This window comes from Pseudomonas sp. P4_B3, assembly GCF_056402295.1.
Genome location: NZ_JBFUHR010000021.1, coordinates 57,672 through 106,310 on the forward strand (window position 1 = coordinate 57,672; position 48,639 = coordinate 106,310).

The 48,639-nt window shown below is 61.6% G+C and carries 43 protein-coding genes and 1 tRNA gene; 15 read left to right on the plus strand and 29 right to left on the minus strand.

Annotated features, from left to right (window positions below; genetic code table 11):
- Positions 1-427 precede the first annotated feature (427 nt).
- From AC1DWG_RS23555 to AC1DWG_RS23575, 5 genes are read right to left on the minus strand one after another with little or no spacing between them, the layout of a single operon-like run.
- Complete coding sequence (locus AC1DWG_RS23555; RefSeq protein ID WP_477788419.1) at positions 428-1,900, minus strand: aldehyde dehydrogenase family protein; 1,473 nt, start codon at positions 1,898-1,900, stop codon at positions 428-430.
- A complete protein-coding gene (locus AC1DWG_RS23560) occupies positions 1,893-2,720 on the minus strand; it encodes an ABC transporter permease (RefSeq protein WP_477788420.1) in 828 nt (275 codons plus the stop codon). The genes AC1DWG_RS23555 and AC1DWG_RS23560 overlap by 8 nt, the downstream gene beginning before the upstream one ends.
- A gap of 1 nt (position 2,721) precedes the next feature.
- On the minus strand, positions 2,722-3,639 hold the full coding sequence (locus AC1DWG_RS23565; RefSeq protein WP_477788421.1) for an ABC transporter permease: 918 nt from the start codon (positions 3,637-3,639) through the stop codon (positions 2,722-2,724).
- A 31-nt stretch (positions 3,640-3,670) separates the two neighbouring features.
- The gene (locus AC1DWG_RS23570; protein ID WP_477753986.1) at positions 3,671-4,813 is read right to left on the minus strand and encodes an ABC transporter substrate-binding protein; all 1,143 of its coding nucleotides are present in this window, start codon (positions 4,811-4,813) and stop codon (positions 3,671-3,673) included.
- A gap of 39 nt (positions 4,814-4,852) precedes the next feature.
- Positions 4,853-5,968: an ABC transporter ATP-binding protein gene (locus AC1DWG_RS23575; protein ID WP_477788422.1), complete on the minus strand. Its 1,116-nt coding sequence runs from the start codon at positions 5,966-5,968 to the stop codon at positions 4,853-4,855.
- A 569-nt stretch (positions 5,969-6,537) separates the two neighbouring features.
- Here AC1DWG_RS23575 and AC1DWG_RS23580 point away from each other — a divergent pair.
- On the plus strand, positions 6,538-6,858 hold the full coding sequence (locus AC1DWG_RS23580; protein WP_477764061.1) for a DUF6124 family protein: 321 nt from the start codon (positions 6,538-6,540) through the stop codon (positions 6,856-6,858).
- 140 nt (positions 6,859-6,998) lie between these two features.
- Here AC1DWG_RS23580 and AC1DWG_RS23585 read toward each other — a convergent pair whose 3' ends face one another.
- Both AC1DWG_RS23585 and AC1DWG_RS23590 read right to left on the minus strand, forming a co-directional pair.
- Positions 6,999-7,823 carry a response regulator transcription factor gene (locus tag AC1DWG_RS23585; protein ID WP_477788423.1) on the minus strand — a complete coding sequence of 275 codons (825 nt, stop codon included), beginning with the start codon at positions 7,821-7,823 and terminating at the stop codon, positions 6,999-7,001.
- Positions 7,824-7,994: 171 nt separating this feature from the next.
- Entirely contained in the window at positions 7,995-9,215 is a 1,221-nt protein-coding gene (locus AC1DWG_RS23590) for an MFS transporter (RefSeq protein WP_477788424.1), read from the minus strand.
- Between the two features lie 133 nt (positions 9,216-9,348).
- Here AC1DWG_RS23590 and AC1DWG_RS23595 point away from each other — a divergent pair, with 133 nt between their 5' ends.
- Complete coding sequence (locus tag AC1DWG_RS23595) at positions 9,349-10,122, plus strand: AraC family transcriptional regulator (protein WP_477788425.1); 774 nt, start codon at positions 9,349-9,351, stop codon at positions 10,120-10,122.
- A 3-nt stretch (positions 10,123-10,125) separates the two neighbouring features.
- On the opposite strand, the gene AC1DWG_RS23600 is transcribed toward AC1DWG_RS23595, so the two are convergent.
- From AC1DWG_RS23600 to AC1DWG_RS23620, 5 genes are all read right to left on the minus strand, one after another.
- Positions 10,126-11,412: an NAD(P)/FAD-dependent oxidoreductase gene (locus AC1DWG_RS23600; RefSeq protein ID WP_477788426.1), complete on the minus strand. Its 1,287-nt coding sequence runs from the start codon at positions 11,410-11,412 to the stop codon at positions 10,126-10,128.
- Between the two features lie 3 nt (positions 11,413-11,415).
- Positions 11,416-12,987 (minus strand): aldehyde dehydrogenase (NADP(+)), encoded by a 1,572-nt coding sequence (locus AC1DWG_RS23605; RefSeq protein ID WP_477788427.1) that lies wholly within the window; start codon positions 12,985-12,987, stop codon positions 11,416-11,418.
- 106 nt (positions 12,988-13,093) lie between these two features.
- Positions 13,094-14,041, minus strand: coding sequence for a dihydrodipicolinate synthase family protein (locus tag AC1DWG_RS23610; RefSeq protein WP_477764067.1), 948 nt, complete (start codon positions 14,039-14,041; stop codon positions 13,094-13,096).
- A gap of 58 nt (positions 14,042-14,099) precedes the next feature.
- Positions 14,100-15,026 carry a 4-hydroxyproline epimerase gene (locus AC1DWG_RS23615; RefSeq protein ID WP_477764068.1) on the minus strand — a complete coding sequence of 309 codons (927 nt, stop codon included), beginning with the start codon at positions 15,024-15,026 and terminating at the stop codon, positions 14,100-14,102.
- 45 nt (positions 15,027-15,071) lie between these two features.
- Positions 15,072-16,706 carry an APC family permease gene (locus AC1DWG_RS23620; RefSeq protein WP_477760689.1) on the minus strand — a complete coding sequence of 545 codons (1,635 nt, stop codon included), beginning with the start codon at positions 16,704-16,706 and terminating at the stop codon, positions 15,072-15,074.
- A gap of 187 nt (positions 16,707-16,893) precedes the next feature.
- On the opposite strand from AC1DWG_RS23620, the gene AC1DWG_RS23625 reads away from it, so the two are divergent.
- The 3 genes from AC1DWG_RS23625 (at position 16,894) to AC1DWG_RS23635 (ending at position 20,386) form a co-directional block, all read left to right on the plus strand.
- Positions 16,894-17,688: a PAS domain-containing protein gene (locus AC1DWG_RS23625; protein ID WP_477753975.1), complete on the plus strand. Its 795-nt coding sequence runs from the start codon at positions 16,894-16,896 to the stop codon at positions 17,686-17,688.
- Between the two features lie 77 nt (positions 17,689-17,765).
- Positions 17,766-18,146, plus strand: coding sequence for a RidA family protein (locus tag AC1DWG_RS23630; protein WP_477753974.1), 381 nt, complete (start codon positions 17,766-17,768; stop codon positions 18,144-18,146).
- A gap of 251 nt (positions 18,147-18,397) precedes the next feature.
- Positions 18,398-20,386 carry a peptidase U32 family protein gene (locus tag AC1DWG_RS23635; RefSeq protein ID WP_477753973.1) on the plus strand — a complete coding sequence of 663 codons (1,989 nt, stop codon included), beginning with the start codon at positions 18,398-18,400 and terminating at the stop codon, positions 20,384-20,386.
- A gap of 41 nt (positions 20,387-20,427) precedes the next feature.
- On the opposite strand, the gene AC1DWG_RS23640 is transcribed toward AC1DWG_RS23635, so the two are convergent.
- The gene (locus AC1DWG_RS23640; protein WP_477764069.1) at positions 20,428-21,009 is read right to left on the minus strand and encodes a hypothetical protein; all 582 of its coding nucleotides are present in this window, start codon (positions 21,007-21,009) and stop codon (positions 20,428-20,430) included.
- A 114-nt stretch (positions 21,010-21,123) separates the two neighbouring features.
- Entirely contained in the window at positions 21,124-21,552 is a 429-nt protein-coding gene (locus tag AC1DWG_RS23645; protein ID WP_477753971.1) for a hypothetical protein, read from the minus strand.
- Between the two features lie 321 nt (positions 21,553-21,873).
- Between AC1DWG_RS23645 and AC1DWG_RS23650 the strand changes: the two genes are divergently transcribed.
- Positions 21,874-21,948 (plus strand) — tRNA-Gln (locus AC1DWG_RS23650).
- A gap of 84 nt (positions 21,949-22,032) precedes the next feature.
- On the opposite strand, the gene AC1DWG_RS23655 is transcribed toward AC1DWG_RS23650, so the two are convergent.
- Positions 22,033-22,695 carry a glutathione S-transferase family protein gene (locus AC1DWG_RS23655; protein ID WP_477788428.1) on the minus strand — a complete coding sequence of 221 codons (663 nt, stop codon included), beginning with the start codon at positions 22,693-22,695 and terminating at the stop codon, positions 22,033-22,035.
- A gap of 156 nt (positions 22,696-22,851) precedes the next feature.
- On the opposite strand from AC1DWG_RS23655, the gene AC1DWG_RS23660 reads away from it, so the two are divergent.
- The gene (locus AC1DWG_RS23660) at positions 22,852-23,784 is read left to right on the plus strand and encodes a GlxA family transcriptional regulator (RefSeq protein WP_477764071.1); all 933 of its coding nucleotides are present in this window, start codon (positions 22,852-22,854) and stop codon (positions 23,782-23,784) included.
- A gap of 101 nt (positions 23,785-23,885) precedes the next feature.
- Positions 23,886-24,860 carry a nitrilase-related carbon-nitrogen hydrolase gene (locus AC1DWG_RS23665; RefSeq protein WP_477753968.1) on the plus strand — a complete coding sequence of 325 codons (975 nt, stop codon included), beginning with the start codon at positions 23,886-23,888 and terminating at the stop codon, positions 24,858-24,860.
- A gap of 67 nt (positions 24,861-24,927) precedes the next feature.
- On the opposite strand, the gene AC1DWG_RS23670 is transcribed toward AC1DWG_RS23665, so the two are convergent.
- The gene (locus tag AC1DWG_RS23670; protein ID WP_477764072.1) at positions 24,928-25,434 is read right to left on the minus strand and encodes an HvfX family Cu-binding RiPP maturation protein; all 507 of its coding nucleotides are present in this window, start codon (positions 25,432-25,434) and stop codon (positions 24,928-24,930) included.
- A gap of 358 nt (positions 25,435-25,792) precedes the next feature.
- Between AC1DWG_RS23670 and AC1DWG_RS23675 the strand changes: the two genes are divergently transcribed.
- Positions 25,793-27,295: an aldehyde dehydrogenase family protein gene (locus tag AC1DWG_RS23675; protein ID WP_477788429.1), complete on the plus strand. Its 1,503-nt coding sequence runs from the start codon at positions 25,793-25,795 to the stop codon at positions 27,293-27,295.
- 61 nt (positions 27,296-27,356) lie between these two features.
- Here AC1DWG_RS23675 and AC1DWG_RS23680 read toward each other — a convergent pair whose 3' ends face one another.
- Entirely contained in the window at positions 27,357-28,016 is a 660-nt protein-coding gene (locus AC1DWG_RS23680) for a carbonic anhydrase (protein WP_477754555.1), read from the minus strand.
- A 61-nt stretch (positions 28,017-28,077) separates the two neighbouring features.
- Entirely contained in the window at positions 28,078-28,545 is a 468-nt protein-coding gene (gene cynS / locus AC1DWG_RS23685; protein WP_477788430.1) for a cyanase, read from the minus strand.
- A gap of 123 nt (positions 28,546-28,668) precedes the next feature.
- On the opposite strand from cynS, the gene cynR reads away from it, so the two are divergent.
- A complete protein-coding gene (cynR, locus tag AC1DWG_RS23690; RefSeq protein ID WP_477788431.1) occupies positions 28,669-29,550 on the plus strand; it encodes a transcriptional regulator CynR in 882 nt (293 codons plus the stop codon).
- A gap of 104 nt (positions 29,551-29,654) precedes the next feature.
- Here the strand turns inward: cynR and AC1DWG_RS23695 are convergent, their stop codons facing one another.
- The 3 genes from AC1DWG_RS23695 to AC1DWG_RS23705 all read right to left on the minus strand — a co-directional run bounded on the left by AC1DWG_RS23695 (position 29,655) and on the right by AC1DWG_RS23705 (position 33,143).
- On the minus strand, positions 29,655-29,984 hold the full coding sequence (locus tag AC1DWG_RS23695) for a hypothetical protein (protein ID WP_032829393.1): 330 nt from the start codon (positions 29,982-29,984) through the stop codon (positions 29,655-29,657).
- Between the two features lie 523 nt (positions 29,985-30,507).
- Positions 30,508-31,011 (minus strand): GNAT family N-acetyltransferase, encoded by a 504-nt coding sequence (locus AC1DWG_RS23700; protein ID WP_477754557.1) that lies wholly within the window; start codon positions 31,009-31,011, stop codon positions 30,508-30,510.
- A gap of 179 nt (positions 31,012-31,190) precedes the next feature.
- Positions 31,191-33,143, minus strand: coding sequence for a DNA topoisomerase III (locus tag AC1DWG_RS23705; RefSeq protein WP_477788432.1), 1,953 nt, complete (start codon positions 33,141-33,143; stop codon positions 31,191-31,193).
- Positions 33,144-33,398: 255 nt separating this feature from the next.
- On the opposite strand from AC1DWG_RS23705, the gene AC1DWG_RS23710 reads away from it, so the two are divergent.
- On the plus strand, positions 33,399-33,767 hold the full coding sequence (locus tag AC1DWG_RS23710) for a DUF427 domain-containing protein (RefSeq protein WP_477764077.1): 369 nt from the start codon (positions 33,399-33,401) through the stop codon (positions 33,765-33,767).
- Positions 33,768-33,820: 53 nt separating this feature from the next.
- Here the strand turns inward: AC1DWG_RS23710 and AC1DWG_RS23715 are convergent, their stop codons facing one another.
- Together AC1DWG_RS23715 and AC1DWG_RS23720 are read right to left on the minus strand one after the other, a co-directional pair.
- On the minus strand, positions 33,821-35,443 hold the full coding sequence (locus AC1DWG_RS23715) for an MFS transporter (RefSeq protein ID WP_477754560.1): 1,623 nt from the start codon (positions 35,441-35,443) through the stop codon (positions 33,821-33,823).
- A 141-nt stretch (positions 35,444-35,584) separates the two neighbouring features.
- Positions 35,585-37,246, minus strand: coding sequence for a GMC family oxidoreductase (locus tag AC1DWG_RS23720; protein WP_477764078.1), 1,662 nt, complete (start codon positions 37,244-37,246; stop codon positions 35,585-35,587).
- A gap of 132 nt (positions 37,247-37,378) precedes the next feature.
- Here AC1DWG_RS23720 and AC1DWG_RS23725 point away from each other — a divergent pair, with 132 nt between their 5' ends.
- Positions 37,379-38,269: a LysR family transcriptional regulator gene (locus AC1DWG_RS23725; protein WP_477764079.1), complete on the plus strand. Its 891-nt coding sequence runs from the start codon at positions 37,379-37,381 to the stop codon at positions 38,267-38,269.
- A 106-nt stretch (positions 38,270-38,375) separates the two neighbouring features.
- Here AC1DWG_RS23725 and AC1DWG_RS23730 read toward each other — a convergent pair whose 3' ends face one another.
- Together AC1DWG_RS23730 and AC1DWG_RS23735 are read right to left on the minus strand one after the other, a co-directional pair.
- A complete protein-coding gene (locus AC1DWG_RS23730) occupies positions 38,376-39,473 on the minus strand; it encodes a DNA alkylation repair protein (protein WP_477788433.1) in 1,098 nt (365 codons plus the stop codon).
- A 120-nt stretch (positions 39,474-39,593) separates the two neighbouring features.
- The gene (locus AC1DWG_RS23735) at positions 39,594-41,402 is read right to left on the minus strand and encodes a monovalent cation:proton antiporter-2 (CPA2) family protein (protein WP_477764081.1); all 1,809 of its coding nucleotides are present in this window, start codon (positions 41,400-41,402) and stop codon (positions 39,594-39,596) included.
- A gap of 159 nt (positions 41,403-41,561) precedes the next feature.
- Here AC1DWG_RS23735 and AC1DWG_RS23740 point away from each other — a divergent pair, with 159 nt between their 5' ends.
- Positions 41,562-42,476 carry a LysR family transcriptional regulator gene (locus AC1DWG_RS23740; protein ID WP_414918781.1) on the plus strand — a complete coding sequence of 305 codons (915 nt, stop codon included), beginning with the start codon at positions 41,562-41,564 and terminating at the stop codon, positions 42,474-42,476.
- Here the strand turns inward: AC1DWG_RS23740 and AC1DWG_RS23745 are convergent.
- The 3 genes from AC1DWG_RS23745 to AC1DWG_RS23755 form a co-directional block, all read right to left on the minus strand.
- Positions 42,466-43,242 (minus strand): substrate-binding domain-containing protein, encoded by a 777-nt coding sequence (locus AC1DWG_RS23745; protein WP_477764082.1) that lies wholly within the window; start codon positions 43,240-43,242, stop codon positions 42,466-42,468. The two genes, AC1DWG_RS23740 and AC1DWG_RS23745, sit on opposite strands and share 11 nt — an antisense overlap.
- 26 nt (positions 43,243-43,268) lie before the next feature.
- Positions 43,269-44,561, minus strand: a complete 1,293-nt coding sequence (gene tcuC / locus AC1DWG_RS23750; RefSeq protein WP_477764083.1) for a tricarballylate/proton symporter TcuC — start codon at positions 44,559-44,561, stop codon at positions 43,269-43,271.
- 191 nt (positions 44,562-44,752) lie between these two features.
- The gene (locus AC1DWG_RS23755) at positions 44,753-45,826 is read right to left on the minus strand and encodes a diguanylate cyclase domain-containing protein (protein WP_477764084.1); all 1,074 of its coding nucleotides are present in this window, start codon (positions 45,824-45,826) and stop codon (positions 44,753-44,755) included.
- Between the two features lie 173 nt (positions 45,827-45,999).
- Here AC1DWG_RS23755 and AC1DWG_RS23760 point away from each other — a divergent pair, with 173 nt between their 5' ends.
- Positions 46,000-46,338: an FKBP-type peptidyl-prolyl cis-trans isomerase gene (locus AC1DWG_RS23760; protein ID WP_477764085.1), complete on the plus strand. Its 339-nt coding sequence runs from the start codon at positions 46,000-46,002 to the stop codon at positions 46,336-46,338.
- A 51-nt stretch (positions 46,339-46,389) separates the two neighbouring features.
- On the opposite strand, the gene AC1DWG_RS23765 is transcribed toward AC1DWG_RS23760, so the two are convergent.
- The gene (locus AC1DWG_RS23765; RefSeq protein WP_477764086.1) at positions 46,390-47,541 is read right to left on the minus strand and encodes a cytochrome P450; all 1,152 of its coding nucleotides are present in this window, start codon (positions 47,539-47,541) and stop codon (positions 46,390-46,392) included.
- Positions 47,542-47,620: 79 nt separating this feature from the next.
- Between AC1DWG_RS23765 and AC1DWG_RS23770 the strand changes: the two genes are divergently transcribed.
- Complete coding sequence (locus tag AC1DWG_RS23770; protein WP_477764087.1) at positions 47,621-48,391, plus strand: ArsR/SmtB family transcription factor; 771 nt, start codon at positions 47,621-47,623, stop codon at positions 48,389-48,391.
- Positions 48,392-48,639: the final 248 nt, after the last annotated feature.

The following is a 48,639-nucleotide window of genomic DNA, read 5'->3' on the forward strand; positions in this document are numbered from 1 at the left end:
GTCGTCCAAATTACCCGTTGTCGATCCGTTGCCACAAGCCGGCTTTATGCCACGCCGAAAATCCACTGTAGGAGCGAGCCTGCTCGCGATGGCTATGTGTTGGGTGATGTGGTTTTGCGGGTGTACATATCCGTTTTTGCGGTAACGGCGACTATTGGTTCCGCCCTTACGGCGGGTCACTTGGAAAAGCCCCAAGTAACCAAGGGCTCTTGCCCCTTTCGTTCGGTGCCTCGCCCAGGCTCGGCATTCCCTCGCTCCGGTCCTGCTCCGTGGGCCCGCCGCCATCGGCCATCCATGGCCGGCGGCGGCTAACCCGGCATCCATGCCGGGTTGCCCACTGCGCAGGACCTGCGCTCGGCCTCTCGAGGGGGCAAGAAGATCAAAAGCCAAAGCCAAAGCCAAAGCCAAAGCAAAGAGGTTGACTGGTTTATTTCAAGTACCAACCCCACGGCTCGTCGCTGACGTACTCGGTCACCTGCTTGACCTCCAGATAATTGTGCAACCCCCATTGCCCCAGTTCCCGACCGATGCCGCTGTGTTTCATCCCGCCCCAGGGCGCTTCGACGAAGGTCGGTTGCGAGCAGTTGACCCAGACGATCCCGGCGCGCAGCTGGTTGGCGACCCGGGCGGTGCGCTGCAAATCGGCGCTCATCACGGCGGCGGCCAGGCCGAAGCGGCTGGCGTTGGCCATTTGCAGCGCTTGTTCTTCGGTCTTGAAGCGCTTGATGCACAGCACCGGGCCGAACACTTCTTCGCGCCACAAGATGCTGCTGTGCCCCGGCTCATCGAAGATCGCCGGCTCAATGAAATACCCTTCGGCCAGATGCGCCGGTCGCCGTCCGCCGGTGAGCAAACGGGCGCCGCTGGCCAAGCCCTGGTCGATGAAGCCGAGCACCTTGTCGTACTGGCCCTGGCTGACCAGCGGCCCGAGCAGAACGCCGGGCTGCATACCGGGGCCAATGCTGATCTTGCGGGTTTCCTCCACCAGCCGTTCGATCAGGCGCGGGGCGATGGTTTCCTGCACCAGCAGGCGTGAAGTCGCGCTGCACACCTGACCCTGGTTCCAGAAAATCCCGAACAGAATCCACTCCACAGCGGCTTCGACATCGGCGTCATCAAACACGATGAACGCAGACTTGCCCCCCAGTTCCAGGCTGATGTTCTTGATGTCCCGCGCCGCTGCCGACATGATTTTCGCCCCGGTGGGCACGCTGCCGGTGAAGGCCAGTTTGTCCACCCCCGGATGCTCGGTGAGCGGGCTGCCGGCGTCGGCGCCGAGGCCGGTGACCAGGTTCAGCACCCCGGCGGGCAAGCCGATACAATCGGCAGCGGCCGCCAGTTCCAGCGCGGTCAATGGCGTCAGTTCGGACGGTTTCAACACCACGGTGGCCCCGGCGGCCAAGGCTGGCGCCACCTTCCACGCGGCCATCAGCAGCGGGTAGTTCCAGGGAATGATTTGCCCGGCCACGCCAATCGGCTCGTGGCGGAGGCGGCAGCGAAAACGCTCATCCGGCAAGGCCAACGGCTGATCCTGCTGCTGGTCAAGATCGCGGGCCAAACCGGCGTAGTAACGGAAACAACCGATCGCATCGCCAATGTCCCATTGCGCTTCGGGCAGCGGCTTGCCATTGTCACGCACTTCCAGTTCCGCCAGCGTCTGCTGGCCGCTTTCCAGCTCATCGGCCAGCGCCTCGAGCCACTGCGCACGCTCGGCGCCGCTGGTTTGTCCCCAGCCATTGTCGAAGGAGCGACGGGCCGCACGCACGGCATGGTCGACATCCTCTTCAGTGCCCGCCGCCACGCGGTGGAAGACCTGTTCGGTAGCCGGATCAATCACGTCCAGATAGCCGCCCAGGTCCGGGCTGACCCATTCGCCGTTGATGTAGAGCTGATCACGCATGGTGTGACTCCTGGACGCCGGTGCGGCGGTTTTGCAGATGGCGGGAAGTGAATAGCAGGGCCAGCGACACGCAGATGATCACCGTGGAAATCGCGTTGATCTCTGGCGTCACGCCGCGGCGGATGGAGGAAAAGATGTAGATCGGCAACGTCGTTTCGGAACCGGCAACGAAGAACGCAATGATGAAATCGTCGAAGCTGAAGGTGAAGGCCAGCAGGAACCCGGCCATGATCGCCGGACTGATCTGCGGCAGGGTCACCCGCCAGAAGGTGTCCATCGGTGGCGCATACAGGTCCGCCGAGGCTTCGAGCAAAGCCTTGTCCAGTGAATCGACGCGGCTGCGCACGATCACCATCACCAGGGCCATGGTGAACAGCGAGTGCGCGGCGATCACGGTGAAGAAGCCCATGTTCAATTTCGGCACCGTCGGCAGCCAGCTCGCCAGTAGCGGGTTGATCAGGTCGAACAGGCTGATGAACGCAATCAGCGTCGAGATACCGATGACGATGCCCGGCACGATGATCGCGCAATAGGTCAGCGCATCGAACAACATGCGCACCTTGCTGCCGCAACGCTGCAAGCCAAACACCGCCAGGGTGCCGAACAGCGTGGCGATCACCGAGGAACTTGCGGCAATCAGCGCGCTGTTGCCCAGGGCTTCCATGATGAACGGGTTGCCGAACGCAGTGCCGAACCATTGCACCGAGCAGCACTGGAACGCCAGGCCACTGCGCCCTGCGTTGAAGCTGAACAGCACGATCAAGGCAATCGGCGCATAGAGGAACAGGTACAGCGAGGTTGAATAGCTACGCAGCCACATGTCACAGGCCTCCGTCGGCAGGGCGGCCGCCATAGCGCGCCACCAGTTTCAGATACACGCCGATGATCAGCAGCATCATCGCCACCAACGTCATGGCCAGCGCACTGCCGAACGGCCAGTTGCGCGATTGCAGGAACAGGTCGACCAGCGCGTTGCCGACAAAGAACACCTTGCCGCCGCCGAGAATGGCCGGGATCAGGAACTCGCCCATCAACAGGATGAACACCAGCATCACCCCGGTGATGATCCCCGGCGCAGACAGCGGCAGGGTGACGCGGCGGAAGCTCTCGAAGGCGCAGGCACCGAGGTCGGCCGAGGCTTCGAGCAGGCGCTTGTCGAGTTTTTCCAGGCTGACGTAGATCGGGAACACCATCAGCGGCAGGTAGCCGTAGACGATGCCGATCAGCACCGCCCACGGCGTGTTGATCAGCCGCACATCCTCAAGACCCAGGCTGGCTAGCAGTGCCGGAATGCCTTTGCCACTGAGGATGAAAATCCACGCATAGGTGCGGATCAGGAAACTGGTCCAGAACGGCACGATCACCAGGGTCAGCAACAGCGAGCGGTTCCTCGTGACCTTGACCGCGAGGAAGTACGCCAACGGATAGGCCGCCAACAGGCACACCAGGGTACCCAGCGGCGCGAGCATCAGCGTGTTGCGGAACGCCGCGCCGCGAGAACCGAGGTTCAGGTAGTTGGCCAGGGTGAAGCCACCGGCGTAACCGCCCACGGCGCTGCGCTCGCCGAAACTGAAGACCAGGATGATCACCAGCGGCATCAACAACAGCAGCAGAAACCACAGGGTCGAAGGCAAGAGCATCACCAGGGTGATGCGCCGGCCGAGGGTGCGCCGTTGGCGAACCTCGGCCGACAGGGCATGGCCCGGCTGTACCGTTTGCGGGTGGGCGACGGCATTCATGGGTGACTCCTCATTGGCCATGGTCAAGCGATCAGGCGGACTTGAAACGCGCCATCAGTTCGGCGCGCGCCGGGCTGGTCAGCGTCGCGGCGGCACCGAACTCCAGCGGGCTCAGGGCCTCGGCGGCCGGGTACATGATCGGATCGTCGAGCATCGCCACCGGCAGCAGCGCGTCGACACGCTTGTCGCCGCTCGGGTAGCCGTGGCTCAGCACTTCCAGCTTGTTGTGCTGCGGATCGAGCAGGTAATTGATGAACGCGTAGGCGGCATCCTTGTGCTCCGAGCTTTTCGGGATGGCGAAGAAGTCGCTCCACAACTCGCCACCTTCCTTGCCCAGTTCGAACTGCATCTGCGCGTTGTCGCGGTGCAATTGCGAGGCATCGCCAGTCCAGGACATCGCCAGCCAGGCATCGCCGCTGCGCATCGATGGCTGGATGTCGGAATTGATCGCGAACAGGTGCGGCTTGACCTCGATCAGCAGTTTTTCCGCGTCGGCCAGTTCTTTCGGGTCCAGGGAGTTGAAGCTGTAGCCGAAGCTTTTCAGCGCATTGCCGATGGCGGTCAGTTGATAGTCGTGGACCATCGTGCGGCCGCTGGCCGGGCCTTGGGCGGCGGCCCAGAATTCCTTCCAGCTGGCGGGGCCGTTTTTCAGCTTGCCGGCGTCGTAGAGCATGCCGGTGGTGCCCCAGTTTTTCGGCACCGCGTAGACCTTGCCGTCCACCGTGCCCTGGGCCATGAACTTCTGCTGGAACGCCGAGGCGTCGAAGTTGGGAATGCGCGACAGGTCCAGCGGCTCGATCAGGCCCAGGCCGACGTAGGTGCTGATGGTGTAGTTGGTCGGCACCAGCACGTCCCAGCCACTGCCGCCGGCCTGCAATTTGGCGAGCATTTCTTCGTTGGAACCGAACACACTCATCGACACCCGGGCGCCGGTTGTCTTGGCGAAGGTGTCGAGGTTTTCCTGGCTGTGGTAGTTCGGCCAGGTCGCCAGCGACAGGCGATCACCGAGCTTGGTTTGCTCGGCGGCCTCGGCGGTGGAGGTCAGCAGGCCGGGCATGTTGGTCGCGACCACGGCAGCAGCGATACCGAGGCCGGTGCGGCCAAGGAATTCTCGGCGACTGATCGAGCCGTTCTGCCAGCTGCGCAGGGTTTTGATAAAAGTCTTCTGGTCCATAGCACGCTCCACATCCGGTTGATGAAACGAATCGATGATTTACAACGCCATGGCCAGGCCGTTGGCGTGATCCCAGCCGACGCGCACTGGCGCGCCGTGTTCGAATGCATTGGCGCCGTGATCCTGCTGGCGCGGCACCCGCACGCAGACCACGCCGAAGGCCTGGGTGCGCACGCGGTATTCGGTGGAATTGCCCAGGTAGATGCGATCTTCCACGCAACCCGGCAGCTTCACTTCCCGGGTCATATCGGCGTTGGCGCCGGCGATGCTGATCAGCTCCGGGCGCACCGCAATGCAACCGGCGGCGTTGGCGCTCAGGCCCTTGCCGGTAGGTGTCAACGGGCTGGTCAGTTCCAGCCCTTGCTCGGTAAGCAGGACGACGGAGTTGCCATTGAGTTGGCGCACGGTACCGTCGAACAGGTTGGACTCACCGATAAAGTCCGCCACGTAGCGGCTGGCCGGGGCTTCATAGAGTTGCTCCGGGGTGGCGGTCTGGATGATCGAACCGTTGTGCATCACGCTGATGCTGTCGCTCATCGACAGGGCTTCTTCCTGATCGTGGGTGACCAGCACAAACGTGATGCCGACCTCGCGCTGCAAACGCAGCAGTTCCGACTGCATCTCCTTGCGCAGCTTGCGATCCAGAGCGGCCAGTGGCTCGTCGAGCAGCAACACCGTCGGCTTGTTGACCAAGGCGCGGGCGAGGGCGACACGCTGTTGCTGGCCGCCGGACAATTCACTCGGCTTGCGCTGGCCAAAGCCGCTCAGACGCACCATCTCCAGCGCTTCATCGGCCATGCGCAGTTGCTGTTTTTTGTCCGGGCGCGGGGTGCGATAACGCAGGCCGTAGGCAATGTTCTGCGCCACGGTCAAATGCGGGAACAGTGCGTAATGCTGGAACACCATGTTCACCGGCCGCTCGAACGCCGGCACCCCGGCCACGCTTTTACCAGCCAGACGCACCTCACCACTGGTGGGCTGCTCGAAGCCGGCGATCATGCGCAGGGTGGTGGTCTTGCCACAGCCCGAACCACCGAGAAAGGAATGAAACGAGCCACGCCGCACCGCGAAATCCAGACCGCTGACGGCCTGCACCTCGCCATAGCGTTTGACCACATTGCAGAATTCGATATCGCTTGGCGGGGTGTTGTTCACGAGGCGGGCTCCCTTGCAGTGATGAATCAGTGCGTCGGGGGCCAAACTAGCAATCGGGGTTTTGCGGTGTATATATCCCTTGGGGGATAGGAACAGCTTGTTGTAGGAGCGAGCCTGCTCCGGGCGGCGTTCCGACGATGGGCTCAAGAGCGCTGCGTTCAGCCAGTCATCACGCGTATTCGTTAACGACCATCGCGAGCAGGCTCGCTCCTACAAAATGCAGATGCGTGTTTAAAGACACCCGGAGTTACTTCGCGAAGGCTACACCACCTTGCGTCGTTGCCTACAGGTACGCCAGAATCCGCCGGCTTGTGCGCCTTGGGGTCGGGTCTTATCGTTTGCCGGTCACTGAAAAACAGTGATCGGGTTTGGTAGCCCGGTGTTACAAGGTGCAATGCGTCACTATCAGCAGCGTTTTTCTGCTCTGCTGCTACATGGTGGCCATGCACAGGGCGCCTTCGGGCGCGCCGGTTTCCTTGTACCCGGTCTACCAACCTGCGTATGGCCACCACCCAACGTTTGGTAGCGTGAGAGTGATGGCTCCTTTTTACGGTACAAGGAGTTTCACTATGTTCAAAGTCACACCCAACCCGCCTGACACCGATCCGGCATCTCCGTACGAAAGCCTCGATCACGACCTCAACCCCGTCCCCCACATCATGGCGACGCCGCGCAAGCCCAGCACGATGTTCATCGTCAATCCCGAACTCAATACCGAAACCCTGCTGGTGCGCGCCTGTGAATCCCTGGCGTCGGCCAATGTCATGGCCAACGATCTGGTGGATCATCTGGAGGGGACGAGCCGCAATGCGCTGTTGGGGATTGCGCAGGTGATCATGCTGGGGGAACTGGCGGTGAACCGGGCGTTGGATCAGCTTGATCCGCCCTGACCACAATCTCCAGATCACCCACAGACCTGTAGGAGTGGCTTGCCAGCGAAAGCGGTGTGTCAGGCAACTGACTTGTCGGCTGAATAACCGCATTCGCTGGCAAGCCAGCTCCTACAGGTGGGGCGGACAACCGATGGGTATCAGGCCTGTAGCTTGAGGCCGGAGGCTTGCAACGGATCCTCCGTCAATTCCCGAATAAACAACCCCAGCAATTCCGACTGGCTGCCAATACCCAACTTGGCATAGATGTTCTTGCGGTGAATCTTCACCGTGCCGGGGCTGATGTTCAGTTGTTCGGCCACCGAAGCACTGGAGTGGCCGCGCAACAACAGTTGAACGATTTCCTGCTCGCGGCCGGTGAGGATGTGCGCGCCGAACTGGTCGAAGGCTTCGCGGATCTTGAAGTCCAGGTCCTGTGCCGGTCGCGGTTGCTGGGCCTGACGCAAGCGCCAGGCCTCATTGATGACTTGTTCGACCACCGCTTGCGCGCACTCGACCAGTTGCATTTCGTCCCGGCTGAACGCACAGCTGGCGCTGGAGCGCATCAGTGACAACACCGCCGTGGCACCACCGCCGAGGTCGACGAAAAACGCCACTTCCTCGGCCAGACCCGTCTGCTGGTAATAGGTCAGGAAGTACTCGCCGAGGTAGAAGTGGTCGGGGGCGAACTGGCGCAGACGCCACAGCCCCGGTGCCTGCTCGCGTGTGCAGGCCAGGTAGAACGGATCGAGCAGGTAAGGCCCGCACTGATAGTCATCGACATACACCGCCCGCTTGTCCGCCGAGAACGTATCGAACAACGCCAGTGGCCGGTGATTGCCTTCGTAGACAAACAACACGAAATGATCGACCGGGCAGATTTGCCGAAGCCAATGGCTCAACCCCGACAGCCGCGCATGCCCGGCAGGCAGGTCGAGCAGGTGGGCGACTCCGGTGGTCCAGAGTTTCAGTTCCTTGGGGCGCATGGCGGCTACAGGCAGAAGAGGATGGCCTTTGGATGCACAAAGTACGCCATGGCGGTTTTGCCCGTGTGGCGCGGGGCGGGTGGCGGTGCGTCGTGGCAAAGACGCACCGCAACAGGGCCAGGTGTTACCGAGTGCTACAGGGCGGGTATCAAAAATGATCGGCTGAATCCTTCAGCGAGCACTCCGGGTCGAAGGCAACAGGATCGTCAAAATCCCCAGCAACGGCAGGTACGAACACAGCATGTACACGTACTCGATGCCATGGATATCCGCCAGATGCCCCAGCAGCGCGGCGCCAATGCCGCCGAATCCGAACATCAGGCCGAAGAACACCCCGGCGATCATGCCGACGTTGCCGGGCACCAGTTCCTGGGCGAAGACCACGATCGCCGAGAATGCCGAGGCGAGGATGAAGCCGATGATCATGCTCAACACGCCCGTCCAGAACAGGTCGACGTAGGGCAGGGCGAGGGTGAAGGGGGCGGCGCCGAGAATGGAAAACCAGATCACCTGCTTGCGGCCGATCCGGTCGCCGATCGGGCCACCAAAGAAGGTGCCCGCCGCGACGGCGCCAAGAAACAGGAACAGGTACAACTGCGAACTGGCCACCGACAGGTCGAATTTCTCGATCAGGTAGAAGGTGAAGTAACTGGTGAAGCTGGCCATGTAGAAGTATTTGGAGAACACCAGCAACGCCAGCACCACCAGGGCGAAGGTCACTCGCCGCTTGGAGAGGCCGTGGGTGGCCTTGCTGCCTTGCTTGAGCTTGAACAGGTTCAGGTGGTTGCGGTACCAGCGGCTCAGCCCGTACTGCACGAGGATGGCGAACACCGCGAACAGGCCGAACCAGGCGACGTTGCCCTCGCCATAGGGAATGATGATCGCGGCGGCCAGTAGCGGACCGAAGGCGCTACCGGCGTTGCCACCGACCTGAAAGGTCGACTGCGCCAGGCCGTAGCGACCGCCTGAGGCCAGTCGCGCCACCCGTGAGGTCTCGGGGTGAAAGGTCGACGAGCCAACCCCCACCAGTGCCGAGGCCACGAGAATGGCCGGGAAGCTGCCGACCATCGACAGCATCAGAATACCGATCAGGGTGCAGACCATGCCCGCTGGCAGCAGCCACGGTTTGGGATGCCGGTCGGTGTAGAAACCGATCCACGGTTGCAGCAGTGAAGCGGTGAGCTGGAAGGTCAGGGTGATCAGGCCGACCTGGGTGAAACTCAGGCCATAGCTGGCCTTGAGCATCGGGTAGATCGAAGGCAGCACGGCCTGGATCAAGTCGTTGATCAGGTGCGCCAGGGCGCAAGCGCCGATGACGCGCATGACCAGGGGGCTGGCCTGGCTTGCAACCGAGACGGTGGGCGAGGGTGAGCTGAGGGTAGTGGTCGACATAGGCGAGTTTCCGGATAAAAACGCGAACTGCGAACGCAAGGCGCAGCCCATTTCAGGGTTCGGCGTTATCCTAGGGGCCTCAAAGGCGCCCGTCTCGCGCAACTCGGGCATTGACCATCGCAAAAAGGGCGTCATGATCAAACCATTGCAGGCATTTCTTGCGGAGATCGACCAGGGCGGCTGGAGCGTACGCAGCAGTGCGACCGACTACCCGGAAAACTGGTTCATCGCGCCGCATTCCCATGAAAAGCATCAACTGATCTATGCCATCGAAGGCGTGATGGTGGTGCACACCGCCACCAGCCAATGGACGGTGCCGCCGAGCCGTGGCATCTGGATGCCAAGTGGAGAAGTGCACTCGATTCGCTGTGTGGGGGCGATCAAGATGCGCAGCGTTTTCGTGCGCCCTGACCCGAGCCTGGAGCTGCCCGCTGAAACCCGGGCGGTAAGTGTTTCCGCGTTGTTGAGTGAGCTGATCAAGGTCTCGGTCGATTTCGATTTCAACTGCGATCCGGACTCGCGGGAAGCCCGGGTGCTGCGGCTGATTCTGGATGAACTGACGATCCTGCCGACCTTGCCGTTGAACCTGCCACAGCCCACCGATCCACGGATCAACCTGATCTGCACCGCGTTGCAGCGTAATCCCGGGGATGGCTCGACGTTGTCGGACTGGAGTACGCGATTGAGCCTCGACGCAAAAACCATCCAGCGCAGGTTGCGCAAGGAAACTGGTATGACCTTCGGCCAATGGCGCCAGCAAGCGCGACTGCTGCTGGCGCTGGAACGAATCGCCGTCGGCGAGAAGATCATCGACATCGCCGGGGAGCTGGGATACGACAGCCCGAGCGCGTTCACGACCATGTTCAAGAAGCAGTTCGGCAAGACGCCGAGTGATTTTTTCAAGTGATCCTCAGAAACGATCGAGCCGGTACGGCGCAGTCGCCGGCAGGCCGTGAGGCTGGGCTTCGATCAAAGGCGAGGCCATTTGCGCAATCATTTCCGCCGTGACCGCCGCCTGGGTCAGCCCCAGATGCTGATGACCGAAGGCGAGCAGGACCTTGCCGTGGCACACTCGGTCGATGATCGGCAGGGAGTCGGGCAGGGAGGGGCGGAAACCCATCCACGGCGTGGCGGCTTCGGCACTCAGGTCGTGTTTGAACAGGCCTTTGCTCAGACGGTGCAACTGCCAGGCGCGCTCCATGGTCGGCGGGCATTCCAGACCGGCGAATTCAACGGTGCCGGCCAACCGCAGGCCCTCGGTCATCGGCGTCATGATGAACTTGCGCTCCAGCGATGTGACGGCGAACGGCAAGCGCCCGTGTTCGTGGGGCAGCATCAGGTGATAACCGCGCTCGGTGTCCAGCGGCACCTTCTTGCCGGTCAGTGCGGCGGTGAGCTTCGCTGAATGGGCGCCACAGGCAATCAATACCTGGCGACTGTTGAAACGGCCTTGATCGGTGATCAACGACACGCCGTTTTCATGCAACTGCCCGCCCTCGACCCGTTGCTTGAGGAACTGTACGCCGCTGCTTTTGGCGGCGTGGACCAGTTCGCCGACCACCCGGAAGGGATCGAGAAAGTGCCCGGTGCGCGGGAAGAACAAGCCGCCGCGGATCTGCTCGCTGAGTTGCGGCGCGGCATCGCGGACCGCCTGGGCCTGCCAGAAATCCACCGGCACTTGCTGCTGGCGCATGCGCGCCTGCAGCGCTTCGATGGCCTGTTGCGAGTCGGGGCGTTCGAACACCAGCAGCGAGCCGTCTTCCTTGAGCAATCCGGGGCGGTCTATGGTCTCCAGCAACCGGTGCCAGGCACCCAGGCTGCTTTCATTGAGCGCGCGGATGCCGGCCACGGTGCGCTGGAACGGCGCCGGGCGCAGGTTGAGCAACAGACGCACGAACCAGGGCAGGGCCCGGGGCATGTATTTCCAGTCCAGGCGCAGCGGGCCCATCGGGTCCATGAGCATGGCGGGCAGGCGTTTGAGGATCGACAGGTCGGCGATGGGGAACACCTGCTCGGTGGCCAGGTGCCCGGCATTGCCGAAGGAGGCGCCACGGCCGGGCTCCTGTTGATCGATGACCACCACCCGCCGGCCCTGGCGGGCCAGACGCAGGGCGCAGGCGACGCCGATGATTCCGGCGCCGATCACGGCAACGTCCGCCGCTGTGTGCGGGCTGTTGAAAAGGGAGTCGTTGGACATGGCCTAGGCTTCTCTCTGGCCGTCGAGCAGGCGACGCAACTGCAACGGATTGCCGTGCTTGAGCGCGGCCGGCAACAGGGCGTCGGGGAAGTCCTGATAGCAGACCGGGCGCAGGAAACGCAGGATGGCGGCGGTGCCGACCGAGGTGGTGCGCGCATCGGACGTCGCCGGGAATGGGCCGCCATGGACCATGGCGTCGCACACCTCGACCCCGGTCGGCCAGCCATTGACCAGCAGGCGTCCGGCCTTGCGCTCAAGGGTCGGCAACAAGGCCCTGGCGCTCTCCACGTCGGCATCGTCCAGGTGCAGGGTGGCGGTCAACTGGCCTTCCAGGTGTTCGATGACCTGGCGGATTTGCTCGTCGCTGGCGCATTGCACGATCAGCGAAGCGGCGCCGAACATTTCTGCCTGCAGCGCCGGGTCGGCGAGAAACTCACTGGCCTGGGTGACGAACAGGTGAGCCTGGCACTGGTTCGGGGTTTCGCCCCGCAAGCCGATGGCCACCGCGTGTGCATGTTTGAGCAGTGCGTCGACTCCGGCCTCGTAGGCGTTGAAAATACCGGGTGTGAGCATGGTCTGCGCCGGGCTGCGTCGTACATGATCTGCCGCCGCATTGATGAAGCGCTCAAGGTCCGCGCCTTGGCGGGCAATCACTAAACCGGGGTTGGTGCAGAACTGGCCGGCGCCTTGGGTGAGGGATGAAACGAAGCCTTGCGCCAGCGCTTCGGCACGCGATTGCAGTGCCGCGGGGAATAGCAGTACCGGGTTGATCGAACTCATCTCCGCATACACCGGGATCGGCTCGAGCCGTGCCTGGGCCGCGTTGTACAAGGCCATGCCACCGCTGCGCGAGCCGGTGAACCCTACCGCCTTGATGCGCGGGTCGGTGACCAGGGCGATGCCCACATCGCGGCCGGAGCCGTACAACAGCGAGAACACGCCGTCGTGCAGCCCGCAAAGTTTGACCGCACGGGCCAGCGCTCGGCCTACCAGTTCACTGGTGCCAGGGTGCGCGCCATGGGCCTTGACGATCACCGGGCAACCGGCGGCCAGCGCCGAAGCGGTGTCACCGCCGGCGACGGAGAAGGCCAGGGGAAAGTTGCTGGCACCGAACACCGCCACCGGGCCGAGCGGCACCTGACGCTGACGCAGGTCCGGGCGGGGCAGGGGTTGACGCTCCGGCAGTGCGGAGTCGACCCGCACATCCAGCCATTCACCGGCACGCACGGTGCGGGCAAAGGTGCGCAGCTGCTGGCAAGTGCGGCCTCGTTCACCCTGGATACGCGGGCGCGGCAGGCCGGTCTCGGCCACGGCGCGGTCGATCAATTCATCGCCCAGGGCTTCGATTTCGCTGGCGATGGTTTCGAGGAATTCGGCGCGGGCGTCCAGGGACGTCGCGCGATAGCTGTCCAGGGCACTCCACGCCAGGGCGCAGGCCTGTTCGACGTGCTCGCCGCTGCCACCGTGATAGGCCGGTTCAAGGGGCAGATCAGTGGCGGGATCAATGCCGCGGATCGCTTCGCGACTGCCGGGGATGGCCTGCTGGCCGATCAACATGTTGCCTGTCAGAGTCATGGTCGTTCCTGAAAAAAAGAGGGGAGGCGTTTGCGAAAAAACGCCGTACCGCCGTGGGCGAAAATAAAAGCGGCGCGCATTGGCACGCCGCTGTACAGGCTGGATGTCAGGCGAAGTTCTGCTCGGCCGACCACTGCTCGTACCACTGACGGAACAGTGCGTACTGGTTCTCGGCATAACGACGCTGGGCATCGCTGAGCACATCGGTCTCGTTGAAGTGCAGGGTGTATTCCTTGTCGCCATTGAGCACCATCAGGTGCTTGTAGTAGAGCACCAGGTCGCAACCCTCATCGAAGGACGACAGCACGGCGAGTGCGGATTCCAGCTCCCGCGCCTGACGACGCGCCTTGGCATCGCCCTTGGCCGCTTGTTTGCTCAAGGCCACCAGGCGCAACACTTCGCGCGGCAGTGCGTTGCCGATGCCGGTGATGGCGCCGGTGGCATTGCAGTTGACGAAGCCATGCACCACCTGGGTGTCGACGCCGACCATCAGGGTCACGTCATCGTCCTTGGAGGTGATGTGTTCGGCGGCGTAGCGCAGGTCGGCGGCACCGCCGAACTCCTTGAAGCCGATGAGGTTCGGGTACTCGCGGCGCAGTTCGAAGAACAGGTCGGCGCGGGTGGCGAAGCCGTAGTAAGGGCTGTTGTAGATCACCGCCGGCAGGCCAGGAGCGGCCTGGAGGATCGCGGCGAAGTGGGCTTTTTGCGCGGTGGCCGAAGCGCCGCGAGACAGCACGCGGGGAATGACCATCAAACCATGGGCGCCGACTTTGGCCGCGTGTGCCGCATGGGACACCGCTTCGCGGCTGTTGACGGCACCGGTGCCGACGATGGTCGGAACGCCGGCGGCCACCAGGCGCGCCACGCCTTCCTGACGCTCGGCTTCGGTCAGCAGCGGCCAGTCACCCATGGAACCGCAATACACCACGGCGCTCATGCCGATGTCGATCAGCTCGCGACCCTTGGCCACCAGCGCGTCGAAGTCCGGCTTGCGTTCGGCGGTGCACGGAGTCATCAGTGCAGGGATGCAGCCAGTGAAAATGTTATCGCTCATTGTGTAGTCACTCCTTGAAGCGTTCATTCAGATCGGGTTAGGGAAAAGGCGTGGCGGCTCAAATGCCCCACGCAAAGGGATCCTGTTCGTCGATCAGCAAGGTGCTGTCGGCGGCCATGTAGGCGCGGCCAGTGATGAAAGGGATGATGCGTTCGCCCTCCCATTCGTAGCTGCCGACGAATTGGCTGGCGGTGATGCTGGCCTGGACCCAGCGTTCACCGGCGGCCAGTTTTCCGTCGGCTGCCAGGCATGCCAGTTTCGCGCTGGTGCCGGTCCCGCAGGGCGAGCGGTCGTAGGCCTTGCCGGGGCACATGACAAAGTTGCGGCTGTCGGCGTGGTCGTCGTCGGCGAACAGTTCGATGTGGTCGATCAGCGCGCCGTCTTCGCCGTGGATGCCTTGAGCTTCCAGGGCCTTGAGCATTGCCCAGGTGTATTCGGTGAGGAACTCGACGTTGTCCATCTGCAACGCCTGACCGTGATCGGACACCAGGAAAAACCAGTTGCCGCCCCAGGCGATGTCGCCGTACACGCGGCCATGCCCCGGCACTTCGACCGGCACCTGTTGGCGGTAGCGGTAGGCGGGCACGTTGCGCAGGGTGACGTTGCCGTCCTCATGCAACGTGGCGCTGACCGGGCCGACCGGCGTATCGATCTTGTGCTCGCCGGGCTGGATATGCCCCAGGTAATGCAGCGAGTTGACCAGGCCGATAGTGCCGTGGCCGCACATGCCGAGGTAGCCGGCGTTGTTGAAGAAGATCACGCCGCAGGTGGCATCCGGCGACACCGGTTCGCAATACAGCGCACCCACCAGCACATCGTTGCCACGGGGCTCCAGCAGGCAGGCGCGACGCCATTGGTCATGCTGCTCGCGCAGGGCATCGCGCTTCTCAGCCATGGTCCGGCCAGGCAGTTGGGGCAGGCCCGACATCACCAGGCGAGTCGGTTCGCCGCCGGTGTGGGAATCAATGACATGTACTTTTTTCATAAACCTTTCCATTGGAAAAACTCAGAGGTTTTGCTGGCCTGAATCTCAGCGGGAAGTCTGGATGGACGCGCCAATCGGACGCTGGCCGCTGTAAACGGGATCGGCTTCGGCTTCACCGTCCTCGTCTTCCAGGCGAACCAGATGCGCCGGTACGCCGGTGGCCGCGCCCCAGTAGTAGATGCCCATCGCACAAGCCGCCACGACCACGGTGTCGAAGGGATGGGTGAGTACGCCCATGCCGCCGAAACTGCCCAGCCAGGACAGCACGATGGTCACGGCGTAGAAGCCGATCAGCCATGCCGAAGAGCGCACTTGCTGGGCCAGGCTCAGGTGTTGGGTCGGCACGAAACGTCCGCACAGCAGGTACACCACGAACATCAGGATCTGCAGGCCGAGCAGCCAGGACACGGTGCTCCAGCCGGACCAGTAGACGATCAGCGCGGCGATGATGAACGACACCGGGCCGAGGACACCCATGCGCTTGACCTTGAACGGACGCGGCATGTCCGGCGCATTGCGGCGCAGGGCGGCCACCGACACCGGGGCCACGGCGTAGCTCAACACCAGCGCGGCGGAGACCACGTTGATCAGGGCTTCCCAGGAGGGGAAGGGCAGGGTCCAGAACACCGACAGGGCAAAGGTCAGCCACAGCGCCGGACGCGGGATGCCGGACTTTTCATCGATACGGGTGAAGACCTTGAAGAAGGTGCCGGTTTGCGCCCAGCCGTAGATCACCCGCGGGGTGGCGTTCATGTAGATGTTGCCGCAACCGCTGGGGGAGATCACCGCGTCGGCCACCACCAGATAAGCCAGCCAGCCCACACCCAATGCCAGGGCGATGTCGCGGTAGGGCAGGGCCAGTTCCTTGGCGACGCCGGCCCAACCGTTGGCGAGCATTTCGGTGGGCACGCCGCCGAGGAACGCCACTTGCAACAACACATAGATGGCTGTGGAGAGCAGTACGGAGAGGATCAATGCAATCGGAATGGTACGTTGCGGATTCTTCACTTCGCTGGCCACCGAGATGATCGGCGTCAACCCCAGGTAGGCGAAGATAATGCCGCCGGCGGACACTGCCATCTCGACACCTGACAGCCCGAACGGCATGAAGCCCTGGGACTGGAAGTTCTCCGGTTTGAAGAAAGTGAACAGCACGCCGATCACCAGCAACGGCACGATGAACTTGAACAGGCTGATCAGGTTGTTGGCCTTGGCGAAGGTTTTCACGCTGTAGTAGTTGAGCATGAAGAACAGGCACAGCAGGCCGAACTGCACCAGCCAGCCTAGCGCCGTTGGATTGCTGGAACCGGCCTGGGTCAATGCGGGAAACCACGCAGCGGCATACTGGCGCGCGGCGACCACCTCGATGGCCACCAGGCTGGAAAACGCGATCAGCGTGATGAAGCCCATCAGGTAACCCAGCAGCGGGCCGTGGGAGTAAACCGGGTAGCGAATCACACCGCCGGCACGCGGCAATGCGGCGCCGAGTTCACAGTAGACGATGCCCAGCAGCAGCACCGCAAAACCGCCCAGCAGCCAGGAAAAGATCCCCGCCGGTCCCGCGATGGCGGACACGTGACTGGCTGCGAACAGCCAGCCGGAGCCGAAGATCGCCCCCAGTCCGATAAACGTAAGGTCTATCAACGAAAGTTGTTTTTTGAACTTGCCTTGGCCTGACATGGCATCGCCTTCTTGTGAGTTATTGGATAGGCAGGTGTGCACTTCAAATCGCCCTTTTCGGTTTTGCCGAGGAGGGCGGTGGCCATAGAGTGAACTCGGCGGCTTACTCGCGATTGATGTTTTCCTTGGGTGTCGATGACGAAATCAGCACAATGGGAAATGTCTGATTTTTGCGAGGGACCGGTTGATGACTCAGGATGCGTTTGCGCTGTTGTGCCAGGGCGACGACTCGAACCGCCCCGAATCCATCGAACAACTGCTGGCCGGCGTGGCGCTGCTGCTGCCCATGCTCGATGTCATTCCCAATGCGGCGATCTTCATCAAGGATGTGCAGGCGCGCTATGTCATGGCCAATCGCACGCTGGTGCAACGCTGTGGCTTGAAGCAGCTAAAACCTCTGCTGGGGAAAACCAGCGCCGAGGTGTTTCCCGAACAATTGGGGCCTGGTTACACCGAGCAGGACCGGCGAGTGCTGGAGCAGGGTTTTGTACTGGAAGACCAGCTGGAGTTGCATCTGTACGGCAGCCGCGAGCCGGGCTGGTGCCTGACCCATAAACGACCCTTGTATAACCGCCACAATGAAATCATCGGCTTGGCGGGCATCTCGGTCGATCTGCAATCGGCCAGTGATACGCACCCGGCGTACCAGCGCCTGGCGGCGGTGGACGAACACATTCGCGCGCATTTCAACCGTCGCGTCACCCTCGGCGAGTTGACGCGGATCGCCGGCATTTCAGTGGCGCAGCTGGAACGCTACTGCAAGCGCGTGTTCCACCTGACGCCCCGGCAGATGATCCAGAAGGTTCGCCTGGAGCATGCGCATCGGTTGCTCCACACCGATATGCCGATCACCGAGGTTGCCCTGCAGTGCGGCTATACCGACCACAGCGCGTTCACCCGGCAGTTCAAGGCCTTGACCGGCTTCACCCCGCGCCAGTACCGCCAGGCCACGGGACACGAGCAGCCGTCCGGTCTGGATTAGCGACGCGCCAGGGATCGCCCTGTAAACTGGCCGCGCAAAAGGCGCCTGCCTTACCCTTTCAAGCAAGAGAACCTGCAATGGCAAATCACGACCTGACCTTTACCCCCGATCCTGATGCCGATTCGATTTCCTCCGACGTCGTCGGTTTCGGCGGTGTGCTGGTCTCCACCCAGATCCCCACCCGCGCCGACGGCAGCCTCGAATTGGGCGACATCACCTTGCAAAGCGAATGCACCCTGCAAGCGCTGAAGGTTGCGCTGGAGCGTGCCGGCAGCTCCATGGACCGCGTGATGCACCTGACCATCTACCTCACCGACATGGCCGACCGCGCCGCGTTCAACGAAGTCTACAAGCGCTACTTCGCCAAGCCATGGCCGGTGCGCGCTGCTGTCGGGGTTGCCTCGTTGGCAGTGCAAGGCATGCGCGTGGAAGTGACCGCGATGGCCGCCAAGGCCTGATCGAAGCAACACACTCAATACTGTAGGAGCGAGCTTGCTCGCGATGGACGTTAACGATGACGCGGGCATTCTGTATGCACGCGTCGTCCTTATGTTCATCGTCGGAACGCCGCCCGGAGCAAGCTCGCTCCTACAAGGATTCAGGCAGGCTGGGCCTACGCAATACACCATCGGGCAGCGCACGAGTGCCGGTCAGGCGTTTCGCCGCTACAATGCACGCCTCGACCGTGACAAGCCTGACTAAAAAAACTATGTCTTTGCCCAAACATCACCTGGAATTGCTCAGCCCTGCCCGCGATGTGAGCATCGCCCGCGAGGCCATCCTGCATGGCGCCGATGCCATCTACATCGGTGGCCCGAGCTTCGGCGCCCGCCACAATGCCTGCAACGAAGTGAGCGATATCGCCCAGTTGGTGGAATTCGCCCGTCGTTACCATGCCCGGGTGTTCACCACCATCAATACCATCCTGCACGACAACGAACTGGAGCCGGCCCGCAAGCTGATCCACCAGTTGTACGACGCCGGCGTCGATGCGCTGATCGTCCAGGACCTGGGGGTGATGGAGCTGGATATTCCGCCGATCGAACTGCACGCCAGTACCCAGACTGACATCCGTACCCTGGAGCGGGCGAAGTTCCTCGATCAGGCCGGTTTCTCGCAACTGGTGCTGGCCCGTGAGTTGAATCTCCAGGAGATCCGCGCCATTGCCGACGAAACCGATGCGGCCATCGAGTTCTTTATCCATGGCGCGTTGTGCGTGGCGTTTTCCGGCCAGTGCAATATTTCCCACGCCCAGACCGGGCGCAGCGCCAACCGTGGCGACTGCTCGCAAGCCTGCCGTCTGCCGTACACCCTCAAGGACGAAAAGGGCGGCGTGATCGCTTACGAAAAGCACCTGCTGTCGATGAAGGACAACAACCAGAGCGCTAACATCCGCGCCCTGGTCGAGGCCGGCGTGCGTTCGTTCAAGATCGAGGGCCGCTACAAGGACATGGGCTATGTGAAGAACATCACGGCCTACTACCGCCAGCGCCTCGACGATGTTCTCGAAGATCGTCCTGACCTGGCCCGCGCTTCCAGCGGCCGCACCGCGCACTTCTTCCTGCCCGACCCGGAAAAAACCTTCCACCGTGGCAGCACCGATTACTTCGTCACTGACCGCAAGATCGATATCGGCGCCTTTGACTCGCCGACCTTCACCGGTCTGCCGGTGGGTGTGGTGGAGAAAGTCGCCAAGCGTGACATGCAGGTCGTGACGCACGAGCCGCTGTCAAACGGCGACGGCCTCAACGTGCTGGTCAAGCGTGAAGTGGTGGGTTTCCGTGCCAACATCGCCGAGCCCAAAGGCGAGTTCGAGGAAGACGGCGAGAAGCGCTATCGCTATCGCGTCGAGCCCAACGAGATGCCGGAGGGGATGTACAAGCTGCGCCCCAACCATCCGCTGAATCGCAATCTCGATCACAACTGGCAACAGGCGCTGCAAAAGACCTCTGCCGAGCGTCGTATCGCCCTGAGCTGGGTCGCTCGCCTGCGTGAAGAACAGCTGGAACTGAGCGCTACCAGCGAAGAAGGCATCAGCGCCAGCGTCACCCTGAACGGCCCGTTCGGCGCCGCCAACAAGCCGGAACAGGCGCTGGAGCAATTGCAGGATCTGCTCGGTCAACTGGGCACCACGCAGTACCACGCCATCGACATCAAGCTGGACGCGCCGCAGGCGTACTTCATCCCGAACTCGCAGCTCAAGGCCTTGCGCCGTGAAGTGATCGAAGCCTTGACCCAAGCGCGGATTGCCGCCCACCCGCGTGGCAGCCGTAAAGCTGAAACCAGCCCGCCGCCGGTGTACCCGGAGTCGCACCTGTCGTTCCTGGCCAACGTCTACAACCAGAAGGCCCGCGACTTCTATCACCGCCATGGCGTCAAGCTGATCGACGCGGCCTACGAGGCCCACGAGGAAACCGGCGAGGTGCCGGTGATGATCACCAAGCACTGCCTGCGTTTCTCCTTCAACCTGTGCCCGAAACAGGCCAAGGGCGTCACCGGCGTACGCACCAAGGTCGCGCCGATGCAACTGATCCACGGCGATGAAGTACTGACGCTGAAGTTCGACTGCAAGCCTTGTGAAATGCACATCATCGGCAAGATGAAGGGCCACATCCTCAACCTGCCGCAACCGGGCAGCGTGGTAGGGCACATCAGCCCCGAAGACCTGCTCAAGACCATCCCGCGCGCGCCGCACTGAGTGACCGGTGAGTGCGCCGCAACGGCGCGCTCATCTGTTGTTCAATACCCTGTGTAGTTGAAGTAAACGAATGCCACGGCAACAGCCAGACCAAACGCTGCCAGGGCTTTTGTTTGTGCGGTTGCCTGAAATTCGCTCGACCCTTGCTCATGGGGTTGCGAGTACGCGGTGGCGTCATGGCGGCGCTGCAGAATGGCCCGATAGGTGTAACCCAAGCCGACCAGCAGGAAAATAGCCATCAGGCCAAGGGTCAGCCAACGTATCGTTGCCGGTTTTCCAGCGGCGGATACGCGCATCTCGTCTTCACAGGCCGCGCTCTCGAACTCCAGGACAGAAATGGGTTGGTAAACCGTCAAGGGCCGCTGCACATCACTGTGTATCGCCGCCATTTGTTCCAGGTCCAGTGCCTGATACTTCCAGAGCGTCATCGATCCTTCCCGGCAGTAGGTGAACGAAGCGGGGCTCGAGGCGCCGATGATGCAGGCATCGTCAATTCCGATTTTTTTCAGGGTTTCCATCGCAGACCGTGTGAAGTCCATTTCGAGAATGGGAATGACGCCGTTGGCAGACACCGCGACCGACACCAGCAGGCTCGCGATGACGCAGAGGGTTGATATTTTCAAAGTCGAGCCCCCCTCGTTTTTTGTAGGTTCTTTGTGATAAACGCGGGGTCTGGTTGCAACCTGCTTTTGCTGAAGTCTAGACGCTGGCGACAAACCTGGAGCTGGCGGTTGAAACTATTCGCAGGTTTCGGCGACGGCTTTTTCAGCTCGTTTGTATTCCTGTTTGACGTCGGTGGGGATGCGCTGCTTTTTCAGTTCCTGACCGAGGAAGGGTTGCTCGCCCCTGGACTGGACCTCTGCGTCCTCGGCCGTTATCTGCGCTTCGATGGCCGCAGCATGCTTGTCGATGACGGCATCGACCTCGGCTGCATTTTTGGCGGTATCGAGCGCTAGAACCAACTGGCCGGCCTCGGCTTTTTCGGCTTCGGCATAGGCTTCGACCGTCAACCCGGAGGCCAAGGCTCTCGTCTGGGTTTCCAGCCGATTGAGATGCTCCCGGGCGGCCTTGCAGACCGTTTCCTGTCGCTGGCTCTGGATGTGTTCCCAGGTGTGCAACCCATAGATCGCGGCCCCGACCACCAGTAGGGTTGCAGCGGTAGCCATTAATTTGCCTTTCACATTGGCGCCCTCAGATGACAAGGGGAAGGGTGTTGCGCACACGATTCCCGATTCCATTCGAGTAAGGAAAAGCGTAGCAGACCTGGTCGGGCTGAACGTGTGTCGACCACTCGCCAAGATGCGGTTCAACACTAAGCGTCTGTTTTAAAAAACAAATTGTTTTGTTGGGGCTTCCCAAACGAGACAAAGGTTGGTAAATTTGCGCCCACTCTTGCACAGGCCCTCAGGGAGCCTCTCGCGCAAGCAGGCAACAGCTCTTGTTGCCACTCAAGAAAGCGAGTGCCAGGCACTCATCGCAACAGATACAGGGGCGTCGCCAAGCGGTAAGGCAGCAGGTTTTGATCCTGCCATGCGTTGGTTCGAATCCAGCCGCCCCTGCCATTTTTTATTCCTGCGTAATCAGATAACACTCGACCGACGGTTATTATTCGTCGGTTTTTCCGTTTTTGCGCCCGTTGTCCACCTCTACCGAAAGCGCTCCGGGATGGCCTCGGCAAACGGATACCAGGAAAACCAGGGTCTTGCCTCGTCGATCACGCGCTTGACCGAGGTCCTTTGGACCAACCTGTCGAAATAAGCACTCAAGTGCTGGTAATCGTCGGGAAACGGCACGAGGGTGCTGGCGTAGAACAGCGCCGGGGCGGCGGCGCAATCGGCCATGCTGAACGCCGGGCTGGCCACCCAGGTTCTTGCCGCCAGTTGACGTTCAAGCATGCCGTACGCCGTTGTCAGCGCGGCGCGTTCCCGGGTCAGGTCACCGTTGGCGGCGTTCATTCGGTCAGCGACGATCTTCTGCATCGGCACCTGAACGTGCAGGTCGAAAAAACGATCCCACAGACGTACTTCCAGGGCGTTTTCCCGATCTTCGGGAATCAGCTGCGCCTGGCCGGGATGAATCCGGTCCAGGTACTCAATGATCACGCTCGACTCCGGCACAACCTTTTGCCGGGCGTGATCGCGAAGCACCGGGAACTTGCCGATCGGCCACAGCGCTTGAAGTTCGGCCCGGTCGGCATCGTTGCCCAGATCGATAACTCTTTTTTCAAACTCGATGTTCAGTTCATAGAGCGCGATCAGCGCTTTGTGGCAGAACGACGAGAGCGGGTGGAAATAAAGAGTCAGTGACATCCTTCAAATCCTCGATGAGATGGAAACCACTTGATTATCCGTCGCCATCGGCCAATGCGCGAGGTGCTCCATCCCGATGTCCGGTGGGGGCTATTCGGGTTAGAGTGCAGATCCTGGCCTGAATATCAGGTATGACGCGTTTAAGGTCATATAACCATGCACCAGATCGGACTCATTGTTTACCCTGGTTTCCAGGTTCTGGGCCTGGCCATGTGTGCCGCCTTCGAGTTGGCCAACAGCGCCGCAGATGAGCCGTTGTACAGCATTGCATTACTGTCCGAACCGGGCGGCATGGTGCAGACGTCCGCCGGTTTTGCTGTGCAGACCGAGGCGTTCGACCAGCGTGCGTTCGATACGCTACTGGTCATGGGCGACAACCTGATCCGCCCGACCACGCCGGGCATGCTGGAGTTTTTGCGCCGCGCCAGTCACGGCACCCGGCGTCTGGGCTCGATTTGCACGGGGGCGAATGCGTTGGCGGAGGCCGGTTTGCTCGACGGTCGGCGGGCGACCACCCATTGGGCGCATGTGCCGTCCTTTCGCAAGGCGTACCCGAACGTGAAGGTCGAGGAAGACCGGATCTTCATCAACGATGGCCACCTGTGGACCGCGGCGGGGATGAGCGCATGCGTGGACCTGGCGTTGGCACTGGTGGAGATGGATCTGGGGGCCGACGTTGCACGCAAGGTGGCGCGGCAATTGGTGGTGTACCACCGGCGTTCCGGTGGGCAGTCGCAGTTTTCGGTGATGCTGGAACTGGCCCCCAAGACCGATCGCATACAGGCCGTGCTGAACTACGCCAAACAGAATCTCAAGTCCGCGCTGTCAGTCGAGGAACTGGCCAGCGCGGCCAATCTCAGCCCTCGGCAATTCAGCCGGGTGTTTCATGCCGAAACCGGCCAGTCTCCGGCCAAGGCCATCGAAAACCTGCGGGTCGAGTCGGCCCGGTTGATGATGGAAAGCGGGCGGTACTCCATCGATGTGGTGGCGACGGACACGGGCTTTGGTGACCGGGAACGTATGCGTCGCGCTTTTATTCGGGCGTTCGGGCAGCCGCCACAGGTGATTCAGCGTGCCAGTCGGGGCTGAATCATGATGTCCTGAAAGGTGGTGTATACGACATTCATGTCGATATATTATTATCGTAATATTTATCTCGTTGAAACTTTTCCCTCAATGAGATCACCGCCATGACCCTCGTCAAAGCCGCTGCCGTACAAATCAGTCCCGTTCTTTACAGCCGTGAAGGCACCGTCGACAAAGTGGTGCAGAAGATTCTCGACCTCGGCGAGCAGGGCGTGCAATTTGCCGTGTTCCCGGAAACCGTTGTGCCCTACTACCCGTACTTTTCCTACGTGCAGTCGCCGTTCGAAATGGCCGCCGAACACCTCAAGCTGCTGGACCAGGCTGTCACCGTGCCTTCGGACGCCACCGATGCCATCGGCGCTGCGGCCAGGCAAGCCGGCATGGTCGTGTCCATCGGCGTCAACGAGCGCGATGGCGGCACGCTGTACAACACGCAGTTGCTGTTCGATGCCGACGGCTCGCTGATCCAGCGTCGCCGCAAGATTTCCCCGACCTACCACGAACGCATGATCTGGGGCATGGGCGACGGCTCCGGCCTGCGGGCCGTCGACAGCGCGGCAGGGCGCATCGGGCAACTGGCCTGCTGGGAGCATTTCAACCCGCTGGCCCGTTATGCCTTGATGGCCGATGGCGAACAGATCCATGCGGCCATGTACCCGGGGTCGTTTGCAGGTCCGTTGTTCGCCTCGCAAATGGAAGTCAGCATTCGCCAGCATGCCCTGGAGGCCGCCTGCTTTGTGGTCAATTCCACGGCGTGGTTGTACCCCGAGCAACAGGCGCAGATCATGGCCGACACCGGTTGCGCCATTGGTCCGATCTCGGGTGGCTGCTACACGGCGATCGTCGGCCCGGACGGTGTGGTGCTGGGTTCGTTGCAGGAAGGTGAGGGCGAGGTGATTGTTGATCTCGACATGAGCCAGATCGACAAGCGCAAACGCATGATGGATTCCCGTGGCCACTACAGCCGCCCGGAATTGCTGAGCCTGCTGATCGACCGCACCCCGCAATCCCATGTGCATGAACGCAGCGCGCATCCGAAGCTGGCCGAGCAGACCGGGCTGGAAGAAGTGATGGGTTAGTTCCGGGCAAAAAAACAGGGGACTTCATGGAAGTCCCCTTTTGTTTGTCCGCGTTGCAGGTTTCGTTTCAGCGACGCCAGAAGCAACGAGCCAGCAGTGCATCGATGCTGAGCTTGCCGCCACCCATCAGCAACAGCGGCGTGAAGGCCACCAGGTAGATCAATGGCAGTTTGAAGTTGCCGTAACCCTTGTTGCTGATGGCATAGCCTTGGGCAAGTTCACTCAGGGTATGCCAGTCGGCGGGCCAATGGATGGCGGCGGTTGCGACGAGGGTCACCACCATCAGGCTCAACGCCGAAAAACGTGTGCCCAGGCCCAGCAGCAAGGTCATGGAAAAGACCAGTTCGGCCCACATCGACAGTTCCCAGTTCAGCGTCGCTGGAAGGTGGTCGAACGGAAACGGGAAGCGCTCCTGGATATCAGTGAACCAGTTCTGGCCGTTGAATTTTTCCAGGCCGGACTCCAGGAATTCCCAGGCGAGGAACACCCGCAGCGCCAGGGGCGCAACCCAGTCGCCGGCACGGTCGAGGTTCAGGTACAGGCCTTTGACGGCCGAAGAAATGGAGGTGCTCATGGATGTTGATCTCTTTCAGGTCAGGGAGGCGGGGCAACGGCATGCCCCGTGAGTTGAGCGTTTTGATCGGCCTGGCCAATCGACAGGCGTATTTCATCAACGGGGTGTATCTGCGGTGTGTCGTTGTGGCGGGGTTTTGAGTGTGGGGTGTGTCAGGGGCGGGGCTGTATACATTGAGATACGTAAACGGCCACCACTGTCCTTGTGGGAGCGAGCCGGCTCCGGGCGGCGATCCGACGATAGCGGAGTGTCGGGCGGCCGCTATGTTGGATGTGCCGGCCTCTTCGCGAGCAGGCTCGCTCCCACAGGAAAATTGCTATACATTTTCCGGCCGCCCTTTGCATGGTGTAACCGCTTCATGTCTCTTGCGCTCGAACGTCTAGTCGCTGGCACGCCAATCCCTTTTGCCGGTAATCGTGTCACTGTTGTCAGCCCCGAACTGGCGCAACGCTTCCAGCCCGGTGACCACCTGCTGGTGGAGCAGGTCAGCGGCGAGTTGCTGCTGATCCCCGTGGCGGACCAGCAAGCGGCCAGCGTCGCGATCGAGCGCGCCGAAGCGGCGTTTACCGCGCTGTCGGCGGTGTCCGATCAAGCGATCAGCGCCTTCTTCGATCTGTTTGCCCAGCGCCTTGAAACCCCGGAGTGCTGGGCCTTTATCGAGGCCGCCAACCTGGCCGACATCGAACGGGCCAAGGCGCGCGGTCGCTCGACCACCCGGTTGCTGGCCGATGAGCGCATGCGTCGCGACATGATCGCCGGCCTGCGCGCCTGGCGTGATGCAGCGGCCAGCCGTGGCAAGGTGATCAGTTGCGTCGAGCATGATGGCTGGAAAGTCGAACAAGTGGTCTCGCCGCTGGGCATCGTCGCGTTCGTCTTCGAAGGTCGGCCGAATGTGTTTGCCGATGCGGCCGGTGTATTGCGCACCGGCAACACCGCCGTGCTGCGCATTGGCAGTGATGCGTTGGGCACGGCCCAGGCGATCGTCACCCATGCACTGAACCCTGCGCTGAGCGACGCCGGCTTGCCGGCCGGTGCAGTGTCGCTGGTGGAAAGTGTCAACCACGCCGCCGGTTGGGCGATGTTCGCGGACCGACGCCTGTCGTTGGCGGTGGCCCGTGGTTCGGGGCGCGCCGTCAGCCAGTTGGGCAGCATCGCGCAGCAGGCCGGCACGGCGGTCAGCCTGCATGGCACCGGTGGTGCGTGGCTGATCGCCAACGCCGATGCCGACGCCCCGCGTTTTGCCGCCGTGGTGCGCAACTCCCTGGACCGCAAGGTCTGCAACACCCTGAACGTCTGCCTGATTCACCGCGACCGTGCCGCTGAACTGGTGCCGCTGTTCCTCGACGCACTCAAGCAGGCCGGCACTGCACGTGGGCAGGGCTGCAAGCTGCACATCGTCGAAGGCAGCGAGTTGCATTTGCCGCAAGACTGGCTGGCTGCAACGGTCGAGGTGTACCGCGCCGAAGGCTATCAGACCGAAGCGCAGGCCGAGCCGTTGGCGGAAGATCAATTGGGCCGTGAATGGGAGTGGGAAGAAACCCCGGAAGTCAGCCTGAAAATCGTCGACGACCTGGACAGCGCCATTGCCTTGTTCAATCGCTACAGTCCGCAATTCACCGTGTCCTTGATCAGTGAAAGTGCCGAGGCCCAGGAGCGTTTCTACAACGCGGTCAACGCGCCTTTTGTCGGCAATGGCATCACCCGTTGGGTCGACGGCCAGTATGCGCTGAGCAAGCCGGAGCTGGGGCTTTCGAACTGGGAGAGCGGGCGCCTGTTTGCTCGCAGTGCGATTCTCTCGGGTGATGGCGTGTTCACCATTCGCAGCCGCATGACCCAGATCGATCTGGGCGTCAAACGCTGAGATGGCGGAACCAGTGACCGCTGCAAGGGCGGTCACTTTTTTACGTAAACGACAGTTCTGATCAAGCGGCTTTGATCGCCTTGGCCGATACCGCACAAGTGCGCGGATGCTCGACCAGCGACACAAAGCTTCGGCTGTCGGCATCCAGCGCATCGATCGAACCGGTCTCGATGTCGTACACCCAGCCATGCAGGTTCAACAGGCCCTTTTCCTGGGCCAGTCGCACACTCGGGTGTGTCTGGATGTTGGCCAGTTGGGCGATGACATTCTCCCGAACCATCGAATTGACCTTGGCCGCCTCACTGGTGTGTGGCCGGGCTTCGTTGATCACTTTCGCCGACTCGGCATGTTGCAGCCAGCCGCTGACGGCGGGCAGGTGATCCATGCATGTGCACTTGGCCACGGCCGTCATGGCGCCGCAGTCCGAATGGCCGCAAATCACGATGTCAGTCACGCCGAGCACGGCGACGGCGTATTCGACCGTGGCCGAGACACCTCCCGGATGCGGGCTGTAGGACGGCACGATGTTGCCGGCGTTACGGATCACGAACAGTTCACCGGGTTCTTGTTGGGTCAGCAGCTCCGGCACTACACGGCTGTCGGAACAGGTGATGAACAGCGTGCCCGGATGCTGGGTCGTGGCCAGGTGCTTGAACAGATCGGTGCGTTGTGGAAAGGCTTCTTTCTGGAACTTCAAAAAACCGTCGATGAGCGCTTTCATGTTCTTGTCCTCAAGGGGGAGCAGGGTGTGGCCCGCACGAGGCGTGCGAGCCGCTAGCAACTTAGAAAGGACGCAGCGGCAGGAACTTGCCGTCGAGGGTGATGACGGCGCGGGAGCCGCCTTCCGGATCTTCGACTTTCTTCATGTCGAGCTTGAAGTTGATCGCGCTGATGATGCCGTCGCCGAACTGCTCATGAACCAGGGCTTTGAGGGTGGTGCCGTAGATCTGGATCATTTCGTAGAAGCGGTAGATGGTCGGGTCGGTCGGCACGCTCGAGAGACTACCGCGCAGCGGGATGATCTGCAGCCGGGTCACGGCGTCGGCATCCAGTTCCAGCTTGTCGCCGACCACTTTGGCAGCGCTTTCAGGCAGCGGGTGTTGACCGAGCAGGGCGGCGGTGACATAGGCCAGGCTCAAACCTGTGCCGTCGGCCAGGTCCTGCCACGACAGGTTTTTGCGCGCCTTGGCGTCCAGGACAGAAGTGGTCAGGGCCAGGCTTGGGTCGTTGTAGGCATGGGACTGTTGCATGGTGATTCTCCTATCGGAAGGGGTGTCGCTTGGGTGTGGGGCCATCTTCTGCCGATCCATCCATAGCGTCCAAGACCGATATACAATGCAAGCCATAAGTACCGCCTATAGATTGAGAATCCCATGTTGCTTCGACATTTGCGTTACCTGCTGGCGGTGGCCGACCATGGTGGTTTCACCCGCGCCGCCGAAATGCTGCACGTGTCCCAGCCGACCTTGTCGCAGCAGATCCGGCAGTTGGAAGAATCCCTCGGTGTGAGCCTGTTCGACCGCACCTCGCGCACGGTCAAACCCACCGATGCCGGCGAGGCTTACATTGAATGCGCGCGGCGGGTGTTGGTGGAACTGGAAGCGGGCAAGCGTGCTTTGCATGACGTGAAGGATTTGTCTCGCGGGACCTTGCGCCTGGCCATGACGCCGACGTTCATGGCCTATCTGGTAGGGCCACTGGTGCGCGACTACCTGGCGCGCTACCCGAACATCCACCTGGAGATTTTCGAGTTGTCGATGGACGAAATCGAGGTCGGGCTGGCGGATGATTCGCTGGATATCGCGATTGCGTTTGATCAGGTGAGAAGCACCGACATCGAATCGATCCCGGCCTTTACCGAAACCCTGGGGTTGATGGTTGGGCGGGATCATCCGCTTTACGAACATCAGGACGCGTTGTCCGCAGAAGAGGTGGCTCGCCTTGAATTCGCGCTGCTGACCCCGGACTACATCACCCGGACCTGCATCGATGAGTATTTCACTCAGGCGCAGATCACGCCCAAAGTGGTGATTGAAGTGAACTCGGTCAACACACTGCTGGAAGTCATCCGGTATTCGGCCATCGCCACTATCCTGCCGGAACCCATCGCCACTCAGGATCGGGCATTGCGCAAATTGTCCATGCGAGGCGCAGCGCCAGAGCGCGGGGCCGCGTTGCTGCGGCGCAAGAACAACTATCACAGCGCGGCGGCGTTGGCGTTTGTGGAGCTGGTATTGGGAATGGGGTTTTCTTGACTACTACAACTCCCACAGTTGATCTTCGTTCAGACATAAAAAAGGCCTGCTCCTTATCGGGAGCAGGCCATGTTTATCAATAAGTCAGTAGTGACTCATTTCAATTAGTAGAACCGGTCAATCACCCGAACTTCGTTCTGATTCTGCATCGAGGCCCAGGCCTGTTTCAGGGTTTGCAGAACATTACCGATGAAGTCCTTGTCGGCCGCGGCCTTCTTGCCGACATAGCCCTGGCCGCGACGGTACATCTTCAGTCGGGCCAGCAGGTTCTGGTTGTTCTGGTCGAACTCTGCTTCATGGGCGTGCGGCGACAGGCAGTCGATATGAACCTGGCCACACTTGCTGATCCAGAGAATATGGTTGTCGTGGCTGTCTTTTTTTGCAGCGAAGATACGAGCCAGTTCATCGATAGTTGGTTGATTGTTCAGATTCATCATAAAGCCCCTTGACCAATTGGTGATCTTTCAAAGTTGATTCGCTAATACAGGTAGCCCATCGGTTAGTTGATCCCTGGCACCGAAACCAGGACGTCAGCGTTCGACCGCCTTATCGGGCGGGGTCCTGCGTCTGCTGCATGTAGTCGTGTTGAATAACTGCTACGCAATAGCGTCACAACGAAGAGAAGCGGCGAAAACCTTAAGGCCACTGCCGACGTTTTCAGGGTCGGCCACAAGCGTCATGAGGATTGCTCGCCAAGTCTTCTCGCCCTTGTACTGGACGTTCAGGCCAGGTCAGCTTCTTCAATCTGCCTTGTGGGCAGCGTGTATCCGGGAAAAACAGCTCGGCGGTCAGACGAGCTTGCTCAAACGTGTTGCCTGTACTCCCGATCGGGGAGACGTCTGCATCATGCAAGGGCAGATCGAAGGCGTCAACGGTTTTGTAGTGAATATTTTTAGTCACTACATATTGTCGGACAAAGCTGTTCGGAATTAGCGGGCGGAGTCGAGGACGTGTCGGTCAGGACGACAAAGGCGGACACTCAAAGCGGTAAAAAGTGCAGGGATGGCGGTCAACGACCTGCTGATGCACGGTGAGTCCGACAACGCTGAGCCCCGGCATCACGGCGGCCCAGAACAGGCGTGCCGGCTGGTTCGCCTCGATGTGGAAAATCTGCCATTGACCGGGGAATCGGCTCAAGAGGGTGGAAACGACAAATCGCGCGACACCCCGGCCACGCAAGCGTCGACTGATAAACAGATAGCCGATGTTGTACTCGGCACCGGGTAGGTGGGTCTGGTTATCCACGGTCGCGAAACCGGCCAGTTCTCCGTCGACCTTGATCAGGAAGGGGCGGGTGGCCGGGTTTCGCCAGTAGTCCGGCATGGGCAGGATGTTGAACAAACCGTATTCGCCCAGTTTCAGCGGCAACCATTCGCTGAAGTCGTAGGTGTAGAACTGCATCAGGTTCTCGATGGTTTCCAGCTCATCGCGTTGGGCGGCGTGCAGTTCTATCGAAGACATAAGGGTTGGCTCCAGATACGCCGGGGCGGGGACACCATTCATTATGGTTGGCGACAAGTAATCTGTGGCGAGGGAGCTTGCTCCCGCCGGACCGGTCCGCGTTCGGGCGCAGCAGTCCTTTATTTGGGAGCCGCTTCGCGACTCGACGGGGGCAAGCCCCCTCGCCACAAGGTTCGGTGTCAGGTTTGAGAGTTGCTTGCCGGTTTTGACCTGCGCTTGGTGCCGTTCGCTGGTTTACGCGGGGCGCCTTTACGTTTTTTCTTCCAAGGGGCTGCGGCGGAGCCGGTGGGCGGCGGGCCGCTGATGGTCATGCTCAGCCCGGCGCAACGGCTGACCTGCTTGCTCATCCACGCCGCCTGTTTGGTGACGAATTCTTCCAGGCTCATTTCCCCGCTTTGCACCATGTCCAGGGCCTGCTCCCAGATCGCCGTGGTGCCCGGATCGGCGATGGCCCGCGGTACGGCGTCGATCAGGCTGAACGCGGCTGGCGTCGCGGCCAGGGCCTTGCCGTTCTTGACCAGGTAACCACGGTCGAGCAGGCCCTGGATGATCGACGCGCGAGTCGCTTCGGTGCCGATGCCGGTGGTGTCCTTGAGCTTTTGCTTGAGCAGCGGGTCTTCCACCAGTTTGGCGACGTTCTTCATGGCCTTGATCAGATCGCCTTCCGTGAACGGCTTTGGCGGTTGTGTCCAGAGGTCTTTGAGTTGCACGCCGGCCACTGCGCAATCGATGCCTTCGGCCAGGTTGGGCAAGGTCTGCGGCGCGGGAGCTTCGCGCCCCTTGGCCGGAGCCAGCGCTTCGGGCAGGGCGCGTTTCCAGCCTGGCTCGATGATCTGCTTGCCGACAGCGCGCAAGGCCTCGCCGGCGCAGTCGAAGTCGGCCTGGGTGCGGTCGTATTCGTGATTGGGCAGGAACTGCGCCAGGTATCGCGCGCGGATCAGGGTGTAGACCGCGCGCTGTTTGCCCGCCAGCTTGTCGAGATTTTTCGCCGCAGCGGTGGGGATGATGCCGTGGTGTGCGCTGACCTTGGCATCGTTCCAGGCCCGTGAGCGCCGTTGCGGATCAAGGTGATCGTGCAAGGCGCTCAACGCCGGATCGGCCTGGCGCAACGCCGCCAGAATGGCCGGCGCCTCGCTGTGCTGGCTGAGGGGTAAGTAGCCGCAATCACTGCGCGGATAGGTAATGACTTTGTAGGTTTCGTACAGCGCCTGGGCGATGTCGAGGGTTTCCTGGGCGCCGAGGCCGAGCTTCTTCGAGCAGACCTCCTGCAGGGTGCCCAGATCGAACGGCAGCGGGGCCACTTCGCGCATGCGTTCGGTGCGCAACTTGATCACCCGCGCACTGGCCGCGCCGCTCATGGCGGCCGCCGCTTGTTGTGCCAGCGCCTGATTCAGGCAGCGGTCCTGATCGTCGCAAAGGTCCGATGCCGCGCGCCATTGAGCGGTGAACGCGGTGCCGTTGTGCAGCAGTTGCACATCGATGGCCCAATAGGCGACGGGCACAAAGTCGGCGATGCTGCGATCGCGATCCACCACCAGGCGCAAGGTTGGCGTTTGCACCCGGCCGACCGGCAACACGCCTTGGTAACCGGATTGGCGCCCCAGCAGGGTGAACAGCCGACTCATGTTCATGCCGATCAGCCAGTCGGCCCGGGAACGCCCCAGGGCCGAGTGATAGAGGCTGAAGGTCTCGTTCCCCGGTTTAAGTGCCGCCAGGGCCTTGCGAATGGACGCATCGTCCAGCGCCGACAACCAGAGGCGGCGGATCGGCCCGCGATAGCGGCAATGCTCCACCAGTTCCCGGGCGATCATCTCGCCCTCGCGGTCGGCGTCCGTGGCAATGATCAGTTCGGACGCTTCACCGAGCAGACGCTTGACCGCCTTGTATTGGCTGGCGGTGCGCGGCTTGACGGTCATTTTCCACTTTTCGGGAATGATCGGCAGGTCCGCCAGCACCCAGCGCTTGTAGCGTGCGTCGTAGGCGTCCGGCGGTGCGGTTTCCAGCAGATGGCCGATGCACCAGGTCACCGTGACGTCCGTTCCCAGCCAGCAGCCATCGCCCCGGCGCCTGGCGCCGAGGACTGCCGCGATGTCTTTGGCCTGGGAAGGTTTTTCACAGAGGTACAGCCGCATAACCACCATCGTCGATCAATGTGCGAGAGGTGCACAGAATGGCGGTTGATGGACGATGGAGCAATCTTTATCTGTATGGATGTACAGCTTGGTGTGTCGCTCCCGTTCGGCTGCGAAGCCGTCGCGAGGGTGAAACTTGGGTTATACCTGATAAATCGTGGTCTCAGGTTTTGGGGCTGCTGCGCAGCCCATCGCGGGCAAGCCACGCTCCTACAACGATTTGCAGGTCCATCACCGTCATGAGGAACGCATTCCATGAAAAGCTCCGGTCCTAGCCCTGTCATCACCATCGCCGAGCAGCCTGGCTGCCTGCTGGTAAGGTTTCACGGTATTCAAGTAGCCGCCTCGGCGCGGGCTCTGGTGTTGCTGGAGGCCAACTACCCGCCGGTGTACTACGTGCCGCGTGAGGATATCGACGAGAAGTATTTCGCCCGCACCGACCACACCAGTTATTGCCCGTACAAGGGCGATGCCAGCTATTTCAGTTTGCAGGTGCCAGGGCATGAAGGTGCCAATGCGGTGTGGAGTTACGAGGACCCCAAGGTGTCGGTAGAACAAATCCGCGGGTACATGGCGTTCTATCCGGATCAGGTGAAGTTCGAACTGCTCGATGCCGAAGTTTGATTGTGGCTGATAGCCGCGACGAGGGACCCGCTCCCTCGTCGCGAGCAATGACCTCAGTTCTTGTCGAGATCCACGTTGCGCGTCTCACGCAGACAAATCATCCCCACCACCAGGCTCACCCCGGTGATCACCACCGGATACCACAGCCCGTAGAAGATGTCCCCGGTGTACACCACCAGCGCGAACGACACTGTCGGCAAAAAGCCGCCGAACCAGCCGTTGCCGATGTGATAGGGCAGGGACATCGAGGTGTAGCGGATGCGGGTCGGGAACAGTTCGACCATCAGCGCCGCCAGCGGGCCGTAGCACATCGCGGAAATAATGATCAGCGCGACAATCAGCGCCACGATCATCGGTTTGTTGATTTGCTGCATGTCCGCCTGTTGCGGGTAACCGGCGAGGGTCACGGCACCGCGCAAGGCGGCTTCGTCGAAACCATCGATCTTCACGTCACCGACGCTCACCTGCACGCCGCTGCCGGCCGGGGCCGCTGTGCTCTGGTACGGCAGGCCCTGCTTGACCAGGAAGGTCTTGACCTTGTCGCACGGGCTGTCGAATTTCGCCTTGCCCACCGGGTCGAACTGGAAGGTGCAGGTGGCCGGGTCGGCCATTACGGTGATCGGTGCCTGGCGACTGGCCTGGTCGATGGCCGGGTTGGCGTAGTGGGCCAGGGTCTTGAAGATCGGGAAGTACAGCGCGGTGGCCAGCAGCAGGCCGAGCATCAGCACCGGCTTACGCCCGACCTTGTCCGACAGCCAGCCAAAGAAAATGAAGAAAGGGGCGCCGATGGTCACGCTGACAATCAGCAGACCGTTGGCCACCGCCGGGTCCATTTTCAGGAACTGGGTGAGGAAGAACAGCACATAGAATTGCGCGGCGTAGAAGGTCACCGCTTGCCCGGCATTGATGCTGAACAGCGCGATCAGCACCACCTTGAGGTTTTCCCATTTACCGAAGGAGTCGCGAATCGGCTGTTTGCACAGCTTGCCTTCTTCTTTCATTTTCACGAAGGCCGGCGACTCGTGCAGGCTCATGCGAATCCAGGTCGAGATGCCCAGCAGCACGATGGAAAACAGGAACGGAATACGCCAGCCCCAGACTTCGAACTGATCGCCGGTGAAGTAGCGGCAGCCCAGCACCACCAGCAGCGACAGCAGCAGGCCCAGGGTCGCGGTGGACTGAATCCAGCTGGTGTGGAAGCCCCGCTTGCCGACGGGCGCGTGCTCGGCGACATAGGTCGCGGCGCCGCCGTACTCACCGCCCAGGGCCAGGCCCTGGAGCATGCGCAACACCACCAGGATGATCGGCGCAGCGATGCCGATACTGGCGTAGGTCGGCAGCAATCCGACGCAGAACGTTGCCAGGCCCATGAGAATGATGGTGGCGAGGAAGGTGTACTTGCGTCCGATCATGTCCCCCAACCGACCGAATACCAGCGCACCGAACGGCCTGACGATGAAGCCGGCGGCGAAGGCCATCAGCGCGAAGATGAACGCTGTGGTGTCGTTTACCCCGGCGAAAAACTGCTTGCTGATCACCGCCGCGAGGGCGCCATAGAGGAAGAAGTCGTACCACTCGAAGACCGTCCCGAGGGACGAGGCAAAGATGACTTTCTGGGTTTCCTGACTGGTGCCCGCGCTGCGCACGGCTTCCAGGGACTGAACGTGTTCTGACATACCGGTATCCCTCACAGTGATTGTTTTTGTTGTTCCACTGGTGTTGCGTGTTCCTTGCAGGGGTGATGCTCGATGTCCGTGAATCTAATGCGGTCCTTGTAGGAGCGAGCCTGGTCGCGATGGCGTCGTTCCATTCAACGTTTATACTGGCTGATCCACCGCTTTCGCGAGCAGGCTCGCTCCTACAGGGATTGTGTTTGCAGCGGAGTTGAGGATCATCTGCGCAGCCTTCTCGGCAATCATCAGTGTCGGCGAGCAGGTGTTGCCCGAGGTGATGCGCGGCATGATCGAGGCGTCGGCGATGCGCAGGCCGGGGATGCCATGGACCATGAGCTGCGCATCGACCACGGCGTCGGCGTCGTTGCCCATGCGGCAGGTGCCCACCGGATGGAAAATCGTGGTGCCGATCCGCGCGGCGGCTTCGTGCAGCTGTTCTTCGCTTTGCAGGCTGTCACCGGGCAGATATTCCACGGGATTGAAGGGTCGCAGGGCCGGCGCGGCGACGATGCGCCGGGTCAGGCGAATGGCATCGGCGGCGACCCGCAGGTCTTCCGGGTGGCTCAGGTAATTGGGTTGAATCAGCGGTGCTTCTTGCGGGTTGGCCGAGCGGATATCGACTCGGCCACGGCTTTGCGGACGCAAATCGCAGACCGAAGCGGTGAACGCCGGGAACGTATGCAGCGGTTCGCCAAAGCGCTCCAGCGACAGCGGTTGTACGTGATATTCGAGGTTGGCTGAAGTCTGCTCCGGCCCCGAGCGGGCAAAGGCGCCCAACTGGCTCGGCGCCATGGACAGCGGACCGCTGCGGTCATACAGGTAGCGCAGGCCCATGCCCATCTTGCCCCACAGGCTGCCGGCAATCTGGTTCAGGGTGCGGGCATTTTCCAGCTTGTAGATCAGCCGCAGTTGCAGGTGATCCTGCAAGTTACCGCCGACACCGGGCAGTTCATGGGCGACACCGATGCCCAGCCGTTCCAGCAGCGGACGCGGGCCGATGCCGGAGCGTTGCAGGATGCTCGGCGAACCGACCGAGCCGGCACACAGGACAATCTCCTTGCGCGCCTTGAAGGTCTTCGACTGGTCTTGCCAGCGGGCGCTGACCGCCGAGGCGCGGCCATTGTCCAGCAGCACGCGATCGACTTCGACACTGGTCAGTACGGTGAGATTCGGACGCTGGCGACTGGGTTTTAGAAAGGCCTTGGACGCGTTCCAGCGGATGCCGGCCTTCTGATTGACCTGGAAATAGCCGCAACCTTCGTTGTCGCCCTGGTTGAAGTCATCGATGCTGGCGATGCCGCTTTGTTCGGCGGCGCTGCGGAAGGCGTCGAGAATCGGCCACGACAGGCGCTGGCGTTCGACTCGCCATTCGCCCGCGGCACCGTGAAATTCGGCGGCGCCGGCAAAGTGGTTTTCACTCTGCTTGAACAGCGGCAACACGTCCTGCCAGCTCCAGCCGGGGTTGCCGTCGGCGGCCCAGCGGTCGTAGTCAGCGGCCTGGCCACGCATGTAGATCATGCCGTTGATCGATGAGCAGCCACCCAGCACCTTGCCGCGCGGGTAGCTCAGGGCGCGGCCTTGCAGGCCCGGTTGCGCTTCGGTCTTGAAGCACCAGTCGGTGCGCGGGTTGCCGATGCAGAACAGGTAGCCCACGGGGATGTGAATCCACGCGTAGTTGTCGCGGCCACCGGCTTCGAGCAACAACACACGATGTTGCGGGTTGGCCGACAGTCGATTGGCCAGCAGACACCCGGCCGGCCCGGCCCCGACCACGATGTAATCGTATTCATCCAGGGGAGTCTGCATCCCTGACCTCGTTTTGTTGTTCTTGTTGTCTGTCATCCTAGTTGTTAGCTTTCGTCAAAAGAATGTTAGTTTTTGCGCAGCCGCTGTGCGTTTTTAAACAGCATCCCGAACAGCAAAGAACAAGGACGATTCATGTTCGACTGGAATGACCTGCGGTTTTTTCTCGAATTGCAGCGCAGCGGGCGTTTGCTCACGGCCGCCCGCCGCCTGAACACCACCCATGCCACCGTGGCGCGGCACATCGAGGCCATCGAAAAGAGCCTCGGCACGGCGTTGTTCGTTCAACATGCCCAGGGATATGAGATGACCCCGGCGGGCGAGGCGTTGCTTAAACACGCCGAGGCGATGGAGAACGTGGCGTTGCTGGCCCAGGAGGAAATCACCCAGTCCACCGCGCCGCTGGGCAAGATCCGCGTCGGGGTGACCGAAGGGCTGGGCATCATGTTCCTCGCCAGTCGCATGAACGGCTTGTTCGAACGCTATCCGGGGCTGGAAGTGGAGCTGGTGGCGGTGCCACGTTTTGTCAGCATCCTCAACCGCGAGGCGGAAATCAGCATCCACCTTGAGCGCCCGGCGGCTGACATGCTGGTCACCCGCAAACTCACCGACTATCGCCTGGCGTTGTATGCCAGCCAGGACTACCTCGATCGTTCGCCGCCATTGCGCAGTCGTGAGGACCTGGGGCGTCATGCGTGGATCGGCTACGTCGACGATCTGCTGTTCAGCCAGGAACTGATGTTCCTCAACAGCTTCTGCCGCAACCCGCAGGTGGTGTTTCACAGCACCAGCGTGATCGCCCAGCAACAGGCGGCGCGCTCAGGCCTGGGGATTGCCGTGCTGCCGTGCTACATGGCCTGTGCTGATCCCGGTCTGGTGCCATTGTTGCCGGACGAAAGCATCCAGCGCAGCTACTGGATCAGCACGCGTCGCGAGCTGCACAAATCGGTGCGGTTGCGGGTGTTGTGGGATTATGTGGTGCAGTTGTGTGAGCGCGAGCAGGGGTTGTTGTTGGGCGGTGCCTGAACGGACGCCTTCGCTGGCAAGCCAGCTCCTACAGGGGCAACGCATACCTATGTAGGAGCTGGCTTGCCAGCGAAGGCGGCGGCCCATTCGGAATTGATCTTGCGGTTTAACCCACAATCTCGAACGCGGTACTGGCCAGCCGCTCACCATTAACCATGATGTGCACCGCATGACGCCCCGCATAATGCCGGCGGGTGGTGAGCTCCTTGATGTGCTGACCGCGACTGACGGCTTCGCTGGCTTTGCCGGGCAGCGTCAGCGCCTTGAGCTTGAACACCTTCGCCGAGGTGCTGCCGTTGGCCTTGACGTAATCAATGGCATAGTCGATCACCAGACGCTGACTGCTTTCTACCGTGGATCTGATGGCAAACGACAGGGTGATTTTTTCTCCCAGGCCAATCACCGGCGGTTCGACTTTCACATCGACGATCTCGACTTCAGGCTTGCCGCCCGCGCCGATGATCGCCAGTGCCCGCGGGTTGCCCTGTTTGATCAGGCTGCGCAGGGCGTGCCTGGCGATCCATGCGGTGTGCCTGTTGTCCAGCGCCCAGCCTTCGATCAGGTCCAGCACCCAATCGGAGTGATCCTTGGTGATGTCGTTGAGGTGGTTGGCCACGGATTTGCGTACATACAGGCTGGTGTCGGCCTTGAGGTTGTCGAGGATGTTCGCGGCGAGTGTCGGATCGGCCTGGATGGGCTCCAGCCGGAATGACCAGGGCAGGCGCGGCCGGCATCCTTCGCTGGCCAGGCGCCGCACATGCTCGTTGTCGTCCAGCGACCAGGCATGCATCAGCTTGAGCGAGCGCTTGAGGTCACTGCGCAGAAAGTGACGGATCGCGAATTCCGAAGAGCCAAAAGCGGTGAAGTACTTCAGCGCGTCCATCGACTGATCGAACGCATGGGCGCCGTAGCTGGCGACATAGTGCGGCAGGCACATGCTGACGAAGCCGCTGTTGAGGCGCGGGGCGAGGGCGCGCAGCACCTCTAGCGACGCCTCATAGTCCAGCGGCAACACCGCGTGCAGGCATTCGCTGACCCGGGCCATGCGCTGCATGACGCTGAGGTCTGCCAGGCCGGACTGGGCTAGCTTCAGGAAGCGCCTGGCCTCGAATGGCGGATAGATCGCGGTCATTTCGCTGGCGATGTGCTGGAGGCGCTCGGTGTTGAAGATTTCCTTCAGGGCGGGGGCAGGTTGGTCAGTCATGGTGGTTCCCTGGCAATTGTTGTTGATCCATCACACCGCGTCATCGTTCATCGCGAGCAGGCTCGCTCCTACAGAAGAGCGTGTGAGCAGCCTGCTCGCGAAGGGGCCCTCAAATTCACCTCATTTTGTGCCCGCTTGCTCTTGCAGTTGATCCGACTCGAATAACCTGGCCAGTTCGACCCGCGCTTCCTGCGCGGTCTGCATCACTTTCACTGCGTCGTCATACACCGCGTGCTGGGCTTCAAGCACCTCTTCGTCATGCTGCTTGAAGCGTTTGATCCGCGCATCCGCCTGGGCCTGGGTCAGACCCAGCCCGATCAGGGTTCGCCGGCTCATTTCCAGGCTCGAATGGAAGGTTTCGCGCACGGCGTGAGCGCCGACGTCCATCAGCCGGTGCACATGCTGACGGTTACGGGCACGGGCGATGATTTTCATCTGCGGGTAGAGCTTGCGCACCAGTTCGGCGGTCTTGATGTTGGTGTCCGGGTCGTCGGTGGCGATCACGAAATACTCGGCTTCCCCGACCTTGGCCGCGCTGAGGATTTCCGGGCGCATCGGGTCGCCGTAGAACACCGGCACGCCACCAAAGCTGCGGGACAGCTCGATGGTTTCCACCGAGGTGTCGAGGGCCACGAATTTGATGTTCTGTGCGCGCAAAATCCGCGCAATGATCTGGCCCATGCGACCCATGCCGGCGATCACCACCCGTGGCGCGTCGGTGTCGATTTCGCGGAACTTCTCCGGTACTTCCACCGGTTGCACTTTCGGGCTGACCAAGCGTGCGCAAAGCAGCAGCAACAGCGGCGTCACGGCCATGGACAGGGTGATGGTCAACACCAGCAAGTCATACAGTTGCGCGGCGAACAGCCCGTGGTCGCGACCGATCTTGAACACCACAAAGGCAAATTCACCACCGGCCGCCAACACGATACCCAGGCGGATCGCACTGACCTTGTTCAAGCCGCCGGCCAGGCGCCCGACAATAAACAGCAGCGGCAGTTTGATCGCGATCAGCAGCAGCGTCAGGCCCAGCACTGCGACCGGTGTGCTCAGCAACAGGCTCAGGTTCGCACCCATGCCGACGCTGATGAAAAACAGCCCGAGCAACAGGCCCTTGAACGGTTCGATCTGGGCTTCCAGTTCATGGCGATACTCGGAGTCCGCCAGCAGCAGGCCGGCGAGGAATGCACCCAGGGCCATGGAAATACCGGCCAGCTCCATCAACCATGCCGTGCCGATCACCACCAGCAACGCCGTGGCGGTGGAGACCTCTGGCAACGCGGTTTTGGTCACCACGCGAAACACCGGTCGCAGCAGATAGCGCCCGCCGATCACCACCACCGCAATGCTGACCAAGACTTGCAGGCCATGGTTCAGGTCTTCACTGGGGGTGGTGCTGTGATCGCCGCCGGCCAGCAACGGCACCATGGCGATCAAGGGGATTGCGGCGATGTCCTGAAATAACAGAATCGCGAACGCCAGTCGCCCGTGGGGGCTGGTCAGTTCCTTGCGTTCAGCCAGGCTTTGCAGGCCGAAGGCCGTGGACGACAGCGCCAGGCCCAGGCCCAGGACGATCGCGGTGTTCAGCGGCTGGCCAAAGCCCCACAGCGCCACCACGCCAATCACCGAGCCGGTCAGCAGCACTTGCGCCAGACCCACGCCGAACACTGATTTGCGCATCACCCACAAGCGTCGCGGCGACAGCTCCAGGCCGATGATGAACAACAGCAACACCACGCCGAGTTCGGAAATGTTCGCGACGCTTTGCGGGTTGTCGATCAGGCCCAGCACCGACGGGCCGATGATCACTCCGGCGAACAGGTAGCCCAGCACTGCCCCCAGTTGCAGGCGCTTGGCCAATGGAACGATGAGCACGACCGCCATCAGAAATACGACAGCAGCTTGTAGCAGGTTGCCTTCATGGGGCATGAGAAAACTCCAGGACTCGGTACAGCGGGGGTGACAAGAATAAAGGCTGGGCCCTTCGGCGTCAGCAAAACGCTCGGGCTCAGATGTTACAGTTTGCATTAATTAGTTACATTTATAGAATTAGCTGATCAATCCAACTGTCCCTCTCGAGTAGCCCCCATGGCGATCAACTTCGACCTCAACGATCTGCAAGCCTTCCGTGCCGTGGTCGAGCAGGGCAGCTTTCGCAAGGCCGCCGATACGGTGCGTATTTCCCAGCCAGCCTTGAGCCGGCGCATCGAAAAACTCGAAGACGCCCTCGGCGTGCGGCTGTTCGAGCGCACCACGCGCAAGGTCAGCCTGACCCAGGCCGGCCGCGGTTTCATGCCCAGCGTCGAACGCCTGCTGGACGATCTGGACGTGGCATTGCTGGGCATCAGCGAAGTCGCTTCGACCCGGCTCGGCCATGTCACGGTCGCCTGTGTACCCTCGGCGGCGTATTACTTCATGCCGCGAGTGATCGCGCACTATCACCGGCAGTTTCCGCGGATCAAGGTCAAGGTGCTGGACTCCAGCGCCCACGACGTATTGAGCGCGGTGGTCAATGGCGAAGCGGATTTCGGCCTGAGTTTCATGGGCACCCTGGAAGCCGAAGTGGATTTCGAGCCCTTGGTGCAAGAGGGGTATGTCGTGGCGTGCCGGCGCGATCATCCGCTGGCGGGGCGAAGCAGTGTCACCTGGGACGAGTTCTATCAGCAGGATTACATCTCGCTGGATAAAACCTCGGGCAACCGTTTTCTGCTGGACCAGGCGCTGACCGGCGTGGTGCCGCAGCGGCCGAGCATCTGCGAAACCCGGCACGTGACCACCATGATCGGTCTGGTGGAGGCCGGGTTGGGCGTGGCGGCGGTGCCGTTGATGGCGATGCCGGCGGCGGATCATCCGATCCTGACGCGGGTGCCATTGACCGAACCGCAAGTGATGCGCAGCGTCGGTCTGATCAAGCGCCGGGGTCGAACCCTGACCCCGGCGGCATTGGAGCTGGAGCGGCTGGTGGTGGAGATGAAAGTCCTGCAGCCGTCGGTCAGCGACTGACCGAGTCCAGTCCGGTCGCTTTCACGTCCGGTTGAGCCTGGGCCGAGGCCATGTATTCCAGCAAGGCCTTGGCTTCGGCCGGGTGTCGGGCACCTACCGGGATACCGGCGGCAAACCGGGTGACCGACTGCACCGACTCCGGAATCTTCGCCACGAAACTGACCCCCGGAACCGGCAACAGTTCGCTGACCTGCTGGAAACCCAGTTGATAGTCACCGGTGGCAACCACCGAGCCCACGGGGATTTTCGGCACCATGGTCGACTTTGGCTTGAGCTGGTCCTCGATCCCCAGGCGCTTGAACAGCTGCTGCTCGATGTACACGCCGCTGGCGCTGTCTGAGTAGGCCACTGATTTGGCGTCGAGCAGCGTCTTTTTCAGGCCCTCGACGTTGCTGATATCCGGTTTCGGCGCACCTTCGCGCACCACCAGGCCAATGCGTGAATCCGCCAGTTCGACTCTTGAAGCGGGATCGACTTTGCCTTGTTTGATCAGATCGTCCAGCGCGTAGCCGACCATGATCACCACGTCGGCTTGCTCACCCCGGGCCAGGCGATTGGGGATCGCTTCCGGGGCCTTGCCCATGGAGGGGCCGAGTGCGGTGTCGAGGGTGTTGCCAGTGGAGGCGGCGAACTTCGGGCCGAGGATCTTGTAGGCCGCCGTGAAGCCGCCGGAGGTCATCACACGGATCTCTTCAGCCTGGGCAATGCCGCTCAAGCCCAGACTGGCCACCAACGCAAGGGCGGCAAAACTGAAGGTTTTTTTCATGGTCAAGTTCTCGATAAAGGGCCGGTTCACGAGGCCACCGGTTGCAGATGGTTCGAGGCGCGTCGATAGAGCATGAGCGTCGCGCACAGCGCGCACAGGGCTGCAAAGCTCATCCAGTAACCCGGCGCCGCCTTGTCGCCGGTGTACTGGATCAGCAAGGTCGACATCGCCGGGGTGAACCCGCCGAACACGGCCGTAGCCAGGCTATAGGCGAGGGAGAAACCGGCCACCCGGACTTCCACTGGCATGATCTCCGTCAGCGCCGGGATCATTGCGCCGTTGTACAGGCCGTAGATGAACGACAGCCACAGCAACACCAGCAGCATGTGGATGAAGCTGGGCGCGTTGACCAGAAAGGTCAGCATCGGATAGGTGGTGGCGATGGCCAGCACAGCCATGACAATCAACACCGGGCGGCGACCGATTCGGTCGGACAGGGCTCCGCCAATCGGCAGCCAGATGAAGTTCGAGACGCCGACCAGCAATGTCACCAGCAGCGCATCGGACGTGCTCAGGTGCAGCACGGTTTTACCGAAGGTCGGCGCGTACACCGTGATCAGGTAGAACGCGGTGGTGGTCAGGGCGACCATCATCATGCCAGCGAACACGGTCAGCCAGTTTTGCCCCAGGGTGCGGAACACTTCACCCATGCTCGGGCGGTGTTTACGGGTGGCGAACTCTTCGGTTTCTTCCAGGTTGCGGCGCAGCAGGAAGATGAACGGCACGATCATGCAGCCGACGAAGAACGGAATCCGCCAGCCCCAATCGGCAATCACGTTCGGCGCCATCCACTGGTTCAAGGCGTAACCCAGCGCGGCGGCGACGATGATCGCCACTTGCTGGCTGCCCGACTGCCAACTGGTGAAAAAGCCCTTGTGGCCGGGTGTGGCGATCTCGGCGAGATACACCGACACGCCGCCCAATTCCGCACCGGCGGAAAAGCCCTGCAGCAGCCGCCCGATCAGCACCAGGGCCGGGGCGAACAAGCCGATGGTTTCGTAGCCGGGCACCAGCACAATCAGGATGGTGCCGCTGGCCATGATCGACAGAGTCACGATCAACCCTTTGCGTCGGCCCACATCATCGATATAGGCACCCAGCACCACCGCGCCCAACGGACGCATCAGAAAGCCTGCGCCGAACACTGCGAAGGTCATCATCAGCGAGGCGAATTCGCTGCTGGCCGGAAAGAATACGGCAGCGATTTGCGTGGCATAGAAACCAAAAAGGAAGAAGTCGAACTGTTCGAGGAAGTTGCCCGAGGTGACCCGGAAAATGGCACTGGCGCGAGAGCGTCCGCGCGGGATTGAGGCTGTCATCGATAAATACTCCACCGCTTTTATGACGTGCGCTGCCTGGACGCGGCGCACGGTTCTTATTGGGGCGGATAGTGGAGCAGGGGGATCGATATGTTAATTGCATAGTTGGCATGCATTGATGTGTGAAGTGGATCAATGCATTCGTGGACGTGCTCGTGCAGTTACCGGTACAGGCACCCGTCGACGAAACGCTATTCGCTATGTGCCCGCACTACGCTCTCGGTGCCCAGCCGATACTGATTGTTCCCGCTGCGCTTGGCCTCATACATCGCCAGGTCGGCAATGTGCAGCAAGCGGTCGATGCTCGGCGCATGATCGGGGAACACGGCGACGCCGAGACTGGTGCCGATGTGGCGCTGGTCGTTGCCGATGGTGACGGGCGGGGAGAGTTCGACGAAGATTTTCTGGCAGATGGTGCGCGCTTCGTCTTGCAGGCTTTTACCTTGGGGCAGGTCCTGGAGGATGACCACGAATTCGTCGCCGCCGATCCGGGCGACGGTGTCGGTGCCACGCAGAATGCGCTTGAGCCGTGTGGCGGTCGTGACCAGCACCCGGTCGCCCGCCGCATGACCATAGCGGTCGTTGATGGCCTTGAAACCATTGAGGTCGACAAACACCAGCGCCACCCGCGTGGCACCGGCGCGTGCCTGTTCCAGCGCTTCGGACAGGCGCTCTTCGAGCACCAGGCGATTGGGCAGGCCGGTCAGCCGGTCGTAATGGGCCAGGTGCTTGAGGTAGTTGGCCGAGGCCTTTTCTTCGGTGATGTCGCGTACCACGCCCATCATCTTGATCGTTTCGTTGTGGTCATTCTTGACCACGTTGCCGGTTTCCCGCAGCCAGCGGATCGTTCCGTCGAGCCAGACCACGCGGTACTCCTCGTCATGGTTTTCGCCGGTTTCCAGGCAACGCAGTTCGCCGGCCCGAACCCTGTGCCGGTCGTCCGGATGCACGCAGGAGCAGAACAGGGCGTAAGAGGGCATCACTTCGCCGATCTTGAAGCCGAACATGCCGAAAATTGCATCTGACCAGTACAACCGGTCGGTGTCGACATCCCAATCCCAGGTGCCGATACGAGCGAAATACTGGCTGCGTTTGAAGCGCTCGGCGTCGTCATCCTGGTGGATGCTCCGGCCTTCGGACAGGCTGTTGATGATCGCGCGATACTCCGCCAGCTGCTTGTGCAGCGAGCGTTCGCGCCAGACCAGCGCGACGATCAGGGTAAGCGTCATTGAACCAAGGATGACGCTGGTCCAGAGCAGGATCATTCGGGGGAGGCCTTCAGGGCGGTGAACCGTACGGGTAATTGTTGATTATTTTAGTTCAGTAAACAGCTTTAAACGCCGCGCGCGGAGACGGCAATGGTTGCCAATCGAGAGCAAATCTGGGAAAACGGCGCCCGTCAGGCCCTTGAGGGCGAGAGAGCATACGAGTGAATTCAATGAATGACGAGCTTCAGGTAATCGATCTTCAGGTGGGTGACGGAAAAACCGCCATCAAAGGCGCACTGATCACCACCCAGTACCGTGGCTGGCTGGAGGACGGCACCGAATTCGACTCTTCCTACAGCCGTGGCAAACCCTTCCAGTGCGTGATAGGCACCGGGCGGGTCATCAAGGGCTGGGATTTGGGCATCATGGGCATGCAGGTCGGCGGTAAGCGCAAGTTGCTGGTGCCGGCGCATCTGGCCTATGGCGAACGCACCATGGGCAAGATCACGCCGAATTCGAACCTGATCTTCGAAATTGAATTGCTGGAAGTGCTGACGCGGGATGATTGACTTGAAGCTGGCTAGCCAATGCGAACGTCTGGCGCCGGCCCATGAGTTGTCTCACCTGACCGTCGAATACCGCACTGCTTGAGCGGTTTTCGGTCGGTCACTGAACAGCGCAATCCGCCCATTCAAGGAAGGGCGGTAATGCCAGGTCAGGCGATCCAGTGCCGTCTTCATCGCCAGAATTTGCTGGACGGTAGCGCCCGCAATGCATAACGCCAGTCGTTGCCCCGGACATTGATGGCGCCCCGCACCAAAGGTGAAGCTGCGCCGGTTCGGGCGGTCGAGCAGGAACGCGTCGGGGTTGTCGTTGAGCTGCGGGTCGCGATTGGCCGAGGCCAGCAGCACCAGGATCACGTCTGCGGCTTTCAGCTGCACCCCGTCAATCTCGCAGGGGGCGGCGACGAAGCGGCGGGTGTTCTGTACCGGCGGGTCGAAACGCTGCACTTCGGCCAGCAGGTCTTCGACAGGGGTTGATTCGCTGCGCAACGACGGATGTTGAATCAATGCCAGCACGGCGTTGCCGATCAGTCCGGCAGTGGCGTCGAAGGTCTGGGAGAACAGGCCGATCAGGTTGGCGATCAGCGTTTGCGGTGCGCCGGACGCGAAGCGCTGGCGGATGCCTGCAAGCAGAAGGCTGTGGTTGTCCGGGTCGGCCAGAAGCTCGACACAGTAACTGCTCATTTGTTCGGCGGCAGCGTGGGCGGCGGTCAATTGCGCCGCGTCACTCAAGGGCGACAGGCAGGCGACGAAATCCGCCGTCAACTCGCTGATGGCGCGGCCCTGAGCCGGGGTGAATCCCAACAACGCCGCCACCACGCACACCGGTCCGCGAAACATGGCGTTGTACAGGCCTGCGGCATCCGCGGTCATCAATCGGGCGCTGACCAGGGCCTCGACTTCCCGCGCATCGATCAACTCCAGCCCCGGCTCAATCGCCGACCGTGGGCAACGCTGGCGTTCACCCTCATTCATGCGCATCAATTGGCCGAACACCTGGCCGGCCATGCCGTCGGCAATCGCCTTGGGGACTGGCTCCTGCGCCGGTCGAACGTGGCAATCGGGATGCGCCAGCACGGCGGCCACCGCCCGGGCGCTGCTGGCCACCCACAGGTTCAGTTCTGGATGAAAAGCCAGCCCACCTTCGGCACGCAGTCGTGCGTAGTAGGGATAAGGATCGGCATGGGTCGCAGCAATGATCGGGTCCATGGGGCGCAGCCTTTTGTTGTTGGAAAGTGTTGCTACTATCTCCAGTCCGAAAGGGCGTTGATTCGTCCGGGAGCGAAATATGAGCGCAGAACAACACGACATCGGTGTCTCGCAGGTAGCGGCAGCCATCGCCGAGCCTGCACGGACGAAAATCCTCTGTTCGCTGATGGACGGCCACGCCCGCACCAGCACCGAACTGGCGACGGTGGCCGAAGTCAGCGCGTCGACCGCCAGTGCCCACCTGGCCAAACTCAAGGAGCTGGCGCTGGTGCGGCTGCACGTTCAGGGACGTCACCGCTATTACAGCCTGGCGGACAAACGCGTGGCCCAGGCCTTGGAGGCGCTGATGGTGATCGGCCAGAACACTGCGCCGGGCTTCAACTCGCGGACCCCGGATCGCCTGCAGTTTGCCCGCACCTGCTACGACCACATGGCGGGCACCCTGGCCGTGCTGATGCATGACCGGATGCTCGAGGCGGGCTGGCTCGAGGAAACCGACGAACAGGCCTATCGCTTGAGTGACAGTGGTTCGGCAATGTTTCAGGGGCTTGGGATCGAGGTACAGGACTTGAGCACCTTGCGCCGCCGCTTCGCCTGCCCGTGCCTGGACTGGAGCATGCGTCGGCCGCATCTGGGCGGATCGCTGGGTGCGGCGTTGCTGCAAACGGCGCTCAAGCGCAAGTGGGTGACCCAGGATCTGGACAGTCGCGCGTTGGCGTTGACGGCGTTGGGGCGCAAGGAGGTAGCGGGGCGGTTCGGGGTCGATTTGCGGTTGGATATTGAGGAGAAGAGCAAAAGATCGCAGCCTGCGGCAGCTCCTACAGGGGCTGCGATCTTTTTACGCCCATGAAAATCTATGGTCGCCCCCATTTTTGCAATACTGATTAACGGGTGGTGTGGTTGGCTTGCTTAAATCTATCCGGCGTCTGTTTGGGGCATGCCCCAGCGCCACGATGAGAATCGCGCCTGACGATCCTAAAAAGCCCATCGGCTTCTTAAAGCCGATTTTTATGCCAGGATCTTCGCCAGGCCGGTAGGCCGTTCACGTCATCTGTTGTTCAGCTATCGCAAAACCTGAAGGGTGAATCGTGGTACTGC

What these genes read in the sequence shown, in the direction of transcription:
- AC1DWG_RS23615 (WP_477764068.1), bottom strand. Translation starts at nt 15,026, where the DNA reads ATGAAAAAAGTACATGTCATTGATTCCCACACCGGCGGCGAACCGACT.
- AC1DWG_RS23745 (WP_477764082.1), bottom strand. Translation starts at nt 43,242, where the DNA reads ATGAAAAAAACCTTCAGTTTTGCCGCCCTTGCGTTGGTGGCCAGTCTG.
- AC1DWG_RS23740 (WP_414918781.1), top strand. Translation starts at nt 41,562, where the DNA reads ATGGCGATCAACTTCGACCTCAACGATCTGCAAGCCTTCCGTGCCGTG.
- AC1DWG_RS23735 (WP_477764081.1), bottom strand. Translation starts at nt 41,402, where the DNA reads ATGCCCCATGAAGGCAACCTGCTACAAGCTGCTGTCGTATTTCTGATG.
- cynR (WP_477788431.1), top strand. Translation starts at nt 28,669, where the DNA reads ATGTTGCTTCGACATTTGCGTTACCTGCTGGCGGTGGCCGACCATGGT.
- AC1DWG_RS23680 (WP_477754555.1), bottom strand. Translation starts at nt 28,016, where the DNA reads ATGAAAGCGCTCATCGACGGTTTTTTGAAGTTCCAGAAAGAAGCCTTT.
- AC1DWG_RS23755 (WP_477764084.1), bottom strand. Translation starts at nt 45,826, where the DNA reads ATGATCCTGCTCTGGACCAGCGTCATCCTTGGTTCAATGACGCTTACC.
- AC1DWG_RS23725 (WP_477764079.1), top strand. Translation starts at nt 37,379, where the DNA reads ATGTTCGACTGGAATGACCTGCGGTTTTTTCTCGAATTGCAGCGCAGC.
- AC1DWG_RS23610 (WP_477764067.1), bottom strand. Translation starts at nt 14,041, where the DNA reads ATGAGCGATAACATTTTCACTGGCTGCATCCCTGCACTGATGACTCCG.
- AC1DWG_RS23770 (WP_477764087.1), top strand. Translation starts at nt 47,621, where the DNA reads ATGAGCGCAGAACAACACGACATCGGTGTCTCGCAGGTAGCGGCAGCC.
- AC1DWG_RS23630 (WP_477753974.1), top strand. Translation starts at nt 17,766, where the DNA reads ATGGCAAATCACGACCTGACCTTTACCCCCGATCCTGATGCCGATTCG.
- AC1DWG_RS23590 (WP_477788424.1), bottom strand. Translation starts at nt 9,215, where the DNA reads ATGTCGACCACTACCCTCAGCTCACCCTCGCCCACCGTCTCGGTTGCA.
- AC1DWG_RS23645 (WP_477753971.1), bottom strand. Translation starts at nt 21,552, where the DNA reads ATGGCTACCGCTGCAACCCTACTGGTGGTCGGGGCCGCGATCTATGGG.
- AC1DWG_RS23730 (WP_477788433.1), bottom strand. Translation starts at nt 39,473, where the DNA reads ATGACTGACCAACCTGCCCCCGCCCTGAAGGAAATCTTCAACACCGAG.
- AC1DWG_RS23715 (WP_477754560.1), bottom strand. Translation starts at nt 35,443, where the DNA reads ATGTCAGAACACGTTCAGTCCCTGGAAGCCGTGCGCAGCGCGGGCACC.
- AC1DWG_RS23695 (WP_032829393.1), bottom strand. Translation starts at nt 29,984, where the DNA reads ATGAATCTGAACAATCAACCAACTATCGATGAACTGGCTCGTATCTTC.
- AC1DWG_RS23600 (WP_477788426.1), bottom strand. Translation starts at nt 11,412, where the DNA reads ATGTCCAACGACTCCCTTTTCAACAGCCCGCACACAGCGGCGGACGTT.
- AC1DWG_RS23565 (WP_477788421.1), bottom strand. Translation starts at nt 3,639, where the DNA reads ATGAATGCCGTCGCCCACCCGCAAACGGTACAGCCGGGCCATGCCCTG.
- AC1DWG_RS23705 (WP_477788432.1), bottom strand. Translation starts at nt 33,143, where the DNA reads ATGCGGCTGTACCTCTGTGAAAAACCTTCCCAGGCCAAAGACATCGCG.
- AC1DWG_RS23605 (WP_477788427.1), bottom strand. Translation starts at nt 12,987, where the DNA reads ATGACTCTGACAGGCAACATGTTGATCGGCCAGCAGGCCATCCCCGGC.
- AC1DWG_RS23665 (WP_477753968.1), top strand. Translation starts at nt 23,886, where the DNA reads ATGACCCTCGTCAAAGCCGCTGCCGTACAAATCAGTCCCGTTCTTTAC.
- AC1DWG_RS23710 (WP_477764077.1), top strand. Translation starts at nt 33,399, where the DNA reads ATGAAAAGCTCCGGTCCTAGCCCTGTCATCACCATCGCCGAGCAGCCT.
- AC1DWG_RS23670 (WP_477764072.1), bottom strand. Translation starts at nt 25,434, where the DNA reads ATGAGCACCTCCATTTCTTCGGCCGTCAAAGGCCTGTACCTGAACCTC.
- AC1DWG_RS23570 (WP_477753986.1), bottom strand. Translation starts at nt 4,813, where the DNA reads ATGGACCAGAAGACTTTTATCAAAACCCTGCGCAGCTGGCAGAACGGC.
- AC1DWG_RS23760 (WP_477764085.1), top strand. Translation starts at nt 46,000, where the DNA reads ATGAATGACGAGCTTCAGGTAATCGATCTTCAGGTGGGTGACGGAAAA.
- AC1DWG_RS23635 (WP_477753973.1), top strand. Translation starts at nt 18,398, where the DNA reads ATGTCTTTGCCCAAACATCACCTGGAATTGCTCAGCCCTGCCCGCGAT.
- AC1DWG_RS23580 (WP_477764061.1), top strand. Translation starts at nt 6,538, where the DNA reads ATGTTCAAAGTCACACCCAACCCGCCTGACACCGATCCGGCATCTCCG.
- AC1DWG_RS23620 (WP_477760689.1), bottom strand. Translation starts at nt 16,706, where the DNA reads ATGTCAGGCCAAGGCAAGTTCAAAAAACAACTTTCGTTGATAGACCTT.
- AC1DWG_RS23585 (WP_477788423.1), bottom strand. Translation starts at nt 7,823, where the DNA reads ATGCGCCCCAAGGAACTGAAACTCTGGACCACCGGAGTCGCCCACCTG.
- cynS (WP_477788430.1), bottom strand. Translation starts at nt 28,545, where the DNA reads ATGCAACAGTCCCATGCCTACAACGACCCAAGCCTGGCCCTGACCACT.
- AC1DWG_RS23625 (WP_477753975.1), top strand. Translation starts at nt 16,894, where the DNA reads ATGACTCAGGATGCGTTTGCGCTGTTGTGCCAGGGCGACGACTCGAAC.
- AC1DWG_RS23660 (WP_477764071.1), top strand. Translation starts at nt 22,852, where the DNA reads ATGCACCAGATCGGACTCATTGTTTACCCTGGTTTCCAGGTTCTGGGC.
- AC1DWG_RS23700 (WP_477754557.1), bottom strand. Translation starts at nt 31,011, where the DNA reads ATGTCTTCGATAGAACTGCACGCCGCCCAACGCGATGAGCTGGAAACC.
- AC1DWG_RS23655 (WP_477788428.1), bottom strand. Translation starts at nt 22,695, where the DNA reads ATGTCACTGACTCTTTATTTCCACCCGCTCTCGTCGTTCTGCCACAAA.
- AC1DWG_RS23675 (WP_477788429.1), top strand. Translation starts at nt 25,793, where the DNA reads ATGTCTCTTGCGCTCGAACGTCTAGTCGCTGGCACGCCAATCCCTTTT.
- AC1DWG_RS23765 (WP_477764086.1), bottom strand. Translation starts at nt 47,541, where the DNA reads ATGGACCCGATCATTGCTGCGACCCATGCCGATCCTTATCCCTACTAC.
- AC1DWG_RS23555 (WP_477788419.1), bottom strand. Translation starts at nt 1,900, where the DNA reads ATGCGTGATCAGCTCTACATCAACGGCGAATGGGTCAGCCCGGACCTG.
- AC1DWG_RS23595 (WP_477788425.1), top strand. Translation starts at nt 9,349, where the DNA reads ATGATCAAACCATTGCAGGCATTTCTTGCGGAGATCGACCAGGGCGGC.
- AC1DWG_RS23720 (WP_477764078.1), bottom strand. Translation starts at nt 37,246, where the DNA reads ATGCAGACTCCCCTGGATGAATACGATTACATCGTGGTCGGGGCCGGG.
- AC1DWG_RS23560 (WP_477788420.1), bottom strand. Translation starts at nt 2,720, where the DNA reads ATGTGGCTGCGTAGCTATTCAACCTCGCTGTACCTGTTCCTCTATGCG.
- tcuC (WP_477764083.1), bottom strand. Translation starts at nt 44,561, where the DNA reads ATGACAGCCTCAATCCCGCGCGGACGCTCTCGCGCCAGTGCCATTTTC.